We start from the raw sequence: 57,671 nt of genomic DNA on the forward strand, positions 1-57,671 counted from the left end.
TTTAGTTTGGCGATTTTAGTGGTAAAAAAAAGACTTTTATTCCACATAGACAATGGGTGAGACTACTTCTCCTCATTGTCTTGAAAAATACACCTCCTTTTTTCATCTAAAATTCCATCAGTTGCATTTGTGACTTGAATCTAAGATAGAATAAAACTCTAGGATATCAGGGGGCAAAACAGTAGGTATCGACTATTTTTTAATTTAAAGTGATTTTTTCCTTAATCCGATCTAATGATAATATCAAATTTGTATATTTTTTTAGGCCCAAAAAACTGATATTAATTGATTTAGATTCAAAAATTTCACTCTTGTCTATTTTCTGAAGCCTTATATATTTTCTTAATCCCCAAAGCCCTATTGAAACTTTATAGTTATTGTAAGACTGTCTATCTATAACATACTCTATCGTATTTTTTTTATAATTTAACATTGATACAAATCTTAATATGAAGAATCTTTTGGATGGATTATAGGTTTTAATATTAAGCCTGCCGTTTGATATTTTTGCTTCAAAATAAGCTGGTTTTATAAAATAGTCAAAAATAAAAATTAGCATAGATAGTGTACAAATAGCCAAACTGAATTCTATTGTGTTATGAAACAAAATTTTATTGTTTGTTTTAGTACTGTAAAGAATAATTCCCAATGAATTATACAGTAAAAAACAGAATCCAAAATACATCCATATGTATATGGAAAAAGCTATTCTATTGTCAATTTTATCATTCATATTTTAGGTGTTTATTATCAAATTTTCTTCTTTATTACATAAGCAGCTTTTTTAGGCCAGATTACATAAGAGTGGAGCTAAGCTAGCTAGCCCTAGACAAGATAAAATTAGCATAATTTTATGACAAAAGATTACAGCCAGAGGGGAAAACCAAAATATACTGTATTGTTCTGTTTTTGAGGAAATTCACTTGTAATGTAACAAAAATGCTTCTTATGGCTATTGTTTCCATTGGTTTAAGAAGTAAATAATATTTATGATGTTCGTATTTTTTTATAAAGATTGCTTGTTTTTTCATACTTTTTTTACTTTTGCCAGCACATTGCTTATCGGAAGTTTTATTGTCTATTTAAGAGACTTATTTTCGTTGAGCTTATTGAACTATTGTCCTGTGGTGTAACTGGCAACACGTCTGATTCTGGTTCAGAAGAGTCTAGGTTCGACCCCTAGCAGGACAACAATAAAGGAACTGCAATAATTGTAGTTCCTTTATTGTTGTGTTTGCAGATTTCAATATGCAATATATTATGAGTACACTACACAAACGCTTCATTCTTGGCAGCTGCCTTTTTATTTCACATTTGAGTGAGCGTTCTTTTTTTTAGTTTCCTTAGTAGCTATTAATATTATTGAAGCAATAAGGATTAGTGAAGAACAGATAAACAACCAAAATTTTGCTGATTCAATACTAATATTGGCAAAATCAAAAGTGAGGATGTTTATAAGCATTGCCATTATCACTAATATTGAGGATAAATTACTTTTAATCATAGTTTATAGTTTTTATTGAGTTAGGATAAAATTTAACTTTTGTTGGATTGCATCTTATCTTTTTATAGGACGATGAATCAAGTTCATCAAACTTTAAGTTGAGATCATTGGGTAGACCTGATTTATTCCATTTTAGAGCATTAATAAATACAATTTTATATTTCCATTTCATACAGTCTGTTTTTTATTTTGTTCATCTAAGATAATAGAATGATATACATAACACTTGGAAATGTTTAGTTCGATTATTCTCCTTCTTCAAGTTCGAAGATATCACCAACAGGTGTTTTGAAATAGCGTGCCATTTTAAGTGCCAGTAGAGTAGACGGAACAAATTTACCTTTCTCTATGGCATTTATGGTTTGGCGCGAGACACCTATCTTCTCAGCAAGCGTGGCTTGAGTGATATCCTTTTTTGCTCGTTCAACCTTTAGGTAGTTTTTCATAAGTTTTAATCTTCAGATTCTATTTTTGGATTGAATTTCCAATCCTTATTGTACTTATAAATGATGACATAAACGATGAGCTGCATCTGTAAAATATAAATACCTTCAAATTGATAATCTCTAAATAGGCTGATTAAGCCATATATCAGCCAAGTTGTTATTAAGGCTTGAAGGATCGATTTTAATCTTATCTGTTGAATATATTCGTCATTAATTTTTTCTTTAGAGAATAGATATGCGAGAAATCCTGTTATGGAAAAGAACAAACTAATGATGATATACATATCGTATACTTCTTTTGTCAAATTTGGGTTGATGTTAGGATTTGGGTGTGTAATTTCGGGTTTCCCTGCTAATCCTCGTGCAAAATTACTGCCTTCAGTAAAACTTTTAATGAAAGATTCGTTGTGTACATCTATTTCTCCAATAAATGAGAAGACAATGGCTATGAATACCAATAGAATTCCAATTGTTTTAAAGTAGTGAGGTAAGTATGTTTTCATAATTTATGTATTTTATGATTTTCAATAATTATCATGTTTTCGTGAATAATATATTGTCTAGTCTTCCAATGCTATTTCTTCATCTGAAAGTTCTTTGTTTTTATTATATCTGAATATAATAACATAAGCAATGAGTTGCATTTGTAAAATATAGATACCATCCATTGGAATAATGAATGAAAATAATTTTGCAATACCATATATAATCCATGAGATCAAAAAAGCTTGAAGAATGGATTTTAATCTTATTTGTTGAATATATTCATCATCGATTTTTTCTTTTGAAAAGAGATAAATTATAAATCCAGAAATTGAAAAGAGAAGACTAATCCAAGTAAATGTATTCTCTTCTGCATCAGTAAAATATGATTCTACAATAACTTCCGGATGAAGTTCAGGATTATTTTTAAGTTCATCATAGCTATATTCGACATCATTATAACTGTTAGAAAAGCCTTGTCTAAAATCATCTACTCCAGCCAAACATGATAAAATAGCGGCAATGATTACAAGTAGGATTCCAATTCGTTTAAAATAATGTGGTAAGTATGTTTTCATAATTTAAATGTTTTATGATTTTCAATAATTATCATGTTTTCGTGAATCATATATTGTCTAGTCTTCCAATGCTACTGCTTCTTATGAAAGTTCCTTGTCTTTATTATATTTGAATATGATAACATAAACGATGAGTTGCAGCTGAAGTATATAAATACCTTCAAATTGATAGTCCTTAAATATTAGTTTGATTAAGCCATATGTCAACCAAGTTGTTATTAAGGCTTGAAGGATCGATTTTAATCTTATCTGTTGAATATATTCATCATCAATTTTTTCTTTAGAGAACAGATATAAGATAAATCCTGTTATGGAAAAGAATAAACTGATCATGATATATATATCAGATTCTTTTTTTGTTAGATAAGGTTTTATGTCTACATCTTTTGGTGTTGTTAATTCTGTTTGTCCGTATAATTCTTGTGAAGATTTACTCCCTTCTGCAACGCCTTTCATGAAAGCTTGTCTGCTATTATCTATTCCTCCAATAAATGATAAGACAATGGCTATAAATACAAATAGAATTCCAATTGTTTTAAAGTAGTGTGGTAAGTATGTTTTCATAATTTATGTGTAAGTGTGATTATGTATTTGTTAATTACTATTCAAAAGTAAACTAAACTTTACAAATAGACAATAATAAGCGTCAAAAAGAATCGTTTATATGACTATTGTCTTACCAATCATAAAACAAATATTTTACTGAAAGTATGATGAATAGTTGTTAAGAAGTTCCTAAAAGGGTATGAATACTTTGAAAATTGTGATGCTTGTTTTATTTTAGATTAATTAAAAACAAGTGATATGGGACGACTAATATTAATACCTTTATTATTGATGGTATCGGTAATAACAAACGGACAGACGGTGATGAAAGAAGGCAACTATAATAAATTGAATGATCTTGAGAAGCAGGTGATCTTGAAAAAAGGGACTGAATATCCACATACGGGAGAATATGTTAATCACAATGAAGAAGGCGTATATGTTTGTAAGCAATGCAACTTGCCTTTATATAGATCGGGCGATAAGTTCGATTCGCATTGTGGCTGGCCAAGTTTCGATGATGAAATTGAAGGTGCTGTAACGCACTTACCTGATGCTGATGGGAGAAGAACTGAGATTGTTTGTTCCAATTGCAAAGGGCATTTAGGTCACGTTTTTAAAAATGAGGGTTATACTGAAAAGAATACAAGGCATTGTGTGAATTCTGTTTCGTTAAGTTTTATACCGGAAACAGAAAATAAAAAATAGGGTAATTTATTTTGCGATTATGAGATTCTGAAACATTCCGATGACTATCGGAATCAGGATGACGTCTCTATTTAATCAGCGTCTAAAACACTTATTTTGGCGCAGATTTTAAAGATCGAACATGATCTATGTGTAAGGCCTGAATATATATATTAAAATCATAAAACATCATATTTGATCAGCGTCTTAAGCAAAAAAATAAGGGCAGTTGAATTCATTAAATTGAAATCAATTGCCCTTTGTCTTTTATGAAATATAGCGTAAATGCTTAAATAGCTTGTGTTTTAGCTTTTAACCAAACTTGATGTTTTTCGTCAAGTAGGGGAGAAAGACTATCATATACTTTTTGGTGATAATTATTTAACCAGTTTTTCTCCATTTCATTTAATAAATCAATATCTAAAGCTTTTGTGTCGAACGGGAAAAGAGTGAGTGTTTCAAACTCTAAAAATTGACCAAACTCAGTACTAAATTTCTCCTTACAAAGAATTAAGTTTTCATGACGAATGCCGTATCGACCTTCTTTGTAAAATCCTGGTTCGTTAGAGGTAATCATGCCAGGTAAAATAGCTTGCTCGTTTAAATTTTGACGGATACTCTGTGGCCCTTCGTGTACATTAAGAAAACATCCAACGCCATGACCTGTGCCATGTCCATAATCCTTGCCATGCATCCAAAGTGCTTGTCGAGCTAAAATATCTATATTGCAACCACGAGTTCCCTTTGGAAAAACAGCCAAACTCATTTGAATCATTCCCTTCAAAACTAACGTGGAATCAATTTTTTCATCTTTCGTTAGTTCTCCAAGAGATGTTGTTCGTGTGATATCGGTTGTACCATTCATGTATTGTCCACCCGAATCGATAAGAAGTAAACCTTCAGCCTTTAATTCACAATCGGACTCTACGGTTGTAGAATAGTGAGGAGAGGCTCCATGATCTTTGTAAGCCACAATGCTGCCAAAACTCTCACTTACAAAATTCTTTTGTTGTGATCTATAATATCTTAGTTTATCATTTACTGTAAATTCAGTGATTTTTGTTTTACCAAGGTTTTCATCAAGCCAACAGAAAAATTTTGTGAGTGCTACGCCATCTTCAATCATAGCTTCTTTTGTGCCCTTGATTTCAGTTGCGTTTTTTAGACTTTTTAATAGTTGAGAAGGGTTTTCTCTTTTAATAATATTAGCCCTAATTGAATCGTATATTTTTAAATTGCTGCGATTAATGTCGAGGAGTACATTTTCAGAACCAGATAATTCTTCCAAATCGTCACATATGTTTTTATAATCGGTGGTAATAATATCATCTTGTTTAAGGTTCTGGATGAGTTGGTTGTCAAGTTTTGATTGATCTAAATATAAACAACATGTTTCTTTGTTGATTAAAGCATAAGCAATAGCAACTGGGTTGAAATCAATATCCTGACCTCTAAGGTTAAATACCCATGCTATATCATCTAGACTTCCTATAAAGTGATGGGTTGCATCAAGTTTGTGCATTATGTCACGAATACTAGCTAGTTTTTCTTTACGCGATTTACCTGCAAATTCCACAGCATGTTCAAATATTTTGTTTTTTGGAAGGGAAGGTCTGTCGGTCCAAATTACATTAATTAGATCTTCTTCATCACAGGTATGGATAGATAAATTAGCTAGTGCGTTTTTTAACTCTTTAGCTTGGGCAATTGAGAAGCAAGTTCCATTAAAGCCAATATTAGCTTCCAATTCTAATTCTGAAAGTAACCATTGATAGTGAGTTGGAACACCTGGTGTTCCCATTTTAAAAAGTTCGATACCACTACCTTCAAGTTGTTTTTCAGCTTGTAAAAAATAACGTGAATCGGTCCACAGTCCTGCTTTCTTATTTGTAATAACAACTGTTCCTGCAGATCCTGTAAAGCCAGATATCCACTGACGTGATTTCCAATGTTCAGGAACATATTCGCTCATATGAGGATCTGAACTTGTAATAATGTAAGCGTCAATTTCTTTTTCTTCCATCAGCGAACGTAAAGCATTCACTCTTTCAAAAATGGTCATAGTTAGGTTTTGTTATTGTTTATTTGCTAAAAATACGATTAAAGAGAAATTTGACACTAATAATTAGTAGAAAATTTTAATCAACACGTCATTTTTTATCGTTAAAGAGAAGATCTGTGAATATATAACAAAAAATCCCTCTTTCATATTTTGAAAGAGGGATGTGTATTGATTGTGTGAATCTATTTCAAACTGATATTTCCATATTCACTATTAACGTGAATTTTTGACTCAGGAGAACTTGAATTCCCAACTAGAACTTGAATTTTCGATTCGGAATTATTTTTTTCTTCTGTTATAACTTGTGAATTGTCAGGATAACTAATACCGCAATATTTAGTTCTAGCCTCTAGCATATATGATGCGCCATCGGCAATTGTTATACGACTAGGTACATATTGATTGTCAATATTAATAGTCTCAAAGTCTGAAGCTACATTTTCAACTTTACAATTGCCATAACGTAAGTTTAAATCAAGATTTCGACTTACATTATCAATTTTAATATCGGAATATTGTCCTTTGCTAATGAGTACTGATTCCGTATTTATAATATCGAAAGCATCATATTTAGAATTGGCAATAAGCGAAATATTATTGTCTAAATGAAGCTTAGAAAATCGGCTTACAACAATTAGAGTCTCACTAGTACCAATATTCATTTTTGAATATTTAAGAGTTAGTTTCGTACGATTACACTCATTAATGGTTGCTTTTGCATAAGAAAGGTTAATGCTGCTTAATGGTTTTTCGTTAGGATATAGAAATTTTTCAGCCAATAAATTACCATAACTTAAATTGATATTTGCTTTTGCTCTAACCGTATTAATGTATATATCACCAAACTTATTGTTTAAAGAAATCTGAATGTATTCAGGCATAAAAACCTCATAGTCTATGCTAAACTTATTTCCTGTCTTAAAGTTTTTTTCCATTTCGGTAAAAGCCATAATGGTTTCACCAATTTGATCAATATTAATTTTGATCCCCTTAAATAAGTTTTCGGCCCTAGCTTCGTTTGACGCATGTGTAGTTATTGTTGCTTTTATAAGGACCGAGTCAACTTCCCAATTTTTAATTTCAATATTACCATATTTATTTTCTATGGTCAGTTGAGATCCTTCTTTAACAGCATACTTTCCATCGAAAGATTTGATATAGTCATCCGAGGCAAATACCTGACTACTTATGCCTATACTTATAAGCAAAAGAAGTGCTGTAAGTTTAAATCTAGTTGTTTTCATTTTAATTGACTTTATAGTAATTGTTATTTTTTCTAAATATTAATCATTCTCACGAGAGTAAAACTTATTGTTTTATTAAATATAGTTGTTGTACTATTCGATTTAAAATATCATTTTTAACTTGAAAATATTCAATTATAGCCTGAATAATACGTTCATCATTTGGGTTTGTTTGTAATTCTTTCTCAAGTTGATTATACATCTCATCCATACTTTCAAGCTCTTTGTTTATGGAGCTTTTGTCGTGATTATCAGTTGTTTTTGTTAGTTGACTGATAATGCTGAGTTGCTTGTCTATATTTATTTTAAAATAGTTTTCTACCTCTTGATATTCGGGAGAGAGTTCACCAAAACTAAATTGTGGTGTTCTTATATCTCGAAACTGATAGCTTGCGAAGCTAGCAGTCATGACAATAGCTATAATAGCTGCAATTTTCATGAGTTCCTTCCATTGCCATCTCGATTTATCGTGATGGGTTTGCAATTTTTGTTGAAACCGGTTGATGTGATCTTCATTGGGTTCTTCACTGTCGAAGTTCTCTCGGTTTTGTTTAATTATATTTTCTATGTCTTTCATTTGATTCTTTTCTTTAACGGGTTTCCCGTATTATTTTCTAATATCTGAATCAATTTCTTTTTTGCTCTATTGTACTGCGATCGTGAAGTAGATGCCGATATGTTTAATATTTCTCCAATTTCTTCATGATCGTAGGCTTCAATTAAATACAGACTTAAAACAATGCGATAGCCTGATGGTAATTGTTTAATGGCTTTTTTTATGTCATCGACACTGTTTTCATTCTCACTATTTTCTTGTGTCTCTTCCTTTTCGCTTAACTGACTTATCGCATCATTGAGTGGGAGACTATCAATTTTATTTTTCTTCAGAAAATCTAAAGCTTTATTTACCACTATTCTTTTAAGCCAAGCTCCAAAACTAACTTCTCCTTTATAGGAGTTAATTTTATCAAATGCTGATAAAAAAGCTTCTTGCATAACATCTTCTGCTTCCTGAGTGTTGTTTATAATCCGAAAACAAGAGTTGTACATGGCTTTATAATACAATCTATAAATCTCAAATTGAGACTTAGCATTGCCATGCCTACAAGCATCGATTAAATCCTGATGTATGTTTTGGTAATTTGAGCCCATTAACAATTTTCTAATCTAATGACGAGTCTATAATTGAAGTGTTGCACGTTTCTACAAAAACCTTGCGATTTTTTTGATTAGATAAATATCGGAAAATATAATTAGATGTTCAGTTATTATACAAAAATCCTGATCCATTTATTAAATAGATCAGGATTAGTATTTTATACGAGTCGTATTACTTATTCAGCACCATCGAATATGATGTTGTAATTATTCCAAAAGTTTTTATTGTAATCCATATTTTCGTAGTATGCCCTATTTTCAATTACTTCTGGTCGAGTTGTAATGATTTTTGTAATTAACATCTCAGCATTCATGTTAAGCTTTTTCTTTTCGCCAGTGGTTTTATTTTCTAATTCATGATGACGTTTGTAGTCTACATAACTTAAGTAGTAGTAGCCAAAATGTTCTTTATAAGTTGAGCTAAAATCGTACTCAATTTTAATGGGTTTCCATTCCTGACGTTTTGGATTCACGTAAAAACTTCGTCCTTGAGGAGAGTAGTTGCTGGCTTCAACATGTGTTTCGTTCTTAATAACTGCAAAATCTTTTAGTTTGATATAGATTTTACCTGAGTAAGATGTTGCATAATAATCGCTCGTATTACTCAATATTGGTCTCTTGCTTTTGTAAGCGATAACCCAAATCGAATCATTCTCATATTCAGTAACTCTATCAAGTTTTAAATCGTAGAAGTTAAGGTGATTTTTATTCAGAATATTACCTCGACTTCGAACAATATCCATTTCAAGTAATTCATCTAAGTATGTTGATCCATCAGCTAAGGAGTTGTTTTCGAAGTTTTTTCTTACTTGTAAAAATCGATATGAGCGCTCCTTGAATACTTGATAGGCATTTTCACGAACATAGCCTTTGTTATCATAGATACGAATTGCAGCTTCTCGTTTACGTTTAAGTATATCATTTTCCGATTTTTCTGCACGGTAGTATATGTCGTAATTAAAGGGTGTTTGTAAGTAGTTATCTGGAATATGGTCGATAGCATTTTTTAGCATCTTAACTAAAACTAAAGATTGAGCATTAACTTCAACCTCCGCAATTTTATAGTTTACTGGTTTCAGCTGTATACGAAGTGTATCAACTGCCGCACATGCTTCTATACTTGAGTTATAAGTTGTGAAACCAACTGCAGAGATTTGAATGTTCTTGTCAGCATATTCTCCTGGTATTTTAAGCTCAAAATAGCCATCGAAATTTGATGCTGCTCCAATATAAGTATCTTTCACACCAATATTGGCAAAGGGAATAGCCTTTTGATTTATTTCATTGGTAAGTTGTCCAATAATTCGAATTGTTTTTTGTTCTTTCTCTTGTGCTCGAATGCTTCCAGTCACTGAGGTGAAAATGAATAATGCGAAAATGAGTTTTTTAATCATATTGTTTTAAATCGAAGGATGAGTCAATTTTATTAATTTCTGTTTAAATTCTTAATAGTAGATAACAATAATTCTGCCAAAAATAGATTAAAAGCTAAATTAGTTATTTTCTAAATGATGCAGGAATAATTTATAGAAAGAAATTGTAAGGCTGATCTTTATTAAGTTTATTTAACTTGTTATTGTATACATATAAATTGTAAATTGCACGAAATAAAGTGTTGTGAACCTTATTATCTGAAAACATCTTACATTATGAATAAAAAATTACTTTTATCAATTATGCCACTGATACTTGTATCTTGTGTGGTTTCGAAACGTAAATATGAAGAACTTGATTACGCTAAACGTAAGAGTGATGCTCAAGTTAGAAAGCTAGGGAAAGATAATAAAACTCTAGATTCTAAGTTGAATAAAACTTTAGCTGAATATAACGAGATGAAAAATAGTATGGCTGAAAGTAACGCTCAGAAAGATGTTGAGATTGATGAATTAAGTTCTGATATTTTTTCAATTGCTTCGGATACAACTAGTTTAAAACTAAAATTGCATGAAACACTTGGTAACTATAAGTTTGCACAAGATCGCAACGCTGAAAATGAAGCAACAATAGCTAAGTTAAATGATCAAATTAAAAATTTAAAATCAGAGTTGTCTCAGCTTAGAAATGACTTAGATGCTAGCCTCAAAGATAAAGAGTGGGAGACTAAAAGGGTAGCTGGTGAAAAATCAAAACTTCAAGAGAAAATTGCTCAGAAGGACAATCAACTAGCTAAGGTTAAAGAGGAGATGGAAGTTGTTAATGGTAAAATTCTATGGTTACGTAAAGTTAAGAAACAAAACGATGCGGAAATTGAGAAATTAACAAACCAAATGAACCTTTATAAAGCAGAATACGAAAAGGCTATTGAAAGAAAATAGTATTTAAGATATAGAACAAAAAAAGCTCCCAATTAGGGAGCTTTTTTTATGATCTAATTTTTTAAGTAATTTTTAAAATCTTGATAAGAATTATTCATTTTTATACTTGATTTTTCTTTCGTTAAACAAGATTTAAGATATTCAGGAATCTCTACTTTTGTATCAATTACCTCTTCTACTATATTGATGAATTTAGCAGGATGAGCTGTTTCTATAAAAACACCTTGTTCATTTTCTGCATCGAGTTCTTTTTTTAATCCAAGATAAGCCACTGCACCATGAGGATCTAGAATATAATTTGAATTTTTATAGACCTTTTTCATAACCTCTTTAGTTTGCTCATCGCTATACGACGCTCCTTTTAGGTCTGCACATATCTTGGGGTGATTTTCTTGATATAAGGTCATCATTCTATCAAAGTTACTTGGTGCGCCTACATCCATGGCATTTGATATACTCTGTATTGAGGCTTTACTTTCGTATTTTCCTGTTTCTAAATAGTCAGGAACAACCTTATTCACATTTGTAGAGGCCACAAATCTTTTAATTGGCAGTCCCATTTGTTTGGCTATTAAACCTGCAGTTAGGTTACCGTAATTACCACTCGGTACTGAAATAACAAGATCTTTGTTTTGTCTTTTCAATTGACCATAGACATAGAAATAGTAGAAACTCTGAGGAATCAAACGTGCAATGTTAATCGAATTTGCCGAGCTTAATTTCATATGTTTATTCAACTCATCATCCTGAAATGCTTTTTTTACAAGAGCTTGGCAATCATCAAAGCTACCATCTATTTCTAGAGCCGTAATATTGTTGCCTAGCGTGGTTAATTGTTGTTCTTGAATTTGACTTACTTTACCAGATGGGTATAAGATAACAACGTCAATATTTTTAATTCCAAGGAATCCGTGAGCCACAGCACTACCTGTGTCTCCTGATGTAGCGGCTAGAATGGTGATTTTTTTATCGCTATTTTCTGCAAAATAACTTAGGCAGCGAGACATAAAACGTGCTCCTACATCTTTAAAGGCGCAGCTAGGTCCATGGAAAAGCTCCAACGAATAAACGTTCGGTTCGATAGAAACTAGAGGAGTAGGGAAGTTTAGCGCATCGTCACATATTTCTTTTAATTTATCCAATGGAATATCATCACCTAGAAAGAGTTTAGAAACTTCAAAGCCAATTTCGGCCAATGATAAATTAGGAAGGTTATCTATAAATGATTTGTCGAGTTTTGGAAGGCTTTCTGGATAGAATAAACCACCATCGGGAGCAAGTCCTTTTACGACAGCATCCTTAAAACTCACAGATATATTTTTGTTGTTTGTACTATAGAATTTCATGTGTTTATAATTTGATTTTAATTTACCACATGGAAGTCGTCATCTTATTTATCTCCTCTGATTTAAAGGATTACAAAAGACTCGTTTCATATTGTAAAATGCTTATTTCAATTAATAGTTGGATTGTTATTCTAATATTCTAACGCCATTGTTGCTTACTTGAGAAACATAAATGAAATAAGGAATTGTGGTTTTAGAAAACACCTTATCCATTGCCGAACTTACTGCTTTAGCTTTATCTTCTCCTTCGCATAAGGCAAATACCGATGGTCCTGATCCTGAAATACTACATCCTAATGCTCCAGCTTTTAATACGGCTTGTTTTAAGTTGTTAAATTCTGGAATTAGAACTTTGCGTTGTTGTTCAACGATATGATCTTCTAGCGAACGCCCAATTAAATTATAATCAGATTGATGTAGGCCTGATATTAAACCTGCTACATTTCCCCACTGACGAATAGCCTTTTTTAGATCAACCTTAGGGGATAATAATTCTCTTGCTTCTTTGGTCTTAATTTCAATTTGAGGATGAATAACGACGCACCATAAATTTTTAGGTGATTCAATTTGAATAACGTCAAGAGGATCGTAGGCTCTAACAATGCAGAATCCACCTAATACGGTTGGTGCGGCATTATCAGCATGAGCATCACCCGAAGCTGCGACCTCACCCTGCATGGCAAAATAAACCAGCTCTTTTCTGCTGTATGGTTTGCCAAGCAATTCGTTTGCAGCTACAACAGCTCCTGCTGCACTTGCCGAACTTGAACCAATGCCACTACCAGGTTTAATGTGCTTTTTAATCTCTATATCAAATCCTTGATTGCTACCTAGATCATCTAATAAGGCTTGAATTGCGACTCCTGCTACATTTTTAGAGGGCTCTGTGGGTAAATTTTCGTAACCTTCTATTGGCTTAATGATCATTTTGTTTAAATCATTCTTGCTTAGAATCATCTCATCACCAATTCCATCAATGGCAAATCCTAGTATATCGAATCCACATCCTACATTGGAAACACTAGCTGGTGCAAATACTTTTACATTTTTATTCATAATTAATATATGTCGAGAGACTTATAAAAGCCTCATATTGGATTATTATTTAGAAGAAATACTTATGATATCGCCGAAAATTCCCGAGGCCGTTACCTCTGCTCCAGCACCAGCACCTTTTATAATCATCGGCTGATCCTTATACCACATAGTGCTCAATGAAACGACGCTGTCTTTCCCGTCGATATTGTATAAAGGATGATCTGCACCAACTGCTTTCATTCCGACACTTGCTTTTCCATTTTTGAAGCTAGCCACATATCTAAAACGAATATTTTGTTCTTTCATTTGTTTTCGCCAATCCTCAAAGAATTCTTTTTTCTCTATAATTCGTTCTATCAACTCTTCCTTAGTTTTAGATTCAAGGCAGTATTCTGGAACCATAGGGACAAGTTCAACATCTTCAGCTTCGAGCTTGTATCCTGACTCGCGAGCTAGAATTAATAGCTTACGAAGTACATCAACACCGTTTAAATCGAGCTTTGGATCAGGTTCGGTAAATCCTTCATCCATTGCAAATTTTAAAGCTTCTTCAAAGCTGTATCCTTCAATAAATTTATTGATAATGTAGTTTAAACTTCCTGAAACGACAGCTTCGATGCTAGTAATCTTATCACCAGTGCTTGTTAGGTAATTTATTGTACTAATAACGGGTAAGCCTGCACCAACATTACTTTCATATCTAAAATCGACATTGTTATTTTTGGCTGTAGCTTTAAGCTGCTTATAGCTTTCATAAGCTGATGAGGCTGCAATTTTATTACAAGCTACAATAGATGTTGTTGTCTTCAAAATTTGCTCGTAGACATCACTTACATCTTGGCTAGCTGTAATATCAACAAAAATCGAATTTCGTAGATTTGAGTTTTCTATATTTTTAATAAACTCTTTTATATCCGCAACTTGACCTTCATTATCGAGTTTGCTTTTCCAATCATTTATTAATTTTTCATCTTTAGCAAAAATCATTTTTCGACTGTTGCTTACAGCTCTAATAATTAGGTTAATTCCATTTTCTTTAGCCAAATGTTCATGTTGGTTTTTAATATGTTCCAAAAGTTTACCTCCAACATTTCCAACACCAGCTATATACAAGTTAATTTTTTTGTAAGTCGATAGGAAAAACTTTTCATGTATAACATTTAATGCTTTTCTAACATCGGTAGTGCGTACCATAAAGGTGATGTTCAGTTCATTACCACCTTGTGCTGTTGCACGAATATTCAATCCATTTTTCCCGAGTATACCAAAGAGCTTTCCTGAAATGCCCGGTGTGTAACCCATGTCTTCACCAACTACGGCAATAATTGATAAATTAGGTTCAACCTTAGGTTTATTTACGTGATTAATAATCATTTCAGCTGTAAATTCATCCTCAATTATACGACAAGCTTTAGAACAATCATTTTCGTGTACAGCTACACTCATGCTATGCTCTGATGATGATTGTGTGATAAGGCTCACATTAATTTTTTGGTTTGCTAGACAAGAAAATAAACGAGCAGCAAAACCACTTATACCAACCATGCCACTACCTGATAGGGTAATAAGGTTGATATTATTTATCGAAGAAAGACCTCTTACGGTTGTTCTTTCTGCTTTGGGTTCTGAGCTTATTAAAGTGCCTTTGGCTTCGGGTTCAAAAGTGTTTTTAATAAGAATATCAATCTTTTTTTGAAGAACAGGTGTTAGTGAAGGTGGATACATAACTTTGGCTCCAAAGTGCGATAGTTCCATGGCTTCTTGAAATGACATTTGCTCAATTGGAATAGCTTGTGAAACCAATCGTGGGTCGGCAGTATACATACCACTTACATCTGTCCATATTTCTAATTGTTTAGCATCAAGTGCGGCCGCTAGTATCGAAGCTGTGTAGTCAGATCCTCCACGTCCCAATAAAGTAGGTTCTCCTTTTTCATTTGAAGCTATAAAACCAGGAAAAACAGCTAGTTTAATTTCATCTTTAATGGCATTTATCCTTTTGTAACTTTCTTCTCGATTTAAGATAATACCTTTGTTTTCATGAGTTTTGATGTACTTTCTAGAATCGTAATATTTTGCATTTAATCCTGATTGTTGAAAATACGACGTTATTAATCGAGATGAGAGTTCTTCACCTAAACCCAGAACTCGGCATTTTATTTTTTCAGGAACATCCTGAAGGATAAAAACACCTTCTAATAGATTTGATAAACTTTCAAATTTATTTTTTAACCAGTTTTGAATTTCTTCATTTAACCCAAGTTCCTGCGATAATGTAGAATGCCTGTTGAGTAAACTTTCAACAGTAAGTTTATACGATTGATCTTGAGATGAAGCTTGTACTAAGCTATTCGCTAATTGATCTGTGACACCACCAAGAGCTGAAACCACTATAATTGCTGGTTTGTTTTTGTCTATTTGGCTAACGATTTGTTTTACTTTATTGAGGCTTTCTGCTTGGGCTACGGAACTACCTCCAAATTTTAGAATTCTCATTTGTATATGTATTGAGTGGATTTATATGGTAAAAAAAAAACCTACAGAATAACTGTAGGCTTTTTATAAAATATTTTGATATTTATTAAGCTTTACGTTATTTCACACGAGAACCTAGGCATCGTAAAAATCGTGCCTGTGGTCATATTCATCGTTGTGCGATATGTAAAGTTCATTTTTTGCATTTTGTTGTTAACAAATATCACGATAAAAATGGAAAAAGCAAGAGTGTGAGCATGTTTTTTTGAATTAGTATGTTTTTGAAGTTAAGAAAAAGGTTCTGAATGATTCGTTATTGTTGAAGATGTTAGGTGTTATTTTGTAACTAAAAGATTTTATGATATGAATGAAATAACTGATCTAAATATCTTGATTTATTAATATGTAATATTTAGTTTTGCATCATGAAAGTATTAATATTAGTTATATTGGCTGGTGCCGCTTTAACACTGCTTCTAACTTATCTTGGTAGATTATTTTTTCCAAAGAAAAATGAAGTGGAGGAGCCTATTCGTGAACCATTGGAAGAATGTTGCGGAGCTCATGAAGTTTGCGAAACGGATTTGCTCATTAAGATGTCTGAAGAAATCATTTATTATGAAGATGAGGATTTGGATGCTTATAAAAATTTTGAAGAAAATGATTATAACGATGATCAAATTGATGAATTTCGAGAAGTCCTTTATAGCTTAAAGGAAAAAGAGATTGAACCATGGATAAGAAGTCTTGAATTAAGATCTATTATTTTACCATCAACCATTAAATCAGAAGTGGTTTTTATGCTCGTGAAATAAATTTTCTGAAGAAAAATAATATCTATAATTCTACTTCAAACGTTTGTTTTCTTTTATAAATAAGCTTAAAGAGTAATTAGTATTTAGATATTGTATTAAAAAAGAGTACTTTAGTACCCGTCGCAGACCTTTAATACAGTAAAAATCAAAAAAATGTTGATTTAAGTTATTAATGGTTACCTTTGCGGCTTCATAAATTATTTGGTAGACGTTCTTTTGTCAGGGGTTTTATTCGTTTAGAATTGAAAATTTTAGTGTGACAGGGGGATTCATGCCATGTCACAATTAAATCATTCGAATGAGTTCATTTGATAACTTAGGTCTATCAAGACCAATTTTGGAAGCCATAACAGAATTAGGCTTCACAACTCCAACAGCTATTCAAGAAAAAGCAATTCCAGTTCTTCTAGAAGGAAGAAGTGATTTTGTCGGTTTAGCACAGACAGGAACGGGAAAAACGGCAGCTTTTGGTTTGCCATTGTTACAATTAATTGAGCCAGATGAAAAAATTCCGCAGGCTCTTATCCTTTCTCCAACACGTGAATTAGGTATTCAAATTGCTGAAGACCTAAAGAAATATTCAAAAAACATTTTGAACTTAAATGTTGTAAATGTTTACGGTGGAGCAAGTATTGACGATCAAATTAGAAAGATTAGAAGAGGAGCACATGTTGTTGTTGCAACTCCTGGTCGTTTATTAGATTTGATTCGACGTAAAGCTGTCAACTTATCAAAAGTAGAATATGTTATTCTTGATGAGGCTGATGAGATGTTGAATATGGGATTTAAGGAGGATATCGATGCCATCCTTTCTACAACATCTGAAAAGAAACTAACTTGGTTGTTCTCTGCAACTATGTCTAGTGAGGTACGTCGTATCTCAAAAAATTACATGACTGATCCTGTTGAGGTAACAGTTGGTTCTGCCAATACAACCAATACAAATATTGAACATCAGTATTATTTGATGAACAATAGAGATCGTTACAATGTATTAAAACGTATTGTTGATTTCTATCCTGATATCTATGGTATTGTTTTCTGTCGTACTCGTAAGGAAACTCAAGAGGTAGCAGAATTGTTAATGAAAGATGGTTACAATGCCGATGCTATTCATGGAGATTTATCTCAAGTTCAGCGTGACAGAGTAATGCGTAATTTCAAAAGTAAATCATTACAAATGCTTGTTGCAACTGATGTTGCTGCTCGTGGTATTGATGTTGATGATTTAACACACGTATTGCACTACAATCTTCCTGATGAGTTAGAATATTATACTCACCGTTCGGGTCGTACAGCTCGGGCTGGGAAAAAAGGTATTTCAATCGCTTTAGTTACACCTCGCGACGAGAGAAAAATAAAAGATTTGTCTCGTAGATTAAAATTAGAATTCCAACAAGTTAAAATTCCTGGTGGAGCAGAGGTTTGTGAACGTCAGCTTTTAAACTTCATGAAACGCGTTATTGACGTAAATATTGAAGAAGAAGCAATTGCTCAATTCTTGCCAGCTATTCATGAAGAGTTGAAAGACCTTGATCGTGATGAGCTTGTTAAGCATATGGTTTCTTTAGAATTTAATAGATTCTGGGAGTACTACAAGAATGCTCAAGACTTAAATATGAGATCTTCTACTCAGAAACGTGTTCGTCAAAATGACGGTGCGGTTAGTACTGAAGATCGTTTATTCATCAATATTGGTCGTAAAGATGGTATTGATGTACCAAGTTTGCTTACATTGATTCATAAGCAGTGTGGTGTTCGTGGTAAAAATGTAGGACGAGTTGATCTTAAAGGTGTCTTTTCATTCTTTGATGTATCTAAAGAATTCACTGAAGAAATTATTAAAGGTTTCGCTGGTGCTGAAGTTGGTGGTAGAGCTGTTCGAATTGAAGTTTCAGGTGATCGTCCAGATTCAGAAGAAAGACCTCGTAGCAATAATCGATCTCGAGGATACTCTAGTGGTGGTGGATCATCTCGTGGTTATTCAGGAGGTGGAAGGTCACGTAGCGCTTCTGGAGACAGATCTCGTAGTGGTTCTGGTGATAGATCTCGTTCAAGAGGTGGTGATGATTCTAGAGATAGAAGAAGAAAACCAGAAGGTGGCGGAAGATCTTTCGACCGTAGAAGAAGAGATTAATTTGTTATTATATTATAAAAAAAAGGGAGCTATTAGCTCCCTTTTTTTATGTCTGTTTTTTGTGAAAGCCAAAAGTAAATTATAAAGTTTGAGAGTGTGAATACTTGAAACAAACTTTCTAAAATATTAGTTAAATTAAGAGACTGATACGAAAATGATTACCAAGTAAAGTTACAAGTATAAGTGCCTATATTTCCAACAGCATCCTTAACTGTTAATTCTAATTGATGCTTCATATTTCTTTTTATTCTAGCTTTATCAAAAGTGTAGAATAGACGATTTTTCTTTTTGTCGAATTCAAACAAAACCCATTTATTATCAATTTTACCTTGATAAGTTTTAATACCCGACAAATTATCTTTAATAGTGAAATCTATAAATTTTAAAGACTTAAGATTTTTGTTCTTATAATTTGTTTTAGTTGTAATAGTTGGTGCTATTGTATCTTGAGAAACGGCATAGTTACCTAGAATTTTTGTTTTAGTCTTCATGTAACCATTAACATAAATTCCTCCTACAGACGAGACCCTTTTATCTTTATTAATTCGGACTACAACTAATTTATCCGATAAGTCTTCATCAATTTTGTTCATCTTTATCGATATACTATAATATTTGTTTAGTCCAACATTCGGTTTGTGTATATGATGTATAGGCGATAGGTAAGTACTGTCTTGGCTTTTCGAATAACAAAATTCAAGATTTGAAAAGAAACAGTCCTTAGGAAATTTTAAATCGATATCTGATCGAGAGAAAAGGTTTTCTTCGTCATATTTAAATAAATTATCATATTTTTTTTCTGGGAATACGATCGAACTTGTATCTCCTGTTACAGTGAATTGAAGTTTAGCTTTATTGTTATAAGAGTCATATACCGATAATTCAATTTTATAATTTTCATCTGTATTAAAATTGTATGATCCATCAGATTTCATGTTTTTATAGAAACTCAATTTGTTATTAGGTTCGATAAAAGCTTTATGAATTTTTCTGTTCGTTTTATAATTGAGTTCATAATCGATATATGAATTGATATAGCTAGTCTCACTATATGAAAATTTATTGAGAGAGAAGTTTGTGACTAATGATTCATTAATTTTTAACTGGAGTTTATTAATACCACATTTTCCCCATGTGTTATTCAGATGATCTTGAGTGTGAATAGCAAAACCTATTCTTCCATGTAGTTTCATTTTGTTTATACCCAAACTGTAAGCGTTTTTGTTTGATGCTTTAGCTTTAAAAACTTGGCGTGTGTTTTTACCATTTACACTGCTGTTTTTATCCAAAGGATAAACGTATAGATTATAAATTTTAGGCGAAATTGTGTCTTCTATTTTTAAACCTAAAAGCATAGGGTTAATAGGTTTTTCACTTTTAGTCTCTCTGACTTCAAAATGAAGATGAGGTCCCATTGAAGATCCTGTATTTCCCGAGTGCGCAATAATATCTCCTTTTTTTATTTTGAATAATTCTTTGTTGTGCGATTCTATTCTACTAAGATCGATATCAATTGCAAATTTCTTTCTTTTATACTGTTGCGATTTGATGTAAGCTTCTATTTTAGGAGAAAATTTACTTAAGTGTGCATATACTGAAGTATAACCATTCGGATGATTAATATATAATGCTTTACCGAATCCAGTTGAAGATACTTTAATGCGACTAATAATGCCGTCGGCAACAGCATAAACCTTTTTGCCGGTTGTAAATGTTCGAATATCTATGCCCGAATGAAAATGGTTGTTTCTTAGTTCAGCAAATGTCCCCGAAAGGGTGATTTTAAAATCAACAGGTGATCTAAAATAGTTTTCAGGTATATTTTGTGCCTGAGATGGTAAAGTGTGAAAAAATATAATTGATAAAAAAAGAAGGATACTTATGTTTATATGCTTTGTTTTCATGCTATTCCAAATTAAGGTGTCAGTTTATGGTGTGTAAATCTACAAAAAAAGTGTTTTTTTTAAACCTCTTAATCGAAAATAGAAAGCAATATTTTTGATTATCTTGGCAGCAATGTTAATTTTGTAGAAGAAAGTTTAAATAATGGAGGTAAAGCCAATTGAAATAGTATCTGAATTACGAAGGCAAATCTCTTGTCTCATTTCCTTGTATCAAGATTTAAAGCTCGAAAAAGAAGACTTAGTTCGTGAAAAAATGAACTTAATTGAGCAAATTGAATCTTTAAGCAAAGAGAACGAGGAATTTAAACATAAGTATGATACTTTAAAATTATCTAAGACTTTTGCTGTGAATGTAGGTGATTCGCAGCAGGCTAAAAATAAAATTAGCCGAATTGTGCGGGAGATTGACAAGTGTATTGCCCTTTTAAACAAATAAAAATTGTTTATGTCTGACGAATTTTTAATTAAAATTAGTGTAGCTGGTCGTCTTTATCCTTTAAATGTTGAAAGGGATAGGGAAGAGATTGTTCGAAAAGCTGCAAAGACTATAAATGAAAAGGTATTGCAATATCAACAGAAATATAAAGATAAAGACATTCAGGATTTTTTAGCTATGGCTTCATTACAGTTTGTAGTGAAAATATTAGAAAATGAAGCTAAAACAGATGTATCTCCAGTTTTAAAAGATCTGGAAGCAATGGAACAAGAGCTGAGTGAGTTTATTAAAGAAGTACAGTAAGACACTTTAAAAGAACAATAACCCGCGTTATTTCTTAGGAGTTTATTATTTCGAATCTTAACAAACCCGTGTTGGGTATGATTAGATTTGTAAATAGGCGTAATTCCAAAGTTGTAGTGCGGGTTATTTATTACATAAAGAAAATTGAGTATTGACTAAACATATAAAATAATGACAGAAATAATAATAGGAGTTATTGCTTTAGTTGGAGGCGGGTTTATATCCTACTTCATATTGCAGCGCGCATTAAAAAGTAGACGCGAAGGCATTATAAGAGATGCTAAAGCTGAAGCAGAGGTTCTCAGAAAAGATAAGATACTACAAGCTAAGGAAAAGTTTTTACAATTAAGAACTGAGCACGAAAAGCAGATTAACACTAAAAATGCTAAACTTTTAGTTGTAGAAAACAGAGTTAAGCAAAAAGAAACTGCTGTTAATCAAAGAGTAGAGGATTTTCAACGTAAGAAAAAAGAAGTTGATTCTATTCGTGAGAACTTAAATGTTCAAATGGAGTTGGTAGAGAGAAAAGAGTTGGAGTTAGAGAAATCAAAACGTCAACAAATTGAGCAGTTGGAGAGAATTTCAGGTTTGTCTGCCGAAGAGGCAAAAAATCAGATTGTGGAATCTTTGAAAGACCAAGCTAAAACGGAGGCTATGTCTTATGTGAACGATATCATGGAAGATGCCAAGATGTCGGCTAATATGGAAGCTAAGAAGATTGTAATTAAAACAATCCAACGTGTTGCTACTGAAACAGCTATTGAGAATTCAGTAACAATTTTCCATATTGAATCTGATGAAATTAAAGGACGTATTATTGGACGTGAAGGTCGAAATATTCGTGCTCTTGAAGCAGCTACTGGTATTGAAATTATTGTAGATGATACACCAGAAGCAATTGTACTTTCAGGTTTTGATCCTGTACGTCGTGAGATTGCTCGTTTAGCTCTTCATCAATTAGTTACTGATGGTCGTATTCATCCTGCTCGTATTGAGGAAGTTGTGAGTAAAACTCGTAAGCAGATTGAAGAAGAAATGGCTGAAATAGGTAAACGCACAGCTATTGATTTAGGTATACATGGTTTGCATCCTGAGTTGATTAGAATGATTGGTAAGATGAAATATCGTTCGTCTTATGGTCAGAACTTATTGCAGCATGCTCGCGAAACAGCTAACCTTTGTGCTATTATGGCAACTGAGCTTGGTTTAAATGCTAAGAAAGCGAAACGTGCAGGTCTTTTACATGATATAGGTAAGGTGCCCGATGATGAGCCAGAATTGCCACACGCAATTTTAGGTATGAAATTGGCTGAGAAATATAAAGAGAAGGCAGATATTTGTAATGCAATTGGAGCTCACCACGACGAAATTGAGATGACAACTTTGCTTGCTCCAATTATTCAAGCTTGTGATGCTATTTCAGGAGCTCGTCCAGGTGCAAGACGTGAAATTGTAGAATCTTATATTAAGCGTTTAAAAGATCTTGAAAATCTTGCTCTTTCGCATCCAGGTGTATTAAAAACATATGCAATTCAAGCTGGTAGAGAGTTAAGAGTTATTGTGGGTAGTGATAAGATTTCTGATAAAGAAGCTGAAACATTATCATTGGATATTGCACAAAAGATTCAAGACGAAATGACATATCCTGGTCAAGTGAAGATTACAGTAATTCGTGAGACTAGAGCTATAAATTACGCAAAATAGAATTTATTTAGATATATAAAATCTCCAACTCTTTAGAGTTGGAGATTTTTTTTTGATTTATTTATTCTTCTTTTGAAGAAGAACATTTAAAAGTTTTTTCAATATTTCGACGTTTCTGTGATTATTTTGCCGTCCGTAGGATAATATTTGATTTTGAATAAGAAGTACAATCATATTCATATTATTCGATGGCTTATAATATTGAGGTAAGTTTTTTAGTTTTTTAAATTTAATGACATGCTCAAGCTGAGTAGCTGATAAAACAGAACCATTGTCAATTGGATTTATATAAAAATAACTTTTTTTCTTTTCTACGAACGAGTCATTCAAGTGTATTTCGCATGATAATATGATGCTATTAGGGAGCCGAATGCCTGTTACAGGAAGTTTTAAGCTTTGAGCAATTCCAGCATAAAGAACACTAGTGATAATGTAGTTTCCCTTTTTTTGTGCGAGAACACTGCTAATATTTCCACCCCAATCTGTTGTCTCTTTAGGAGATAATATCAAGTAATTATGAATGAAGTAAAGAAAGTGATTGAGAATCTTTATTTTATCCAGATAGGTTTCTTGTTCCTTTATTTCAGGTTTTATTTCATCAACTAGCCTTTGAATAGTTGTCTTTATACTGTCTTTTGATAAATGGTAGTTAATACTTTGGTTAATAATAATTGCTCCATCTATTAAGTCTTGCTTAGGCGAATTTTTCCAGCTGATTAATTCCTTTAAAATTGATTTGTAGTGTATTTCATCAATAATTTTGTCTAAGCGTTCCTGAAGAATAACGTTATCAGACTCTAACCAAATGTTTTCCAAATAAGGAATATTTGAGGCTGATAGTTTAGATAATTCTGTAGCTATGTTTATGTAAACATTAGGATCGGCATCGTCTAAAAGTGATATTAAGGCTTGTAGTTTATCTTCGTTCATATTCATTTTTGAGACCTGTTCATACGTAAATATAATAAAACCCACTAAGAAGAACAATTCTTGTGGGTTTTAGAGTTTTCTGATCTCAAAATCTCAAATAAAAGACTAATTTGAAATTAATTAGAGTTTATTTACTTAATCTATCAAGTATTGTTTTGATAAGATTTTTAATGACAGGTTTATAATCTTTGCTTGCATCCTTGTTGACACGATTTGCAATTATGGCACAAACAGTGGCAGCTTTATGTCCTAAAAGAGCCGATAATCCAGCAATTGCAGAACTCTCCATTTCATAATTAGTGATTTTTTGACCTTTATATTCAAAGGCTTCAAGTTTGTCGTTTAAATCCATATCAAGGGTTTTTAAACGAAGAACTCTTCCTTGGGGACCATAAAAACCATTGGCAGATATGGTGATTCCTTGAATCATATTATCACCATCTATTCTATTGATTAATTCTTCCGATGATGATACAAAGTAAGGAGATGCAAGTTTTGGATTCCAATTAACGGCTTCTTTAAATGCTTTTTCGAATTCAAGGTCTGAAACTTCGTCTCTCCCAGCATAAAAGTTTAGCATACCATCAAAGCCAATTGATTTTTTCGATAATAGAAAAGAATCAACAGGAATGTCGCCCTGTAATGAACCAGAAGTACCAATTCGTACAATTGTTAACGATTTATGTTCTTTTTTAGGTATACGAGTCTTTAAGTCGATATTTACAACGGCATCTAATTCATTAATAACAATGTCTATATTATCCGTTCCAATTCCTGTTGATACAACAGAGAAGCGTTTGCCATTATACGTACCTGTTTTTGTTACAAATTCTCTATTAGAGATCGTAAGTTCTACGTTGTCGAAAAAACTGGCTACTAATTCTACACGTCCAGGATCTCCTACAAGAATAATTGTGTCTGCAAGGTGTTCTGGTCTTAAATGTAAGTGAAAAACACTTCCGTCAGGATTAATAATTAGTTCTGATGATTTAATTGGTTCCATATGTTTTAAAAATTTTGAATTGTAAAAAGTCATGTCACACAGATCTACTACTTTATAAATTTATGCACTCGTAAATATAAGTAGAAAAATGGGCAAACTGCTTTTTGCAGATTAACAATACTTATTATATGGTTGTTTGGAGTAATTTATAGAACTCAATTGTTGAAATAGATATAAGATTCAATTGTTCTACTTTATCAATGAGATTCCAAATATACAAATAAAATAATTATTGAAAAATGAGATAGCAATATGTTTTTGATATAATTCATTGTTTTATTCATCTAATTAATGTTTCCTCAATGGATATATTGTGTTATATTTACTTTCTAGTTAGTGACAATTATTATGACTATTAAGTTCATAGTTGATTGCTAAAATATAATTGCTTTATAGTTAGAAAGATATCTAATTTTAAGGTGTTAAACTTTAATAAAATGAAACAAAAACCGTATTTCTTAATCGTCGTAGCAGCTTTTGCGCTGATTCTTGTATTGTCAGGATCAAGCATGTTTAAAACGCTTCAACCAGGTGAACGTGGTGTTATTTTTCGCAAGTTCTCGACAGGATTAGATAAAGAAAATATTTTTATGCCTGGATTTCATGTGATTGCACCATGGAATGATTTACATATATACGATGTAAAGGAACAAAAAAGTGAAGAAATGATGGATGTATTGGACAAAAGTGGTTTGTCTCTAAATATTGATGTATCCGTTCGTTTTAATCCAATTTATAATAAAATTGGTTATTTACATGAAATTTTTGGTAAAAACTATATCAATCAATTAGTCGTACCAGAAGTTCGATCTTCAGTTCGTCAAGTAGCTGGACGTTATACTGCAGAGGAAATTTATTCTACTCAGAGAAAAGAAGTTGAAGATGCAATTATTACTGAAACATCTTTAATTCTTAAGAAGAATAATATTCAAATGAAAGCTTTATTGATTCGTTCGATTAATTTGCCAGCAAAAATTAAGCAGGCTATTGAAAGTAAGCTACAACAAGAGCAGGAAGCATTAGCTTATCAGTTTAAGCTTGATCGTGAGCAAAGTGAGGCTGAGAGAAAGCGTATTGCAGCTGAAGGTGAAGCAAAAGCAAATAAGATTATTAATAGTAGTTTAACTGATGCGCTATTGAAAATGAGAGGTATTGAGGCAACGATTGAATTGTCAAAATCACCAAACTCTAAAGTAGTTGTTATTGGTAGTGGAAAAGATGGGATGCCTCTTATTTTAGGTAACAACTAATTTTCTAATATAAAATATATTTTAAAGGCTGTTTCTTAAGAAACAGCCTTTTTTAGTATATAGTTCTGACAGTTAAATGTTTTGTTCGGTTTCGAACATAAGGTGTTCTAGTATCGTTCACTTTATTTGTATGAGCAAAATAGTTGTCTTCTGAAAATCAGTAATCTGGCTTTTTTGGTATGATAAATGATATATTTTATGTAACCTTAGTAAACCTTTAGAAAATTTAAACCGACCATGATTAAACTAACTTTGTTAGTAATAGCGTTGTTTTGTTGTTTTTGTCAACCAGTACAGGCTTTCTCAAAGAAAAAAATTAAAGCCAAGCGTGTCACTCATCATCCCCAAATTGATGGAATTTTAAATGAAGATATTTGGAAATATATTCCAGTCGCAGGCAATTTTGTACAGATGGATCCTAATAATGGAATGCCTTCAAATTATAGAACAGAGGCTAAGTTCATTTATACCGATAATTCACTCATTGTGGGTGTTATGATGTATGATGATGAGCCAGAAAAGATACTCAAACAACTGAGTAAACGAGATGATTTGAATAATAGTGACTATGCACTACTATTAATTGATCCTTTTAATAATGGACTTGATGCATTCGAATTTATTGTTACACCAATGGGAGTTCAAATTGATGCTAAAGTGATTAAAGGTAGTGAAGATACCAATTGGGATGGCGTATGGAAAAGTGGTGCTTATATTGGATTAGAAGGCTGGAGTGTTGAATTTGAAATTCCATATTCTGCTCTTCGTTTTCCGCAGAAAGATGTGCAAGAATGGGGACTAAATATCATTCGTAATATTCAAAGAAAAAAGGAAAAAGTAAGTTGGAATTTTATCGACAAAGAAGAATCTGGCTGGGTTAGTCAGTCTGGAATTTTGAAAGGAATCAATAATATAAAACCGCCTACACGTCTATCTTTTTCGCCTTATTTCTCAGTGTATGTCGATAAATCTTCGGATAACTCATCATTTGAAACTAATTATCGTGGTGGACTTGACTTAAAATATGGACTGAATGAAAGTTTTACTCTAGATATGATGTTGATTCCTGATTTTGGACAGGTTCAATCAGACGATCAGGTTTTAAATCTCTCACCGTACGAAACTAAATTTTCAGAGAAAAGACAGTATTTCACTGAGGCAACAGAGCTATTTAACAGAGGTGGCGTGTTCTATTCAAAAAGAATTGGTGCAACGCCTAAATACAGATATGATGTAGAGGATAATCTTGAAGAAAATGAAATGATACAAGAAAATCCTGCGGAGTCCAAAATTATAAATTCAACTAAAATTTCAGGAAGAACAAGTAGTGGATTAGGTATTGGTTTTTTGAATTCCATGATACGTAATACTTATGCAAAAATTAAAGATACAATATCGGGATCGAAACGGAAATTTAAGACTCAAGCTTTTGCTAATTATAATATGTTTGTATTAGATCAAAGCTTGAAGAACGAATCCTATATTTCTCTTATCAATACTAATGTTACCGTACCTAAAGATGATTTTATTGCCAATGTAAGTGGAACGGAGTTTTTGCTAAAAGGTAAAACTCGAAAGTATCAGTTAAGCGGTAAGGCTTTATTATCTCAACGTTACGAAAAAGGTGAGCATGATGAAATTGGACACCATCATCGATTTTCTTTTGAGAAAATAAGTGGAAAATTCAATTGGAATTTTTCCAATGAAATGATATCTGATGAATATGATCCCAATGATTTTGGATATTTGAGTAGTAATAATATTATCAAAAATAAATTAAAGCTAGGTTATCATATCTATAAGCCTCAAGGCATCTTTTTAGCTCAGCATAATAGTCTAACTATTACTCATGAAACTCAGTATTCTCCAGCTCGATTTTCACGTTTCACTATTTATTATAACTCGAGTATTAAGCTGAAGTCATATAATTCTTTAGGTATCTATGGTAATGTTCGACCTACGCATAACTACGATTTTTATGAGCCAAGAGTCGAAGGTATGAAATTGAGAAAAGAATCGTCAGCATATATGAGCTTATGGTTTTCAACTGACTATAGAAAAGAGTTTGCTTTAGATCTTGAAGCAAAATATGGAGCTCGTTTTTCAACTGATGATTTGAGAGAATTTGCCTTAATTGTTAAACCGCGTTATCGTTTTAACGATAAGTTTACGATGGAATATAGAATGAAATGGAATAGACAGCTTAATGATATTGGTTATGTGAGTGATGAAGTCATTGATGATATCACGAATGTTTATATTGGGTATAGAAATACAACTTATGTAGAAAGTAGGCTTTCTAGTAGTTATATTTTTAATAATAAAATGTCATTAAGTTTTAGGGCACGTCATTACTGGGCAAAAGCGGAGTATAAGAATTTTGGTGTTTTGATGGATAATGGGAGATTAGCTTCTACTGATTATTCAGATAACCACGACATAAACTTTAATACTTTTAATATTGATGTGGTTTATTCATGGAGATTTGCTCCCGGTAGTGAACTTGCTATGGTTTGGAAAAATTCTATTTCGGATTATAATGATGTCGTAGCCCATAGTTTCGTAAAGAATTTTAAGGATACCTTTGATGCAACTCAATTTAATTCACTGTCTGTTAAATTGTTGTATTATATAGACTATATGTCTCTTAAGAAAAGAGGCTAATTATAGTAAAAGGATATCGTTTTTAGTTTGTAATTTGATGACTAAGTGTAATAGTTGAAAGTTTGCTGCTCTTATTTTTAAGTTTAAATTTGTGCTTGGAAAAGCTTTTTATAATGAAGCGTTAACTCCTAAAAGTATTAATTTCAATTTCAGAAAAACTATGATTCAAAGAATTCAAACTTTATTTTTATTAGGTGCATTAATCCTAATGACACTGTTGTTCTTTTTCCCTTTGGCAGAATTAATCGATACAGCAAATAATTCGTATTCATTTATATATAGAGGAATTCCTTCTTTAAAAGAAGGTGAAGCTATGATTTTTAAAGCTTATCCAATCGCCATACTGATATTAGTTATTGTTTTAAATCTTATCGTGACCATCTTTTCTTATAAAAAACGCATGCGTCAAATTCGACTAACGGTTTTTAATATCTTTTGTATGTTAGGTGTTGTTGGTCTTATTTATTATAATGTGAATTCTCAACTAGAACCGATGCAAGCTATTGCTAACTACAGTATTATTAATGCTTTCCCACTAATAAGTGTGGTTTTATCGTACTTAGCTATACGTAGTATAGGTAAAGATGAAGCTATGATTCGTTCAATGGATAGAATTAGATAAATTAAGAAAAAACAGTGATATTTGCTTATCATTCTGATTGATATATAAAAAAGCTTACAAATATTGTAGGCTTTTTTTGTATATTAAAAACTCATTATCTGGGTTAAAGATATGATTATTGAGAATTATGATTTTATGTAAATAGTTTTAGTTATTCGAAAAATCTCATACTATGCGTTATTTATTTTTAAGTTTTTTATTTGTTCTAGCTTCTTTGACTTCGGCATTTGCCATTCATCCAAGCATTAAAAGTAAAAAACATATTTTGGTCATTCATTCTTATCATCAGAGCTTTGCTTGGACAGATAGTATCTCTAATGGTATTGAATCTGTATTAACGCCTCTTGAAAATGAAGTTGAGACTTATTATGAATATTTAGACTCAAAGCGATTCGTAGATCCAACATTTATTGAATCTTTTGATCAAAAATATAAACTTCTGTGTTCTAAGCTAACTTTTGATGTAATCATCGTTTCCGACAATAATGCGCTGAATTTTGTTATTAAAAGTAGAAAACGATGTTTTAAAAATATTCCGATCATTTTTTGTGGCATAAATAATTATAAGCCTGAATTATTGATGGGTGAAAAACGGGTTACTGGTATTGCAGAATATACTGCAATTGATTCCACTTTAATGCTTATGCATAAGTTACAACCCAAAAGAAAAATACTTATTATAAATGATAAGACTGTGACTGGGTTGGCTAATAAGTCAATTATTATGGACGCTTTGCCAGAATTAGAAAAAGATATATTTATTGAATATTCCGATAATGGCAATATGAAGGATATTCAAGAAAAAGTTAGAAATTTATCTGATGATTGGATGATTTATTTAGCCCCATTTTCAATGGATTCTGATGGGAATTATTATTCATTTAGTGATGCCGTTCGTTTGGTTAGTGAAGCAAGTGCTGTTCCAATTTATAGTTCTTGGGATTTTTATTTAGGTAAAGGAATTGTTGGTGGATATATAACTAGCGGTGTTTTACAGGGTAAACTTGCAGGAGAAATGGCTTTGTCAATTGTAAAAGGAGTGAATCCAGATACAATTCCAGTGCTCAAGGAGTCTGCAGTTAGTGTTAAAATAGACCATTCCGTTTTATCAAAATTTAAAATATCTGAGTCTAATTTGACTAAGGGGACGATTATAATAAACAGGGAGAAAACATTGTTTGAGAAACATATTGTTTTGTTTAAAAACATCATGATAATAGGATTCGTTCTGGTTTTTCTTTTAATTATTTATTCTGTCTTTAAGCATAGGCAGAAAAAAGTTTTAGAAAGACAGAATCTAGAGTTGGATAGAAAAGTTGAAGATCGATCACGAGAACTTCTTGAAGCCAATGAGAATCTTAGTAGAAAAAATCTTGAGATTACTAAGCAAGAAGAACTCTCTAAACTTGCTTATCTTAGATTGAAGGCTATTTTAAATAACTCTTTAGTTGGTATTGTGGTGACTGATGGAGAAGGAAAAATCATTGATCAAAATAACAGAATTTCAGAGATTCTAGACTATCAAAAAGGAGAGTTGTTAGGTAAAGATATTATGTCTACTTTTTTAAATAAGAGTAACTATAATATTTTAATGAGTGAATATGAACAGCTAGAAGGAAGCAAAGCTTTTATTCGGAATGAAATACCATTGAAGAGGGTTGATAACTCTGTTATTTGGGCTAAAATTTATATTAGTGAGATGTTGTATTCTTATAGTGATGACGCTAATATATGGGTAGTTGATGATGTAAGCGAGATTGTTGAAAATAGAGCTAATCTAGAGAAACGAACAAGTGAACTAAAAAAAATAAATGAAACAAAGGATCAGTTTTTCTCAATTATATCTCAAGATTTAAAAGGACCTTTAACTTCCGCAGTAGGTTTATTAGAGGTTTTTACTAAAAGTTCGGATTCATTTTCAGACCTTGAAATAAAAAAGTATGTGAAAAATTGTTATGAGTCTGTTCATAATATAAGCGATCTCTTAGACAATTTATTGAGATGGGGAAGTATTCAAATTGGGGGTGTTCCTTGGAATCCTAATACGATTGATATGAGAAATATTGTTGATACAGTTCTGAATACATTTGAGACAATTGCAAAAGTAAAGAGTATTGAATTGAAAAATAATATTTCTTTAAATTTAAATGCTTTTGGTGATGAGAATATGATTAAAACAGTAGTCTCCAATTTAGTTAACAATGCCATAAAATTTACACGTAAAAATGGACTTGTAGATGTTTCAGCTGAAATTGAAAATAATAGGATTGAAATCCTTGTGCGGGATAATGGTATCGGTATTGAGAGAGAGGATGTTCAACATCTATTTGATATTAATAAAAAAACGCAACATGAAGGGACTAGTAAGGAATCTGGTTCTGGTTTAGGATTAGTTATAGCTAAAGATTTAGTTGAGAAGAATAAAGGTTCAATCCGTGTTGAAAGTGATATAAATGTAGGAACGAGAGTTTATTTTGACTTACCAATAGAAGCTCCGACTTCCTAAACTGATATGCTTTTGAAAAGCTGTGCCACAAATCTCATCTGAATTTGTGGCACAATTAATATCTACTTATTGTTTCTTTTCTGTGCCAATTTCTTTTTCGTTTTCTTCTTCATTACAGAATAGCCAAAACGACCAATAAGTTTGCCTAATTCGTAGTAATGACCGTGAGCGTAGGCAATAGGCTGCGCTTTATCTAATCTGAATTGTCCACTCTCAGGATCGATATACTTCTCGTCAGCTTGTACGTTTACTACTTCTGCAATAAACATATCGTGAGAGCCTAATTCTACAATTTGTTTTAGCTTGCATTCTATGGATAGAGGTGATTCCTCTATAATTGGCGCACTGATTTCTTTCGATTTGCCTGGTGTTAAGTTCATTTCTTTGAACTTATCGAAATCTTTTCCTGATTTTACGCCACACCAATCAGTAGCAAAGGCGAGTTCCTTTGTCGTAAGATTAATAACAAATTCGCCGTGTTTCTTTATGATGTCATACGAATGACGATTTCGTCTGATAGAGATGTAACACATTGCAGGATCAGTGCAAATAGTACCTGTCCAAGCTATTGTTATAATATTATAATCTTCTTTACTTGCTCCACAACTAACCATTACGGCTGGCAATGGATAGACCATGGTTCCAGGTTTCCAGTTTTGTTTTCCCATTTATTCGAAATTATTATTGGTTAGTTATTAGTCTGTTTTCCAAAAAACATCGACAATATTCTTTTCTCCCTAATAAAATAAATTTAGAAGGATATATATATGTTTTTCTTATAAATTTTCTGTCCAATTATTTATTACGTGTAGCGTTTTCTTTTACACTTTTAATATCTTTTTTGATTTAGTAAACCTGATACATGATATTCAGAAACTTAAAGTTTTAATCTTTAAATCTTAATAATGTAAACGCCAAACACGAAGAGTAGAATTACTTGTTGTGTTTCTACTTTTGCTTTTACAAAAATACAAGCTTGCTTTTTTACTACAAGCATATTTAATAGATTTAATCAGAAATAAGTGGTTTTTACAAACAAAAAGCCCTAAAGAGCATGAAGTCTTTAGGGCTTTTCAAATTTATTTAATCACGAATTAGTTCTATAAGTCGTTTTTATGAACATGAACATCCATTTGAGGGAAAGGAATATTAAGTCCTTCTTGTGCAAATGTCTTATAAACCTTCTCATTAAAATCGAAGAATACACCCCAATAATCAGGAGCATTAATCCAAGCTCTAACTGCAAGGTTAACGGAACTGTCTGCTAATTCAGAAACTGCAATAAAAATTTCAGGGTCTTTAAGAATTCTTGAATCTTCATCGGCTAAACGTTTGATAACAGCTCTTGCTTTATCAACATCATCACCATAAGCGATTCCAACTGTCCAATCAACTCTTCTTTTTTCTTCCTTAGAATAGTTAGTTAAAGATGAAGTTGATAAGCCACCATTAGGTATAATAATTGTTTTATTATCAGGAGTTGTTAGAATTGTGTTAAATATTTGAATTTCTTTTACAACACCTAAGTAACTTTGAGCGTCAATAAGATCTCCAACTTTAAATGGTTTAAAAACTAGAATCATAACACCACCAGCGAAGTTTTGTAATGTGCCTGATAAGGCTAAACCAACAGCTAAACCTGCGGCACCTAAAATAGCAATAAATGAAGTCATTTCAACACCAAGCATGCCTAATGCAGTAATATACAGCATTACTTTAAGCAGCATTCCTATTATACTTTTTAGAAATGGTTTTAAGGAGGCGTCCAAATTGCTTTTGTCCATCATTTTACCAATAGCACGAACTAGAACTTTGATAATCCATCCACCTATGATTAATACGGCTATAGCACCAATTAGTTTTGGTCCATACTCAACTCCAATTTGGATGATTTGTTCTAAAATTTTGTCTGTATTCATAATTAATATTCTTTTTTAGTGATTAATATCCAACCTATTTTAGGTGAACTTTAGCATATCTACCTGAAATTACATCTTTAAAATTTCATAATCAAATATTTTATGAAAGATTTGAACAATGTTCAATTTATCTATGTGAATATAATTATGAACGATATGGACGAGTTATTTTGATGATAATTCAAGCATTCTAAGAAGTGGAGTTTTTGCTTTAGTCATAATATCATCAGGTAAAATAATTTCAGGTTGTTCATTTTTCAGGGCCATATATATTTTTTGCATTGTGTTCAATTTCATATAAGCACAATCGTTGCACGAGCAAGTTTCATCAGCTGGTACAATAAGAAACTCTTTTTCTGGAGAATCTTTTTGCATTTGATGAAGAATCCCTGTTTCTGTAGCGACTATAAATTTCTTGGCATCAGAATTTTTAGTGTAATTAAGCATGGCTGTAGTTGATCCTACAAAATCAGCAAGAATAAGAACTGGGTGGGTGCATTCAGGATGAGCAATAAGTATTGCATCTGGATTTTCCACTTTCATTTGCATAACCTTTTCAGCCGATAGTATGTCGTGTACTTCGCATGAGCCATCCCACAGAATCATTTCTCTTCCTGTGATTTCATTGATGTATCGGCCTAAATTTTTATCTGGTGCAAATATGATTTTCTGATTCTTAGGATAAGATTCTACAATTTGGACAGCATTTCCCGAAGTGCATATGACGTCTGAAAGCGTTTTTATTTCAGCAGAACAATTGATATAAGAAATGACAATATGATTGGGATATTGTGCTTTAAATTTGGCAAATTCTTCGCCAGGACAAGACTCTGCAAGAGAACAGCCAGCCTCTAAATCAGGAATTAAAACTTTACGTTTAGGGTTTAATATCTTCGCAGTTTCTCCCATAAAATGAACGCCAGCAAATAGAATAATATCAGCTTTAGTCTCTGCTGCATGTTGTGCAAGTGCTAAACTATCTCCTTTAAAATCGGCTATTTCTTGTATATCGGAGGTTTGGTAGTAATGTGCTAAAATAACTGCATTTTTCTCCTTGGCTAATTTTAGAACTTTATCTCTTAGTGAATCCATTATTTTCAAACTTAGGTGTAGATATTAAGATGCAAATATCTTTAAATTGTTGGGTTTATCAAAATCGATTCTAAAAAAAGAGAAGTCTTTATTTTAGTACCTTTGCCCAAGAATATTTATATTATATAGAAGACGATAATTCCAAATCTAAATAAACGAATGAAAGTAATAATAAGTCGATTCATACTTAAGTTATCTGGATGGAAATTTGTAGGAGAAATTCCATCAGAAAAGAAAGCGGTAGTTATTGCTGCACCACATACATCAAATTGGGATTTTATATGGGGAAAATTGGCTTTTGTCGCACATAGAATCAACACGACAGTTCTAATGAAAAAAGAATTTTTCTTTTTTCCACTTGGAGCAATTTTTCGATCAATGGGTGTTATGCCTATTGATAGGAGTAAGAAAAATAACCTCACAGATCAATTGGCAGCAGAATTTAAGAATAGAGACGAACTTTATTTGTCACTCTCTCCAGAGGCAAGTAGAAGTAGACGTCCTGTGTGGAAAAGAGGTTTTTATTTTATTGCTTTAAAAGCAAATGTGCCAATTTTATTGGGTGACTTGAATTATGAAACTAAAACTTTGAGTTTTATTGAAACTTTTCACCCAACAGGAGATGTTGAAGCTGATATGGCTTATATAAAATCGAGATATAAAAACTCTAAGCCTAAGTTTCCAGACATGTTTTCCATTGGAGATTAATGCAAATCTTAAAAATTGTATATGACAGATATTTTAAGACTTAGTTTGGTTCAATCAGAATTGATATGGGGAGATGTGAAATTGAACCTAGAACAATTCACTCAGCAACTTTCTGAATTGAAAGGCAAGAGTGACCTAATTGTTTTACCCGAAATGTTTACTTCTGGTTTTACGATGTCTGATAAAGATGAAATTTCCAGATATGCTGATATGACAGTTTCTTGGATGCAAGAACAAGCTAAATATTTAGGAGCATCTATAATGGGTAGTTTCATTGTTAAAGATGTTGATTCCTTTTATAATCGTATGCACACCGTTTCTCCCAATGGTGATATATCGACTTACGATAAACGCCATTTATTCAGAATGGGAGATGAACACAAACATTTTGCAGGAGGTAAAGATAAGGGAATTGTAATCATTGGAGAATGGCGAATTCGACCTATCGTTTGTTACGATTTAAGGTTTCCTGTGTGGTTACGTAACCAGCAAGATTATGACCTGTTGGTTTGTGTCGCGAATTGGCCCGAAGCTCGACGGGATGTTTGGAATACTATTTTAAAAGCTAGAGCTATAGATAATCAGACTTATGTTGCGGGTGTTAATCGTGTAGGAAAGGATGGTATGAATTTGACCTATGCTGGTGATTCATCCTTGTTTGATGCTAAGGGAAGAGTTCTTGCAAAATGCGAAGATTACAAAAGCAATATATCGACAATGTCTATTTCACTTTCTGAATTAAGGAAATTTAGAGACAAGTTCCCTGTTTATTTAGATGCTGATGATTTTGATATAAAGTTGTAAGTAAGGTCTAAAAAGTTTATCAACTCGTGCTACTTCTGGACTTTACCTTAATTTCCACAGATTACGCAAATCATCGCAAATTTTTATTTATTAGAAGGTTCTATTTTCCCCGCTGCCACACGATTTTATCGTGTGGTAAAACAAAACAATAATGAGTTTCTAGAGTTAAAAGTTTACTATTTCAACCTCTAGGGGCTTAAACTGCGCATTTTAAAGTTCCCTATAGGAACTGGAGCGAAGCGGAACTCGACATAGTCCATTTAGGTGTAGGGAACTGAAGGAGTTTGACAAAATCCATTTATGGGTGAAAAGTTGTCGGATATTTTCAGATGATACACGTTTTAATATCCCCAGCATCAGCAAACTCAGTTAATAAATCCTCAGCAAAATTCATGTTTTTTTCTAATTCAGTTTCACCTTGGTAAGAGATAATAATCATTAGGAAGTTCTGACATGATAAGTCGATTTGTGTTCGTAATGAGTCAGAAGTCGCACTTCCGAAAGCACCAGTATTATCACGAAAAAGGGGTAGGTTCTCAATGTTTAATTTTCCACGCCCAATACCTTGGTATTCTTCATCAGTTTTTCCGATACCCATTTTTATAGGACCTACAATTTTGTCAGCATTATATCCACCTATTGAAAAACCTGATTTAATAGAAACAAGGTTTAAAAGGTCAACCACATTATTAATTTTATAAAGACCTTTCCCGTTTACGATTCGTCTCAATAATGATTCTGCAGAAAGACGATATCTATTGGGATCTTTGCCTACTTTACGATATCCATCTTTAGATGTTGCTATTGTTGGTTTGTTTCGAATGTCTTCAACGGTCATGTTCTGTTGAATTTCATCGATATGTTGATTAATTACATTCCAAAGCTTATCATTATCTTCTGTAATTGTTACTTGACACTCTATTACGCCTAATTTTAGTGAAGGGCATAAGTTTAATAGGTTTTGCTCAATATTTATGGTCTGTTTCATATAGAATTTCGTTTGGAATCAAAAATAAGCATTTCATTGAATTAATTCTTGTATTAAATCGTTCAAATATATAATTGATGTACTTTTGTAAACAGAATTTTTAGAATAAACTTATGGAAAACAGAACCGCGTTAATTACTGGGGCAGCTAAGCGAATAGGAAAAGAGATAGTTCTTCACTTGGCAAAGAATTCATGGAATTTGGCAATTCACTACAATAGCTCAAAGGAAGATGCTATGGCTTTGAGGGATTATTTGAAGGCTATTTATCCTAAACAAGTATTTAAAGTGTTTTGCTGTGATTTATCCTGTAATCCTGAGTCTTTAATTTCAGAAGTTGAAAAGGAGTTTGGTCATATTGATCTCTTAATTAATAATGCCTCGGTTTATAGTTTAAGTTCAATAAAGAAAACCAGCTTAGATTTGCTTAGTGAGCAGATGAATATCAATTTTAGAGCTCCTTTTATATTAATGCGCGATTATGCTAATCTCTGTAAAGAAGGACTAATTGTAAATTTCTTAGACACTCGAATTACGAAGTTCGTTTCTGATTATGCGGCATACAGTTTATCTAAAGTTGCATTGGCTCATTTAACGCAAATGGGAGCCTTGGAATTCGGTCCAAACATACGCGTAAATGGAATCGCTCCGGGTTCAATTATTGCTCCATTGGGAGAAGATAGTTCGTATCTAGAAATAAAAGCTGCTAATACACCTATGAAAGTCACAGGTGGTATGCAAGCTATTTTAAAATCAATGGATTATATTATAGATAATAATAATTTAACTGGGCAGATTTTATACTGCGACGGAGGAGAGCAGCTTATATAGTCTGGTGTTCGCCGCTTAAGTTGGAATGATCAATTAGTTTATGAACAATTGGTAGATCTGCTTCAGCCCAATCGAGCTCGAGCATTGCGTTACAAGAAAGCCATTTTATATTCTTATGAACTAGAAGTTGAAAATCGCCATGGATGTAATTAATGAAGTAAGCTTTAAGGTTTATTATTTTATCTCCATAGTCGTGTGTGTTCTCACATAGGAAATCACCACAGCTAGCTTTTATATTGAATTCTTCGTGGAGTTCTCGTTCTAAACTGAACTCTGGTGTTTCTCCAATCTCAGTTTTTCCACCGGGAAATTCCCATTTACCACCCTGATCGCCAAAGTCGTTTCTTTGTGCACACAAAAAGCGATTATCCTTTCGAATAATCGCCGCTGTTACTTGTATAATTTTTTTATTAGTCATTTACTGTTGCGTATTTTTAACTTAGAAAGACTGCAATAGATACACCAATAAATGTTCCTATAATATAGCCTAATATTCCCACTAAAATTCCTGGAGTCACCAATTTCTTTTGTCCCATAGATGCTGCCATAGGTGCGGCAACGGATGGTCCCATTATATTAGCAGCAGATGAAATAACGACTTCATATACATCGAGTTTGAATAGTTTTGCTAGTGCCAACATAAAAACGAAGTGAAAAATCATGATAACTAAGTAGAAACCAAGAACTGCAGGTCCAATTGTAAATATTTGATGAACATTGGTAGCTGCTCCAATCACGGCAAGGAAGATATACATCATCCATAAACCGATTGAAAAGGCTGTATTTTCTAGTGGTTTTAAATGTTTTGGGAAAAAGTTAGCAGCCAATACAGCTAATACAGTTATTAGGAGAATGCTTAGGTTTAATTCTGTATGAATTAAGTTTTGCAAATATGGAGCCAAGAAGTTTCCTGTTCCTGCAATTAGAACTGCAACAAACACAGTTACAGCAATGCGTTCTATTGTGATAGGATAATCTTCTTTTTTATCTTGATGTGGATCTTCAATTTGATTTTCCTTTTTAGGTTTCACGAAAAATCGAGCCAAAAACATTAAGGATGGAGTTAAGAACAAGAAGAGCGTGTAAAGGTTCGAAACCAAATTGTCTACGGCAATGGTAGCTGTAAATAGAGGGTTTGTACTGAAATTTAAAATCTCTGCTGAAGCAATAAAATTGACACTACCACCAATTAAAGTTGCGGCAATTACACCAGCCGTATTTCCTGAATTATCACCTAAATCGATTAATGAATAAGCGAGAAAACAGCCTAAAACAATTCCGATGGCTCCAATAATGTAAGCTAGGAGTAGTTTACCGCTTTCTTTTACAATCTTTAGTATGTTAGAACTAAATAAAAGCATAGGAATTGAAATTGGAATAAAATAGGTGAAAACCATATCATAAACCTCAACTTTTATGTTTGGGTTTGAAGCTACAGGAAGAACTCCCAGCATAGCTAATATGGACATGGATATCATGGTAACAAGAATACCTGATAATTTTCCAAACCATTTTTTGTGTTCAGAATAGATACCAAAAGCTGCAGCTCCTGCTACAATAAAAAAGAGAATAAAGTGACTGTCAGGGGAAATAAATGATTCCATAGAATGTGTTTAAAAATTGAGCCGCAATTTAGTTATTTTGTATCTTAAAAGGGAATGAAATACTATTTTTGTAAAATAGATTGGCGCATTTGGTAATGTACCAATAGTTTGTTGTTATTAAATAGAGAGTTTGATTGCTACTTTTTTCCAAACAAATGATGGAATAAGCCTTTCATTAAATCAGAAAAAGGTAGTGGTTTAATTCCCAAAGCGATATTCGCTCTACTAATTTGATACACCAAATTCATGTGTTTAATCACTTCTTTATATGCCTTAAACAGGGAATAGTCTGGATCGTAAATATGAGCAGGCTCGGAGTTTGTTCCATTAATTTCTAATATTTTGATATGCTTACCTTCATATAAATCTGGAATACGACTAACTTTGATATCAAAACGACCATAATAGAAACCTTCTAATGGCTCAGATATTTTTCTAAAAACCTCAACCAGCTTTTCGTTAATGAGATGTGTCCCATCTAAAAATTTAGTGCCTCTATTGTGATTACCTATAGGCTCAACTTTAAGTGTTATGCCATCTGGAATAATAATACTCCATCTATTAGGATAGCGTTGTTTAAAATATTTTAAACGTGATTTGGCTCTGAAATTTTTAGATAATAGCTCACTAAAACTATCTCGACCATTACCCGTAACACTAAGAAATTCCTTTATGACAAGGGAGCTAATACCATCTTTTTTACTATTAGGGAATCGGTAATAGAAAACACCTAATTCTATTGGATGAGCAATGAATTCTTGAATGATAAGATCTTCGACTATAATTTTTAGATAATTATCTAAATCAATTTTATTGTCGATTTTTTCAACGCCACGACCTCGTTCGCCGACATTCGGCTTTGCTATAATAGGAAATGTAATATCATTCTCAGTCATGAGCTTTATTATGTTCTCACTAGATGTTTCTTTTGCAACAAAAAAACCTTTGGTCTGATATTTCGAGTCAAGTAATTTGAGAAATTTAGTTTTATCAGTACCATAGGCACCTCCAAATTCCATTTCAGGATTTGTAGCTGTAAAATAGGCAAATGATTTGCTCTTTATGGACAGCACGACGCCGTATAAAAACATAGGGGCATAAAAGAACCAGGTTGGCCAAAATTCAAAATTGGTTAATTTGATTATAAATTGGGGATAGTTTCTTCTCTTTCTAGGCATAAACTTGGTTTAGTTACTTAAATATAGAATAAATATTAATCCAACAGTTAAGGGATAATAGAAAAGATAAGAAAATCATAAATTAAGATAATTGTGGCTATTCATGATTTGAGAATTATTAAATACCATTAGTTTTTAATATCTTGTTTTGTAAACGAAACCAAGTCTATGCAAATTATTAATGCTTCAAAAGAAATATGCAATCAGCTATTTCAACTATGTAATAAATTAGAAGATAAGGAATATGCCCATTGTTCTTCTCTTTTGTTGGGTGGTTCTATTGGTAAACATATACGTCATATTATAGAGTTTTATAGTATATTAAGAGAAGGTTCTGAAATTGGAGAAATCAATTATGATACGCGTGCAAGGTGTAATCAAATTGAAAATGAAACTGAGTTCGCAAAATTAAAAATAAGTTCAATTCTAATATGGTTAGAAGAATTGAAAGAGAATAAAAAATTGAGTTTGTATTTGTGTTTTGATCAGGAAAAAGGTAAAGTAAATCAAGTCGAATCAAATTTATTGCGCGAGTTGGCATACAATATGGAACATGCAATTCATCATATGGCATTGATTCGTATAGCTATCGATCAGCAATTTCCTCATGTAAATATGGATTCTAATTTTGGTTTAGCTTATTCTACAATCCGTTATAATAAAGCCTAATGTGCACTTTAAGTTTCATACCCGTTTCAGATAATGATTTCATTTTTACGATGAATAGAGATGAGGATCCCAATAGAATAGCTTTAGAGCCTCAAAAATATGTTCATAATGGTCTCGAATTATATTATCCCAGAGATTCTAAAGCGAATGGAAGTTGGATTATTAGTAATGGCATAAATACAAGCCTATGTTTGCTTAATGGTGCTTTTAAAAAGCATAAACGACGATCTGATTATAGACAGAGTAGGGGACTCATGTTGCTAGAATTTTTTGAATACTCAAATCCTACTGATTTTATAGATAATTATCAGTTTGAAGGGATGGAGGCTTTTACACTTGTTATTGTACAGGGTGGTTCTAAGATATGTTTATGGCAGCTCGTTTGGGATGAGCAGAATTTACACGTAAAAAAATTACCTGCAAGTAAATCTTACATTTGGTCATCAGCAACTTTGTATTCCGATTCAATGAAATATGAGAGAGAACAATGGTTTCGGGATTGGTTAAGAAATGAAAAAGAAATAAATCAAGCTTCAAGTCTAAATTTTCATAAAACAGGAGGAAAAGGTAATCTTGAGTATGGTTTATTAATGAATAGAAAAAACAGAGTAAGAACGCTTAGCATAACTCAAATAAGTGGCAATGGGAATGTTCATAAGATGACATACCATAATTTGTTAGATGAAGATAAGCAAATTCGTTAAATCGCATAAATGACTCATTACTTGTTAAAAAAAGGCTACCGAAATATATCGATAGCCTTTATAGGTTTAAAAAATAATGAAATGAATTAATGTGTTTTATTTACCAGGACATTGTGCAATAACCTTAGCACTAATATTCTGTTTGCCATAAGCTTTGTCAAAATTCTCTGTGAATTTTTCAGCTAATTTTTCAGCAGTTACTTTATACGCTTTTTTATCTTCCCATGTGTTAATAGGAATCAACATCTCAGTAGGAACGTTGGGACAAGTTACAGGAATATTCACGTGGAATAATTTATCTTCAACAAATTCTACTTTGTCAAGTTCACCATCGAGAGCAGCATCAACCATGGCTCTAGTGTATTTTAATTTAATACGCGATCCTGTTCCATAAGAGCCTCCGCTCCAGCCTGTATTAATTAGGAATACATTAGTGTTGTGTTTATCCATTTTATCACCTAGCATGTGAGCATAGATATTTGGATTACAAGGCATAAATGGCTGACCAAAGAAACGAGAGAATGTTGCTTGTGGTTCAGTGACTCCGGTTTCTGTACCAGCTAATTTGGATGTGTATCCCATCAAGAACCAAAGCATAGCTTGTTCCTTACTTAATTTAGACACTGGAGGCAATACTCCATAAGCATCGGCAGTAAGGAAAAGAATTGTTTTTGGATGATTAGCTGTTGATTCTGGTTTGATATTAGACAAGAATCTAAGAGGGTATGATGCACGTGAGTTTGGTGTATATCTCGTATCGAAGAAATCGATTTTCCCATTAGGATAAATCATTGCATTCTCAAGAATAGCACCATGTTTCTTGTAGTCAGCATTGTGCATGACAGCATCCCAAATTTCTGGTTCGTTTTCGCGCTCCATGTCAACCATTTTAGCATAACAACCATTTTCAAAGTTGAAAATACCTTTATTGCTCCATCCATGTTCATCGTCACCTAAAAGTGCACGATGAGGATCTGCTGAAAGGGTTGTTTTACCAGTACCCGAAAGACCTAATAATAAAGCAGAGTCTTTTCTTTTTCCTTCATTGGCAGAACTGTGTAATGGTAATACACCGTGAAAAGGAAGCAAATAATTCATTGCAGTAAACATCATTTTTTTTATGCTACCTTGATACTGTGAACCGAATATAATACCAATTTTTTTATCCATATCAGTAACAACGCAAAGTCCTGATGTCTCTCCGTTTGGCAGTTTTCGTAATAAACCTTTATAACGATCTGTATCGAGGTCGTCATTGGGAAATGCAATGAGTTGGAATTCTTGGTCAGCAAAAACAGAGTTTTTAATATCTTTAGGAATTGGTCTAAACATATTATCAACGAAAACTTGGCTTAATGCATCGTCAGAAATTGTTCTAACAGGCAATGCATAATGTGAGTCAGCACCAATTACACGAGTTGTTGTGAATATAGTTTTTTTGCTTTTGATTGTTTTTAAAGCATCTTCGAAAATAAGTTCAAAAGTTTTCGGATCGAGTCCAATATTGTTAGGTGATGTCCAATCAATATTGGATTCACTTTCAGGATTTTTAACAATATATGTGTCTTTAGGACTACGTCCTGTTGAATTACAGGGTGTCCATGTTGCAAGGGCTCCATTGGGGGTTACAATTGCTTCATTTTTTTCAACGGCTTTTGTAATTAATTCTTCTCTAGAAAGATTTTCTTTAACATCTTGATGTGTTTCTAAAACACTTTTAAGTTTTTCAATAGTGCAAATTTCAGTTGTACTCATTATACTATTTTTAAAGTTCGTTACTTCAAATCTATAGTGAGATCTTTAATTATCCTAATAAGTAAATCTATTTTTTTTCAATTTATTTATTATTAACAGTATTTAGATAATTTACGGAGGAGGAAAAGTCGTAAATTATTTCTGCTGATACGGATATGCTTTGTTTGTGTTTTGAACATTGAATATTATTTCGAGATAATTTTTCCAAGAATAGGTTGAAAAATAATTTGAATACAAGTGAGTTTAAATTTGAGATTGGCTTTCAACTATTCTGCTAAAAGATTTATCAAATAACGCCCTATTAAACCAATTTTGATCTGAGCTTTCGTTTACAATTTTTTCTATTCGAATCTTATATTCTTTAAAAAGGCAATTGTCAGAAATGTAGTTAATGGCTTCGTCAAATGATTTTAACATGCTTCTACAGAAAGAATCGAGTAGGTTTACCTTTTCTGCAGAATAGCTTTGTGCTATTTCAACATTAAAAAGCATAATATCTGCTATTAAGGCAGGTTCAACACCTAAACGTTTAAAATGACGAATATAGTTCTGTGCAACAGACCGTCTACATTTTGCTTTTCTTCTGGTCTGTGGAAAGTATTCTTTTGAAATTTTGAATTTACATTCTTCAATCAGTTTATTTTCTTTAGGATTAAAAGCAAAATCATAATATTCTTTTACCTCCTTAAATCGTGTGTACAGATCTACAATCTGCTCTTGGAGTTGTTCTTTATTAAGGTCGTGTAGGTATAGTTTTAAATCACGTTTACTCATCGAAATGTTGTTTTAGCCAATTGGCATATAGATTTTATCTCTAAACAATTGTTTATTGATCGCTTAAAAATAAGTATTATTGTATTAAGTAATATTAAGATGTATAATTAATGAAGCAAGAAAGTATCTCGCGTTTAGAGATTTTAGAGAACATATTGGAATTTTATAAAGTGCAGCCAGGAATATATAAGGATGGACGAATTGAGAAAGTTGAATCATATCTTTTGTTGATGCATGCTATATATAGTGACTATTTTGAAGATCTAGAGCTATTAAATATTAACGATATTGATTTCCTTGAGAACCTTTTTGACTGTTTTAATGGTTATTTAAATGCTGTGTCTGAGGAGATGGAGAAGATCTTTGAGGATAAATCTATTGATTTGACTTTTATTCCTATATATGGTTTTTCTATTATTCTACCCATACATTGTATTGAGATGATGAGGAATTGGAATAAAACAGAACAAGATAGTTGGCAAATTAATGATGATCTAGATAAACTTGATGAGTTAGTTGAGTCAGATCTATTTTTTGAGAATTTCTTGAGTTTAATTAAAAAGTTGATGCTAAAGATTAATACAAGAATTGTAATCGAAGTAGAGGAGCTTATTTAAGTTTGATTAGATTATAAGGTTAAGATATTAACAGCTTTTAGATAAACTGTGTTATATTCGCGCAATTTTCGGATTTAGTTTAATTTGTAACTTTAAGTGATTGCCATTTTTGTAAAATCTAAATTAAATGTTTTATCCTGATTTTCACACCACCTAAAATTATATAGTATGCATTTAAGTTTTATTGAAATTGTTTCTGCTTTTATGGTCTTGTTTGCTGTAATCGATATTATTGGATCTATTCCTATTCTTGTCGATTTAAAGAAAAAAGGTGGTGAAATAAAGGCGTTAAAAGCCAGCTTGGTGGCTCTTGTGGTTTTAATTGGTTTTACTTTTTTAGGAGAGAAGCTTTTAGGCCTTTTTGGAGTTGATATTTCAAGTTTTGCCATAGCAGGTTCTTTTATTCTGTTTATAATGGGAGTGGAAATGGCTCTTGGTATTGAGATTATAAAGTACGATGGTCCAGCTGGAGTTTCAATTGTTCCAATAGCATTTCCATTGGTTGCAGGAGCAGGTTCATTTACTTCTGTTTTAGCACTTCGTGCTGAATACGCGCTTGAAAATATAATTGTGGCTTTAGTTCTGAATTTATTTATTGTTTATGTGGTATTGAGATCGACTTCAATTGTAGAACGATTTTTAGGCGAAGGTGGAATTCATATTTTGCGTAAAGTATTTGGAATCATATTATTGGCTATTTCTATAAAGCTATTTATGACCAATGTTGCTATATCAATAAAGACCTTAATTCCAGTGATAAAAGATGTATTATAGAAAATAAGCTTGAAATAATTTAATTTTAAGACTTAAGAGTAGAGATTTATGCTAACTTTGCACTTTCAAATAATTTGAAGAAAAGCTGTGTGCTACTTTATTATTAGACTTTCTTGATGCTACATGTCAGTCAGAAAATAAAATTTGCGAATTCACTGTAAAAAACTTACAAATAGATTTGAATAATTCGAAAATTATTGCGTATTTTGCGCACTGTTTGAAAAGCAATTTAAGGAAAAAAAATAATCTGGACTATGTCAAGAGTTTGTCAAATTACTGGAAAGAGCGTAATGGTGGGAAATAACGTTTCTCACTCAAAAAGAAGAACTAAAAGAAGATTTTATCCAAATCTATTCGATAAAAAGTTCTATCTTCCTGAGGAAGATCGCTGGATTGAATTAAGAATTTCTGCTGCCGGTGTACGTCTAATTAATAAATTAGGTGTTCAAGGTGCTTTGCAAAAAGCTCAAGAAAAAGGATTTATTAAAAAATATTAAAAGGCATATAAAATGGCTAAAAAAGGTAATAGAGTACAAGTTATTCTTGAGTGTACTGAGCATAAAGATAGTGGTATGCCTGGTACTTCAAGATACATTACTACTAAGAACAAAAAAAATACTCCTGATCGTATGGAGTTGAAGAAGTATAATAGAATTTTGAAGAAAGTTACTCTTCACAGAGAAATTAAATAATATTAAGTTATGGCTAAGAAAGTAGTAGCATCCCTACAAAAAGGTGAAGGTCGTGGTTACGCAAAAGTAATCAAGATGGTTAAGTCACCTAAGACAGGAGCATATTCTTTTAAAGAAGAGATCGTTCCTAACGCTAATGTTAAAGATTTCTTTGCTAAATAGTAAAGAGTTTCTATATTGATTTAAAAGCTTCTCGTTATGAGAAGCTTTTTTTATGTGCAAATTTCTGCTATTGTCTAGTGATTAAGGAATTGTTGATAGTAGGGGTTCTATTTTCAAAGGCATATATCCAATATTGTAGAATAAAATAAAATGCTCATAAATCGGCAGAAGTGTCTTTTATTTTGTGTAATTTAGTCACTTTAAACTGTATTATATATACTATGGGATTATTTGGTATTTTTTCGAAGTCTAAAAAAGAAAATCTAGATAAAGGGCTTGCAAAGACTAAAGATAGCGTCATTAAAAAACTATCTAGAGCCGTAGTTGGCAAATCGAAAGTTGATGAGGATGTTTTAGATGAATTAGAAGAAATTCTAATTTCCTCTGATGTGGGGGTTGATACAACTGTTCGTATAATTGAAAGAATTGAAAAACGTGTACAAGAAGATAAGTTTCTTGGAACGTCTGAGTTGAATCGAATTCTAAAGGAAGAGATTTCAGGCTTATTGCAAGAAAATAATAAGGGTGAATTCAATGCTTGGGAGTTGCCAAAATCAGATAATCCTTATGTTATTATGGTTGTTGGTGTAAATGGAGTTGGTAAAACGACGACTATTGGTAAGTTAGCTTATCAATTTAAACAATCAGGGCGTAAAGTGATGTTAGGTGCTGCCGATACATTTAGAGCAGCAGCTGTTGAACAATTGCATATTTGGGCTGACAGAGTTCAAGTGCCTATTGTAGATCAAGGTATGGGGGCAGATCCAGCTTCTGTTGCTTTCGAAACGCTTACTCAAGCTAAAAAGGATGGTATTGATGTAGTTATTATTGATACTGCAGGGCGTTTGCACAATAAGATTAACTTGATGAATGAGTTGAGTAAAATTAAAAGAGTGATGGATCGCGTTATTCCTGATGCACCACATGAAATTCTTTTGGTTTTAGATGGTTCAACAGGACAAAATGCTTTTGAACAAGCTAAACAATTTACTTTAGCTACTGAAGTTAATGCATTAGCTATTACCAAGCTTGATGGTACCGCAAAAGGTGGTGTCGTGATTGGAGTTTCTGATCAATTTAAAATTCCAGTAAAATATATTGGTATAGGTGAGTCAATGACCGATCTTCAGGTTTTTAATCGAGTTGAATTTGTAGATTCGCTTTTTAACTAGTTGTTAATTAAAATATATAGAAAAGACTCTTGCTTTGGTAAGAGTCTTTTTGTTTTGAAGTGTTTTTTTAGTTCTTGACTTATTATAGATCACACCTATTTGTCTTAGGTTATAAAGCATTCCTCAAATAAGAGAGTTCTAAATACAATTAAAGAATGGTAAAGCCCTTTTTTTATCTTATTTTTGTGCGCTAAAAGAGAGTTGGTGTGTTATATATACATTGATTTCTTTATTCAAATCAGATATAAAATAATTATGAGTCAAAATAAAATCAATATTATTAGTTTAGGTTGTTCTAAAAACCTTGTGGATTCCGAACTTTTGATGAAACAGTTAGATGCAAACAAATTTAAAGTGTGCTGTGACGAAGATAATAGTGATGCACGAATAATTATTATTAATACCTGTGGTTTTATTGGTGATGCGAAGGAAGAATCTGTAAACATGATTTTGCAATATGCTGATGCAAAGAAAAAAGGAATGATTGATATTCTTTTTGTTATGGGCTGTTTGTCGGAGCGATATCATGATGAGTTGGCTGTTGAAATTCCTGAAGTTGATAAATTCTTTGGTAAGTTTGAATGGAAGTCTATTCTAAAAGAGCTACATAAAGAATATAAGCCTGATTTCTCTAATATGAGAATGATTACGACTCCTAAGCATTTTGCTTATTTAAAAATTTCAGAAGGTTGTAATCGTGCGTGTTCTTATTGTGCAATTCCAATTATTACTGGTAAACATATTTCTCGACCTGTTGAAGAAATTTTAGAAGAAGCTAAGGGGTTAGCAGAATCTGGTGTTAAAGAACTTTTGGTAATTGCTCAAGATTTATCTTACTACGGACAAGATTTGTATGGTAAATTGATGTTGGCTGAATTGGTTGAAAAGTTGTCTAAAATAGAAGGTATTGAGTGGATTAAATTGCACTATGCATATCCAACACAATTCCCGTATGATATTTTAAAAGTCATGCGTGAAAACCCTAAGGTTTGTCGTTATTTAGATATAGCACTTCAACACTCAAGCGATAATGTTCTTGGTTTGATGCGTCGTGGTATTAATCGTGAAAAAACCGTTGAGTTAATTAATAGAATCAGAAAAGAAGTTCCTGGTATTACTTTACGAACAACTATGCTAGTTGGTCATCCTGGTGAGACAGAAGCTGATATGGAAGACTTAAAAGCCTTTGTTAAGGAGATGAAATTTGAGCGTTTAGGTGTTTTTCCATATTCTAATGAAGAGGATACTTACGCAGCTATTAATTATACCGATGATATTCCTCAAGAAGTAAAAGAGGCACGTAAGGATGAGATAATGGAGATTCAAATGGAAATTTCTCGTCAAGCTAATCAGAAAAGAATAGGTGCGAAAATGAAAGTAATCATCGATCGTAAGGACGAAGATTTCTATTATGGTCGTACAGAATTTGATTCATACGAAGTTGATCCTGAGGTTCTAATTTCTAGCCAAAATTTCAATCTAAAAATTGGACAGTTTTGTAATGTTGAAGTGACTGATGCAGAAGACTATGATTTGTTTGCAGTTGTTATTTAGTATTTAATCAATATACTTAGGATATATCTCGATATACCTTACGGGAATAAATATAAAAAGCTCCAATTTATCTTTTAATAAAGAATAGATTGGAGCTTTGGGGTAATTTTATATTTGTGTGTTGTTCTTATAATTTAGAATGAAACGCCAAATACTAAAAATAAGTTTTCATTCATTGGGTTAGTAATGATTGAAGCGGAAACTGGTATAGAAAAATTGTCGGTAAGTTTGATTTCTTTTGAGGCTGTAAGTCCTAAGTTGACAAAACCTGCTGTGTCGCCATAAAAACCAGATTCTCCTTTGCTTTCGTCTGCATCAATTGGTGTGAAACCTGTGAATAAGCTTAGGTCTATGTCTTTAACTTTAAAGTCATATCCAAGTTCAACATAAAGTGAATATTGTTGGTCGCCACTAGCATCTTGATCGGCACCCCAAAAGTTCATGGCTGTCATAATGTTAATTGGAAATTTCTCAGTAGCATTATAGGCTAGTGTTGCTTCATAAATATGCCCTGTAGATGCTTTTTTATAGTCAAAATAGCTGTTTTCAAGAGCGATACCTTCAGTAGGGAAAAAATAATCTGTTACAGTTGCAGTGAACATATCATTAGCAAATGTATACGATAAGTATAAGTCTATTTCAGATCCATTACTCTCATCTTGTGAGTATGAACCCCAAGCTCCAGCTGTAAAATTCCCATTCGTGTAGGCTATATTGGGTTGAATTACTGGACCTGTGGAAAATTGTGTTCCTCTCCATACATACCTACTCATTAGGTCTACGTTTAAACTTATTTCTCCTTTTGTTGATTCAACTTGTGCTGATAAACTCCCTGAGAGTATTAATGTGAAGATAATAAAAGTGAAAATCTTTTTTGTCTTTTGCATAATGTTAGAATTTAGGGTTAATAGTTTTTACTAATTGTTAGTCTTTGTTGAATTTAAGTGGGTGTGGTTATATTTAATAAATATGTAAACATTACCCCTTGTAAAAGGGGGGGGGCGTGTTTAAATAAATGATTTTATTTAATAGTCAACCCTGTTTTAGTAGGGGTTGGTGTTGTAAAAGTATAAATATTATTTATTAATCCTATTTTATTGGGGGGTAAGTGTGGATAAAAGTTGTTTTTTTTAATATTAATGGTTGAAATAGGGGGTAGAGCTTGTTTTTTATATGAATTTATAGGTTTACGATGTTGTTAAGCTATATGCATTCATAAAATTTTGTGCTTGTATATTTATTATTGTGTGTTAGAATAATCTATACTATTAATATTTCTCAGAAAGTAAATGAGTCGTTAAGGATGAAATAAAGAAGCTCCAAATTGAAATTTTTCCTCAAGTTATTTGGAAAAGAATAGGTAAGTAAAACGACTGAGTTATTTATAGTAAGGATGAATATTTCTATTAAGTAAGTACAAAACTTGAATCTTATGAAGTTGATTCATAAGTATTTATTTTCAGCCAAAATTTAAATATTGGACAGTTTTGTGGTGTTTAGTGATTGATCTCTAGGGGATAATTCGTTTATGGTATTTGTTTAACTTTCAAGGGTTATATTTGAGATATATCTTATTGAAATAAATATAAAAAGCTCCAATTAATCTCATAGAGAATATATTGGAGCTTTTTCTGTTGTCTATTTTGATAATTATAAGCTATAATCAATAGCTTTTCTGTCAATAACTTTTTCTTTTATAATAAGAACTGCTTTAACGTGTTCTGGGTGATTTGCATAATCAGGTAAACTTGCCATATTTTCAATAACAACATTAACCACAAAGTCATATGACGATTTATCTTCAAGTTCGTCAAATCCTATTTCTAGAGATTTTATTGCTGGTACACGGTTTTCAAGACCTTTAAATGCTTCTTTAATTCTGTTATAGTAATCTTCTTTTTCTTGTGGCGTATCGAATTTTTCGAATTTAAATAGGGCTATATGCTTAATCATGATTTTTTTTTTGTTTTAATTAGACATTACGCTAAAATAGGATGTTTTGACAAATAAAACCATTTATGAGTTAAATAAATTTAATAGATTTTATTCTAACTGAATTTCAACCTTTCTCAAATCAGATATTTCTTATATTTGTTAGTTCTAAAAAGAAAATCTTTCTTTTTTCAAGAATTATTTAAAAAGTAAATCAGAATTATGACTAAGAATATAAACCCATTATTGTGCAAGTTTAGCACAATCCATAATACAGCACCATTTAGTACAATAAAAATGGAGCATTATATGCCAGCTTTTCTAGAGGGAATTAAAAAAGCTAAAGAAGAAGTTGAGCAGATTGCTAATAATACTGAAGGTGCAAGTTTTGAGAATACAATCGAAGCTATGGAATTTATTGGTGAAGAATTGGATCAGGTATCATCTGTGTTTTTTAATTTAAATCATGCTAATACAAATGATCAAATGCAAGCCTTAGCTCGTGAGGTATCGCCTTTGTTGAGTGAGTTTTCGAATGATATTGTGATGAATGAATTTCTTTGGAAAAGGATTAAAACGGTGTACGATAGTAAGGATACTCTAGAATTGAATACAGAGCAAAGCATGATTTTAGATAAGCGTTACAAATCGTTTGTTCGTTCTGGTGCTAATTTAGAGGGAGAGAAGAAGGAGAGAATTCGTGAAATATCGAAAGAACTTTCACAACTAACTCTTCAATTTGGTGAGAATGTATTGGCCGCAACGAATAGTTTCGAGTTACATATTACTGATGAAATTGAATTATCAGGTTTACCTGATGGTGTTTTGGAAGCTGCAGTTGCTACCGCTAAGGCAAAAGATAAAAAAGGTTGGGTATTTACACTTCAATTTCCTAGCTATGTTCCTTTTATGCAATATGCCGATAATCGAAAATTGCGTGAAATGATGTTTAAAGTCTACTCTTCACGTTGTTTTAACGAGGAGTTTGACAATAAGGATATTATTAAGAAGATTGTTGAATTGCGTTTAGAAAAAGTTCAATTGTTTGATTACCCAAATTATGCTCAGTTTGTTTTAGAAGAGCGTATGGCTGAAACACCATTAAAGGTTGTTGATTTCTTGAATGAATTGTTAGAAGCTTCTATGCCGAAAGCCAAAGAAGAATTTGAAGAGTTACAGGTTTATGCAGAAAGTATTGGTGCCGATTTTAAACTTCAACGATGGGATTGGGCTTATTATGCTGAAAAGTTAAAGACAGAGAAATATCAAGTTAACGACGAGCTAACACGCCCTTATTTTGAGCTAGAAAAAGTAAAACAAGGTATTTTTGATTTGGCGACGACGCTGTACGGAATAACTTTTAAACTGAATAATGAGATAGATAAATATCATAGTGAAGTTGATGTGTACGAAGTGTTTGACCGTAAGGGAGATTTCCTTTCTGTATTCTATGCTGATTTTCATCCTCGAGATAGTAAACAAGGTGGAGCATGGATGACTTCCTATGCAGAGCAATTTGTACAAAAGGGTAAGGATCATCGTCCACACATATCTATTGTATGTAATTTTACTCGTCCAACAGAAACTAAGCCATCTTTACTGAGTTTTGGTGAGGTAACAACCTTCCTGCACGAGTTTGGTCATGCCTTGCATGGTATGCTTTCTAGGTGTACTTACCCTAGTTTATCTGGAACTAATGTTTATAGAGATTTTGTGGAGTTACCATCTCAGTTTATGGAGAATTACGCCTTTGAAAAAGAATGGCTCGATAAGGTAGCTGAGCATTATAAAACTGGGGAGAAAATTCCTGCCGATTTAGTTAAGAAGATAATTGATAGTGGTAATTTTCATTCAGGATATGCCTTTGTTCGTCAAATTAGTTTTGGTTTGATTGATATGGCTTGGCATTCTATTGAAAAGCCACTTGTTGAGTCTGTTTCAGAATTTGAAAGTAAGGCTATGCAAGCAACTGAGCTTTTTCCAAGATTGGAAACTTCTTGTATGAGTCCCGCCTTTTCTCATATTTTTGCAGGAGGATATGCTGCAGGTTACTATGGTTACAAATGGGCCGAGGTGTTAGATGCTGATGCTTTTGATGCTTTTAAACAAAAAGGAATTTACAATAAGGAAATTGCTGATTCTTTTAGAGAAAATCTACTTGAAAAAGGCGGCAGTGAACATCCTATGATTTTGTATAAACGCTTTAGAGGACAAGAACCATCTATCGCTCCTCTTTTAAAAAGAAGTGGCTTAAATTAAGCATATATAAACTAATGATTTTGGACCTCAGTTTTTAAGCTGAGGTCTTTTTTTTGTTCAGTTTTAAACGCTCTGTTAAATAAATGTAAGGTATGTGCGGCGGATCTTATAAGTGTTTGACTGTTAAGGGGTAATTTGTGTTTGTTATGGCGAAATAAATATTTTTTATGCACAATAGATTGGGCTTTATGGGAGGTTGATTCTTACCATGATATTTTTTTCGAATGAAAGCTTGTTTTTTAACTAAAGGAGACTATTTTTGTCGCCGATTTCAAACATCACTAAGCATCTCAGATAATGGTATGTTTGGTAACTTAAACAACACTAAGAATGGCTTTTATTACTAAAGAAAAATTTTTGTCAAACGAATGGCTTTCTACCTATGCCTACCTTGTTTTAGGTAGTATTATTTTCGCTGTTTCGGACATTTTATTTGTAGTTCCTTACAAATTAGCGCCAGGAGGCGTTTATGGTATTGCAACAGTTTTAAACACATTGTTTAGCTGGAAAATTAGTTATTGTACTTTTGCAATGGAGATTCCATTGGTCATTATAGGTACAATCATTTTAGGACCTCGATTTGGGGTTAAAACAATTGTTAGTATTGCAATAATTCTAATGACTGTATGGATTATGGAAACGTTCGTTTCTGTTGGTTATCCCAAAGTTATTCTTGATCCAATGTTGAATACAATTGTTGCTGGTGTATTTTATGGTATTGCTATTGGGCTTGTATTTAAGTCACGCGCAACTTCTGGTGGTTCTGATATTGTTGCTATGATTTTAGCAAAGTATACCAAGCTATCATTGGGTAAATTGGTTATGATTGTTGATGGTATTATCGTACTTTTTACTCTTATTCAGCCTACAGAAACAGGTGCAATTGGATGGGAGTTTGCAATTTATTCATTGATCATTATTTATATCGAAGGTAAAATTATCGATATGGTTGTAAGTGGAGCAAGCTACCATAAAACGGTGATGATTGTTTCTGATCATTATGAGACTATTGCTCGTAAAATTAATAATGACTTGATGCGTGGTGCTACTATTCTTACTGGAACAGGAGCTTACTCAGGACAAGACAGAAAAATGGTTTATTCTGTGATGAGTCGTAGAGAACTTGAAATTCTTAAGTTGTTTATAAAGGAAGTTGATCCTGAGGCTTTTGTTAATGTTACAGAAGCCAATGAGATTATTGGTAAAGGATTTCAGTCTTTAAACGAGACGGAGTAATTTATTACAATATAATATAGAAGAAATGGCGACCCTTATGGTCGCCATTTTTAGTGTCTTCTTAAGTAGACTATTTTTTGTCTTCAGGAAAACCATAATTTTCCAATATATAATCAAGGTCTTTATCACCTCTACCACTTAGGTTAACAAGTATTGATTGTTTCGGATTCGCTTTAGCTAGTTTAACAGCATAAGCAACTGCGTGAGCCGATTCAAGTGCAGGAATAATACCTTCCAATCGACTTAGTTCAAAAAAGGAATCGATACATTCTTGATCATCAATATAATGATATTCAGCCTTTGCCATATCTTTAAGCATTGAGTGTTCTGGACCAACACCAGGATAATCTAATCCACTAGCTATAGAATAAACAGGAGCCGGTTCTCCTTTTTCATCTTGTAAAAGATAACATTTAAAGCCATGAATAATTCCAGGTTTGCCTAATGATAAGGTCGCAGCATGTTCTCCTACTTTGTCTATACCACGACCAGCAGGTTCAACGCCATGCAGCTTAGTGTCTGGATCATCTAAAAAGGCTGAGAATATACCCATGGCATTACTACCACCACCTACACAAGCAACAACATTGTCTGGTAATTCACCGGTCATTTCTTGAAACTGGTCGCGAGCTTCAATTCCCACAACACGTTGAAAATCTCGAACCATCATTGGAAATGGGTGAGGACCAACAACAGAACCGATACAATAAATTGTATTGACAGGGTCTTTTAAGTAGGCTTGGAAAGCCGAATCGACAGCTTCCTTAAGTGTTTTTAATCCGTGAGTTACGGGTACAATAGTTGCCCCAAGTATTTTCATACGCAACACATTGGGTTGTTGTTTAGCGATATCAACTTCACCCATGTGAATCTCACATTCTAAACCAAAGTAAGCAGCTGCTGTAGCTAGTGCAACACCGTGCTGACCAGCTCCAGTCTCAGCAATAAGCTTCTTTTTACCCATATATTTAGCCAATAAAGCTTCTCCCATGCAGTGGTTTAATTTATGGGCTCCAGAATGGTTAAGATCTTCACGTTTTAGGTAAATACGTCCGCCATATTTTTCTGATAAACGGTTACAGTAATATACAGGAGTTGGACGTCCCTGGAAGTGTTTACGAATGCTTCGTAGTTCCGAAATGAATTTATGAGATTTACTGATAGAATAATAAGCCTCATTAATTCGGTTCATTTCTTCTTCTAGCACAGGAGGGATAAAGCTTCCGCCGAATTCTCCGAAATAACCTTTTTCGTTTGGGTAATTTTTAAAATAATCTTTTAATGCCATTGTATTTTGGTTTTATAATTAGTTTTCTACGATTTTTAACAAAAAAAAAGACCTGCGAGAAGCAGATCTTTTAGTATATGAATTATGTGCATATGACTAGTCCTTCTCGATATGATTTATTGAGAAGTTCCACCAATATTTATTTTGTGACATATTTGTTTTCATGCTGTAATGTTATACTTAATTTTTATTTAAACCAAATTTCGGATTAAAAAACTTGAATTACTGATTGACTTTTTGGGAACACACTAGCATTTCGGATGCTAGGGATATTCAAAATTGTAAATAGTTTTAAATAGTTGTATGTGAGCTTGTAATGGGATGTTGTATAGTCTTAATTATGTTGCTGAAAATGGGTGTGAAAAATGATCATTAAAAATAGCATCTAGGTCAATTGTGTGATTCGTTAATTTAGACTTCGAAATTGACTGTTATTTAGAGGTGCAAGAGAGTCATATGGTTTGTTTTATAAGGCCAATTTAATAATGCAGTGTATAATTTTCGTTCTGAAAAGGTAGTTTAAAAATCTTGATGATGTTATATAATTTCTCACAACTTTTTGTTCATATTAATTCTCCCTAATAAACCATGCAAATTTCATTGTAGTTTAACTTCTTTTTTTGTTAAATGATTCTCATTGACAAGAGAAGAGTGTTTTTGTCATCAGAATATTGTACATATAATTTCATCTGTCTATTATTTAGAAAGCTTTTGTTTGCATAATTAGTAATCATTGCAGACCTTTGGTTGTTCTTTTATTAGGAGCTGTTTAGAAATTAAATTAAGAACAATTCTATTAATATA

At 32.4% G+C, this 57,671-nt stretch carries 54 protein-coding genes and 1 tRNA gene; 26 read left to right on the forward strand and 29 right to left on the reverse strand.

Annotated elements, in window-relative coordinates; genetic code table 11:
- Window positions 1-199 precede the first annotated feature (199 nt).
- On the reverse strand, window positions 200-733 hold the full coding sequence (locus EMN46_RS14120; protein WP_154201466.1) for a hypothetical protein: 534 nt from the start codon (window positions 731-733) through the stop codon (window positions 200-202).
- Between the two features lie 385 nt (window positions 734-1,118).
- Between EMN46_RS14120 and EMN46_RS14125 the strand changes: the two genes are divergently transcribed.
- Window positions 1,119-1,191 (forward strand) — tRNA-Gln (locus tag EMN46_RS14125).
- A 305-nt stretch (window positions 1,192-1,496) separates the two neighbouring features.
- Here EMN46_RS14125 and EMN46_RS14130 read toward each other — a convergent pair.
- The 5 genes from EMN46_RS14130 to EMN46_RS14150 form a co-directional block, all read right to left on the reverse strand.
- The gene (locus EMN46_RS14130) at window positions 1,497-1,676 is read right to left on the reverse strand and encodes a hypothetical protein (protein WP_154201467.1); all 180 of its coding nucleotides are present in this window, start codon (window positions 1,674-1,676) and stop codon (window positions 1,497-1,499) included.
- A gap of 73 nt (window positions 1,677-1,749) precedes the next feature.
- On the reverse strand, window positions 1,750-1,950 hold the full coding sequence (locus EMN46_RS14135; protein WP_154201468.1) for a helix-turn-helix transcriptional regulator: 201 nt from the start codon (window positions 1,948-1,950) through the stop codon (window positions 1,750-1,752).
- A gap of 5 nt (window positions 1,951-1,955) precedes the next feature.
- On the reverse strand, window positions 1,956-2,453 hold the full coding sequence (locus EMN46_RS14140; RefSeq protein ID WP_154201469.1) for a hypothetical protein: 498 nt from the start codon (window positions 2,451-2,453) through the stop codon (window positions 1,956-1,958).
- Between the two features lie 57 nt (window positions 2,454-2,510).
- Complete coding sequence (locus EMN46_RS14145) at window positions 2,511-3,011, reverse strand: hypothetical protein (protein WP_154201470.1); 501 nt, start codon at window positions 3,009-3,011, stop codon at window positions 2,511-2,513.
- Between the two features lie 81 nt (window positions 3,012-3,092).
- Window positions 3,093-3,575 (reverse strand): hypothetical protein, encoded by a 483-nt coding sequence (locus EMN46_RS14150; protein WP_154201471.1) that lies wholly within the window; start codon window positions 3,573-3,575, stop codon window positions 3,093-3,095.
- Window positions 3,576-3,815: 240 nt separating this feature from the next.
- On the opposite strand from EMN46_RS14150, the gene EMN46_RS14155 reads away from it, so the two are divergent.
- Window positions 3,816-4,265, forward strand: coding sequence for a methionine-R-sulfoxide reductase (locus tag EMN46_RS14155; RefSeq protein WP_154201472.1), 450 nt, complete (start codon window positions 3,816-3,818; stop codon window positions 4,263-4,265).
- A 268-nt stretch (window positions 4,266-4,533) separates the two neighbouring features.
- Here EMN46_RS14155 and EMN46_RS14160 read toward each other — a convergent pair whose 3' ends face one another.
- The 5 genes from EMN46_RS14160 to EMN46_RS14180 form a co-directional block, all read right to left on the reverse strand.
- Window positions 4,534-6,306, reverse strand: a complete 1,773-nt coding sequence (locus EMN46_RS14160; protein WP_154201473.1) for an aminopeptidase P family protein — start codon at window positions 6,304-6,306, stop codon at window positions 4,534-4,536.
- A 182-nt stretch (window positions 6,307-6,488) separates the two neighbouring features.
- On the reverse strand, window positions 6,489-7,550 hold the full coding sequence (locus EMN46_RS14165) for a hypothetical protein (RefSeq protein ID WP_154201474.1): 1,062 nt from the start codon (window positions 7,548-7,550) through the stop codon (window positions 6,489-6,491).
- 64 nt (window positions 7,551-7,614) lie between these two features.
- Window positions 7,615-8,127, reverse strand: coding sequence for a hypothetical protein (locus tag EMN46_RS14170; protein ID WP_154201475.1), 513 nt, complete (start codon window positions 8,125-8,127; stop codon window positions 7,615-7,617).
- Entirely contained in the window at window positions 8,124-8,702 is a 579-nt protein-coding gene (locus EMN46_RS14175; protein WP_154201476.1) for an RNA polymerase sigma factor, read from the reverse strand. Before EMN46_RS14175 ends, EMN46_RS14170 begins: the two co-directional genes overlap by 4 nt.
- Window positions 8,703-8,884: 182 nt before the next feature.
- Window positions 8,885-10,102 carry a carboxypeptidase-like regulatory domain-containing protein gene (locus EMN46_RS14180; protein ID WP_154201477.1) on the reverse strand — a complete coding sequence of 406 codons (1,218 nt, stop codon included), beginning with the start codon at window positions 10,100-10,102 and terminating at the stop codon, window positions 8,885-8,887.
- Between the two features lie 255 nt (window positions 10,103-10,357).
- Between EMN46_RS14180 and EMN46_RS14185 the strand changes: the two genes are divergently transcribed.
- Window positions 10,358-11,023 carry a hypothetical protein gene (locus EMN46_RS14185; protein ID WP_154201478.1) on the forward strand — a complete coding sequence of 222 codons (666 nt, stop codon included), beginning with the start codon at window positions 10,358-10,360 and terminating at the stop codon, window positions 11,021-11,023.
- Between the two features lie 53 nt (window positions 11,024-11,076).
- Here EMN46_RS14185 and thrC read toward each other — a convergent pair whose 3' ends face one another.
- The 3 genes from thrC to thrA all read right to left on the reverse strand — a co-directional run bounded on the left by thrC (window position 11,077) and on the right by thrA (window position 15,903).
- Window positions 11,077-12,369 carry a threonine synthase gene (thrC, locus tag EMN46_RS14190; protein WP_154201479.1) on the reverse strand — a complete coding sequence of 431 codons (1,293 nt, stop codon included), beginning with the start codon at window positions 12,367-12,369 and terminating at the stop codon, window positions 11,077-11,079.
- Between the two features lie 126 nt (window positions 12,370-12,495).
- Window positions 12,496-13,425 (reverse strand): homoserine kinase, encoded by a 930-nt coding sequence (locus tag EMN46_RS14195; RefSeq protein ID WP_154201480.1) that lies wholly within the window; start codon window positions 13,423-13,425, stop codon window positions 12,496-12,498.
- 45 nt (window positions 13,426-13,470) lie between these two features.
- Window positions 13,471-15,903 (reverse strand): bifunctional aspartate kinase/homoserine dehydrogenase I, encoded by a 2,433-nt coding sequence (gene thrA / locus EMN46_RS14200; protein ID WP_154201481.1) that lies wholly within the window; start codon window positions 15,901-15,903, stop codon window positions 13,471-13,473.
- A 404-nt stretch (window positions 15,904-16,307) separates the two neighbouring features.
- Between thrA and EMN46_RS14205 the strand changes: the two genes are divergently transcribed.
- Both EMN46_RS14205 and EMN46_RS14210 read left to right on the forward strand, forming a co-directional pair.
- Window positions 16,308-16,697 carry a hypothetical protein gene (locus EMN46_RS14205; RefSeq protein ID WP_154201482.1) on the forward strand — a complete coding sequence of 130 codons (390 nt, stop codon included), beginning with the start codon at window positions 16,308-16,310 and terminating at the stop codon, window positions 16,695-16,697.
- Between the two features lie 298 nt (window positions 16,698-16,995).
- The gene (locus EMN46_RS14210) at window positions 16,996-18,834 is read left to right on the forward strand and encodes a DEAD/DEAH box helicase (RefSeq protein WP_154201483.1); all 1,839 of its coding nucleotides are present in this window, start codon (window positions 16,996-16,998) and stop codon (window positions 18,832-18,834) included.
- 158 nt (window positions 18,835-18,992) lie between these two features.
- Here EMN46_RS14210 and EMN46_RS20300 read toward each other — a convergent pair whose 3' ends face one another.
- Complete coding sequence (locus EMN46_RS20300; RefSeq protein ID WP_154201484.1) at window positions 18,993-20,738, reverse strand: M23 family metallopeptidase; 1,746 nt, start codon at window positions 20,736-20,738, stop codon at window positions 18,993-18,995.
- A gap of 142 nt (window positions 20,739-20,880) precedes the next feature.
- Here EMN46_RS20300 and EMN46_RS14220 point away from each other — a divergent pair, with 142 nt between their 5' ends.
- From EMN46_RS14220 to rny, 3 genes are all read left to right on the forward strand, one after another.
- Complete coding sequence (locus EMN46_RS14220; RefSeq protein WP_154201485.1) at window positions 20,881-21,174, forward strand: hypothetical protein; 294 nt, start codon at window positions 20,881-20,883, stop codon at window positions 21,172-21,174.
- 9 nt (window positions 21,175-21,183) lie between these two features.
- Window positions 21,184-21,477, forward strand: coding sequence for a cell division protein ZapA (locus EMN46_RS14225; protein WP_154201486.1), 294 nt, complete (start codon window positions 21,184-21,186; stop codon window positions 21,475-21,477).
- A 171-nt stretch (window positions 21,478-21,648) separates the two neighbouring features.
- Complete coding sequence (gene rny, locus EMN46_RS14230) at window positions 21,649-23,181, forward strand: ribonuclease Y (RefSeq protein WP_154201487.1); 1,533 nt, start codon at window positions 21,649-21,651, stop codon at window positions 23,179-23,181.
- 57 nt (window positions 23,182-23,238) lie between these two features.
- On the opposite strand, the gene EMN46_RS14235 is transcribed toward rny, so the two are convergent.
- Window positions 23,239-24,111, reverse strand: coding sequence for a transglutaminase family protein (locus tag EMN46_RS14235; protein WP_195715280.1), 873 nt, complete (start codon window positions 24,109-24,111; stop codon window positions 23,239-23,241).
- A 127-nt stretch (window positions 24,112-24,238) separates the two neighbouring features.
- Window positions 24,239-25,114: a nucleoside phosphorylase gene (locus EMN46_RS14240; RefSeq protein ID WP_154201489.1), complete on the reverse strand. Its 876-nt coding sequence runs from the start codon at window positions 25,112-25,114 to the stop codon at window positions 24,239-24,241.
- Window positions 25,115-25,551: 437 nt separating this feature from the next.
- On the opposite strand from EMN46_RS14240, the gene EMN46_RS14245 reads away from it, so the two are divergent.
- The 4 genes from EMN46_RS14245 to EMN46_RS14260 all read left to right on the forward strand — a co-directional run bounded on the left by EMN46_RS14245 (window position 25,552) and on the right by EMN46_RS14260 (window position 32,156).
- Window positions 25,552-26,364, forward strand: coding sequence for a prohibitin family protein (locus tag EMN46_RS14245; RefSeq protein ID WP_154201490.1), 813 nt, complete (start codon window positions 25,552-25,554; stop codon window positions 26,362-26,364).
- A 237-nt stretch (window positions 26,365-26,601) separates the two neighbouring features.
- Entirely contained in the window at window positions 26,602-29,028 is a 2,427-nt protein-coding gene (locus tag EMN46_RS14250) for a DUF5916 domain-containing protein (RefSeq protein WP_154201491.1), read from the forward strand.
- 160 nt (window positions 29,029-29,188) lie between these two features.
- The gene (locus EMN46_RS14255) at window positions 29,189-29,650 is read left to right on the forward strand and encodes a DUF4293 domain-containing protein (protein ID WP_154201492.1); all 462 of its coding nucleotides are present in this window, start codon (window positions 29,189-29,191) and stop codon (window positions 29,648-29,650) included.
- 172 nt (window positions 29,651-29,822) lie between these two features.
- The gene (locus EMN46_RS14260) at window positions 29,823-32,156 is read left to right on the forward strand and encodes an ABC transporter substrate binding protein (RefSeq protein ID WP_154201493.1); all 2,334 of its coding nucleotides are present in this window, start codon (window positions 29,823-29,825) and stop codon (window positions 32,154-32,156) included.
- A 62-nt stretch (window positions 32,157-32,218) separates the two neighbouring features.
- On the opposite strand, the gene EMN46_RS14265 is transcribed toward EMN46_RS14260, so the two are convergent.
- The 3 genes from EMN46_RS14265 to nadA form a co-directional block, all read right to left on the reverse strand.
- Complete coding sequence (locus tag EMN46_RS14265) at window positions 32,219-32,824, reverse strand: flavin reductase family protein (protein ID WP_154201494.1); 606 nt, start codon at window positions 32,822-32,824, stop codon at window positions 32,219-32,221.
- Between the two features lie 432 nt (window positions 32,825-33,256).
- Window positions 33,257-34,075: a mechanosensitive ion channel family protein gene (locus EMN46_RS14270; protein ID WP_154201495.1), complete on the reverse strand. Its 819-nt coding sequence runs from the start codon at window positions 34,073-34,075 to the stop codon at window positions 33,257-33,259.
- A gap of 165 nt (window positions 34,076-34,240) precedes the next feature.
- Complete coding sequence (nadA, locus tag EMN46_RS14275) at window positions 34,241-35,167, reverse strand: quinolinate synthase NadA (protein ID WP_154201496.1); 927 nt, start codon at window positions 35,165-35,167, stop codon at window positions 34,241-34,243.
- Window positions 35,168-35,326: 159 nt separating this feature from the next.
- Between nadA and EMN46_RS14280 the strand changes: the two genes are divergently transcribed.
- Both EMN46_RS14280 and EMN46_RS14285 read left to right on the forward strand, forming a co-directional pair.
- Window positions 35,327-35,875, forward strand: a complete 549-nt coding sequence (locus EMN46_RS14280; protein WP_154201497.1) for a 1-acyl-sn-glycerol-3-phosphate acyltransferase — start codon at window positions 35,327-35,329, stop codon at window positions 35,873-35,875.
- Between the two features lie 21 nt (window positions 35,876-35,896).
- Window positions 35,897-36,679: an amidohydrolase gene (locus EMN46_RS14285; protein WP_154201498.1), complete on the forward strand. Its 783-nt coding sequence runs from the start codon at window positions 35,897-35,899 to the stop codon at window positions 36,677-36,679.
- A 325-nt stretch (window positions 36,680-37,004) separates the two neighbouring features.
- Here the strand turns inward: EMN46_RS14285 and EMN46_RS14290 are convergent, their stop codons facing one another.
- Window positions 37,005-37,667 (reverse strand): B3/4 domain-containing protein, encoded by a 663-nt coding sequence (locus EMN46_RS14290; protein WP_154201499.1) that lies wholly within the window; start codon window positions 37,665-37,667, stop codon window positions 37,005-37,007.
- A gap of 113 nt (window positions 37,668-37,780) precedes the next feature.
- On the opposite strand from EMN46_RS14290, the gene EMN46_RS14295 reads away from it, so the two are divergent.
- On the forward strand, window positions 37,781-38,497 hold the full coding sequence (locus EMN46_RS14295) for an SDR family NAD(P)-dependent oxidoreductase (RefSeq protein ID WP_154201500.1): 717 nt from the start codon (window positions 37,781-37,783) through the stop codon (window positions 38,495-38,497).
- Here the strand turns inward: EMN46_RS14295 and EMN46_RS14300 are convergent.
- The 3 genes from EMN46_RS14300 to EMN46_RS14310 all read right to left on the reverse strand — a co-directional run bounded on the left by EMN46_RS14300 (window position 38,490) and on the right by EMN46_RS14310 (window position 41,279).
- A complete protein-coding gene (locus EMN46_RS14300) occupies window positions 38,490-38,915 on the reverse strand; it encodes a (deoxy)nucleoside triphosphate pyrophosphohydrolase (protein WP_154201501.1) in 426 nt (141 codons plus the stop codon). The two genes, EMN46_RS14295 and EMN46_RS14300, sit on opposite strands and share 8 nt — an antisense overlap.
- A 16-nt stretch (window positions 38,916-38,931) precedes the next feature.
- Window positions 38,932-40,101: a DUF819 domain-containing protein gene (locus tag EMN46_RS14305; RefSeq protein ID WP_154201502.1), complete on the reverse strand. Its 1,170-nt coding sequence runs from the start codon at window positions 40,099-40,101 to the stop codon at window positions 38,932-38,934.
- A gap of 137 nt (window positions 40,102-40,238) precedes the next feature.
- Entirely contained in the window at window positions 40,239-41,279 is a 1,041-nt protein-coding gene (locus EMN46_RS14310) for a hypothetical protein (protein ID WP_154201503.1), read from the reverse strand.
- 168 nt (window positions 41,280-41,447) lie between these two features.
- On the opposite strand from EMN46_RS14310, the gene EMN46_RS14315 reads away from it, so the two are divergent.
- On the forward strand, window positions 41,448-41,948 hold the full coding sequence (locus EMN46_RS14315; RefSeq protein WP_154201504.1) for a DinB family protein: 501 nt from the start codon (window positions 41,448-41,450) through the stop codon (window positions 41,946-41,948).
- Window positions 41,948-42,652, forward strand: a complete 705-nt coding sequence (locus EMN46_RS14320; protein WP_154201505.1) for an NRDE family protein — start codon at window positions 41,948-41,950, stop codon at window positions 42,650-42,652. Before EMN46_RS14315 ends, EMN46_RS14320 begins: the two co-directional genes overlap by 1 nt.
- 96 nt (window positions 42,653-42,748) lie before the next feature.
- Here EMN46_RS14320 and EMN46_RS14325 read toward each other — a convergent pair whose 3' ends face one another.
- Together EMN46_RS14325 and EMN46_RS14330 are read right to left on the reverse strand one after the other, a co-directional pair.
- The gene (locus EMN46_RS14325; protein ID WP_154201506.1) at window positions 42,749-44,407 is read right to left on the reverse strand and encodes a phosphoenolpyruvate carboxykinase (ATP); all 1,659 of its coding nucleotides are present in this window, start codon (window positions 44,405-44,407) and stop codon (window positions 42,749-42,751) included.
- Between the two features lie 243 nt (window positions 44,408-44,650).
- Window positions 44,651-45,181, reverse strand: a complete 531-nt coding sequence (locus tag EMN46_RS14330; protein ID WP_154201507.1) for a DUF6155 family protein — start codon at window positions 45,179-45,181, stop codon at window positions 44,651-44,653.
- A 110-nt stretch (window positions 45,182-45,291) separates the two neighbouring features.
- Between EMN46_RS14330 and EMN46_RS14335 the strand changes: the two genes are divergently transcribed.
- The 7 genes from EMN46_RS14335 to rimO all read left to right on the forward strand — a co-directional run bounded on the left by EMN46_RS14335 (window position 45,292) and on the right by rimO (window position 50,152).
- A complete protein-coding gene (locus EMN46_RS14335) occupies window positions 45,292-45,798 on the forward strand; it encodes a hypothetical protein (RefSeq protein WP_154201508.1) in 507 nt (168 codons plus the stop codon).
- Window positions 45,799-45,966: 168 nt separating this feature from the next.
- Window positions 45,967-46,572 (forward strand): MarC family protein, encoded by a 606-nt coding sequence (locus EMN46_RS14340; protein WP_154201509.1) that lies wholly within the window; start codon window positions 45,967-45,969, stop codon window positions 46,570-46,572.
- A gap of 254 nt (window positions 46,573-46,826) precedes the next feature.
- On the forward strand, window positions 46,827-47,069 hold the full coding sequence (gene rpmB / locus EMN46_RS14345; protein ID WP_154201510.1) for a 50S ribosomal protein L28: 243 nt from the start codon (window positions 46,827-46,829) through the stop codon (window positions 47,067-47,069).
- Window positions 47,070-47,081: 12 nt separating this feature from the next.
- Window positions 47,082-47,264, forward strand: a complete 183-nt coding sequence (rpmG, locus tag EMN46_RS14350) for a 50S ribosomal protein L33 (protein ID WP_125032072.1) — start codon at window positions 47,082-47,084, stop codon at window positions 47,262-47,264.
- 9 nt (window positions 47,265-47,273) lie between these two features.
- Window positions 47,274-47,426 carry a DUF4295 domain-containing protein gene (locus tag EMN46_RS14355; protein ID WP_125032073.1) on the forward strand — a complete coding sequence of 51 codons (153 nt, stop codon included), beginning with the start codon at window positions 47,274-47,276 and terminating at the stop codon, window positions 47,424-47,426.
- A gap of 221 nt (window positions 47,427-47,647) precedes the next feature.
- Window positions 47,648-48,598, forward strand: a complete 951-nt coding sequence (gene ftsY, locus EMN46_RS14360; protein ID WP_154201511.1) for a signal recognition particle-docking protein FtsY — start codon at window positions 47,648-47,650, stop codon at window positions 48,596-48,598.
- 255 nt (window positions 48,599-48,853) lie between these two features.
- Window positions 48,854-50,152, forward strand: coding sequence for a 30S ribosomal protein S12 methylthiotransferase RimO (rimO, locus tag EMN46_RS14365; protein WP_154201512.1), 1,299 nt, complete (start codon window positions 48,854-48,856; stop codon window positions 50,150-50,152).
- 134 nt (window positions 50,153-50,286) lie between these two features.
- Here rimO and EMN46_RS14370 read toward each other — a convergent pair whose 3' ends face one another.
- The gene (locus tag EMN46_RS14370) at window positions 50,287-51,039 is read right to left on the reverse strand and encodes a TorF family putative porin (protein WP_154201513.1); all 753 of its coding nucleotides are present in this window, start codon (window positions 51,037-51,039) and stop codon (window positions 50,287-50,289) included.
- A 763-nt stretch (window positions 51,040-51,802) separates the two neighbouring features.
- Window positions 51,803-52,105 (reverse strand): Dabb family protein, encoded by a 303-nt coding sequence (locus EMN46_RS14375; RefSeq protein WP_154201514.1) that lies wholly within the window; start codon window positions 52,103-52,105, stop codon window positions 51,803-51,805.
- A 201-nt stretch (window positions 52,106-52,306) separates the two neighbouring features.
- Between EMN46_RS14375 and EMN46_RS14380 the strand changes: the two genes are divergently transcribed.
- Both EMN46_RS14380 and EMN46_RS14385 read left to right on the forward strand, forming a co-directional pair.
- Window positions 52,307-54,343: a M3 family metallopeptidase gene (locus EMN46_RS14380; RefSeq protein ID WP_154201515.1), complete on the forward strand. Its 2,037-nt coding sequence runs from the start codon at window positions 52,307-52,309 to the stop codon at window positions 54,341-54,343.
- Window positions 54,344-54,673: 330 nt separating this feature from the next.
- A complete protein-coding gene (locus tag EMN46_RS14385) occupies window positions 54,674-55,579 on the forward strand; it encodes a YitT family protein (RefSeq protein WP_154201516.1) in 906 nt (301 codons plus the stop codon).
- A gap of 70 nt (window positions 55,580-55,649) precedes the next feature.
- On the opposite strand, the gene trpB is transcribed toward EMN46_RS14385, so the two are convergent.
- A complete protein-coding gene (trpB, locus tag EMN46_RS14390) occupies window positions 55,650-56,867 on the reverse strand; it encodes a tryptophan synthase subunit beta (RefSeq protein ID WP_154201517.1) in 1,218 nt (405 codons plus the stop codon).
- Window positions 56,868-57,671 lie beyond the last annotated feature (804 nt).

Origin of the sequence: Ancylomarina sp. 16SWW S1-10-2 (assembly GCF_009669305.1) — a bacterium.
Lineage (GTDB): Bacteria > Bacteroidota > Bacteroidia > Bacteroidales > Marinifilaceae > Ancylomarina.

Coding starts and splice junctions, on each gene's coding strand:
- EMN46_RS14120 (WP_154201466.1), bottom strand. CDS start 733: ATGAATGATAAAATTGACAATAGAATAGCTTTTTCCATATACATATGG.
- EMN46_RS14130 (WP_154201467.1), bottom strand. CDS start 1,676: ATGAAATGGAAATATAAAATTGTATTTATTAATGCTCTAAAATGGAAT.
- EMN46_RS14135 (WP_154201468.1), bottom strand. CDS start 1,950: ATGAAAAACTACCTAAAGGTTGAACGAGCAAAAAAGGATATCACTCAA.
- EMN46_RS14140 (WP_154201469.1), bottom strand. CDS start 2,453: ATGAAAACATACTTACCTCACTACTTTAAAACAATTGGAATTCTATTG.
- EMN46_RS14145 (WP_154201470.1), bottom strand. CDS start 3,011: ATGAAAACATACTTACCACATTATTTTAAACGAATTGGAATCCTACTT.
- EMN46_RS14150 (WP_154201471.1), bottom strand. CDS start 3,575: ATGAAAACATACTTACCACACTACTTTAAAACAATTGGAATTCTATTT.
- EMN46_RS14155 (WP_154201472.1), top strand. CDS start 3,816: ATGGGACGACTAATATTAATACCTTTATTATTGATGGTATCGGTAATA.
- EMN46_RS14160 (WP_154201473.1), bottom strand. CDS start 6,306: ATGACCATTTTTGAAAGAGTGAATGCTTTACGTTCGCTGATGGAAGAA.
- EMN46_RS14165 (WP_154201474.1), bottom strand. CDS start 7,550: ATGAAAACAACTAGATTTAAACTTACAGCACTTCTTTTGCTTATAAGT.
- EMN46_RS14170 (WP_154201475.1), bottom strand. CDS start 8,127: ATGAAAGACATAGAAAATATAATTAAACAAAACCGAGAGAACTTCGAC.
- EMN46_RS14175 (WP_154201476.1), bottom strand. CDS start 8,702: ATGGGCTCAAATTACCAAAACATACATCAGGATTTAATCGATGCTTGT.
- EMN46_RS14180 (WP_154201477.1), bottom strand. CDS start 10,102: ATGATTAAAAAACTCATTTTCGCATTATTCATTTTCACCTCAGTGACT.
- EMN46_RS14185 (WP_154201478.1), top strand. CDS start 10,358: ATGAATAAAAAATTACTTTTATCAATTATGCCACTGATACTTGTATCT.
- thrC (WP_154201479.1), bottom strand. CDS start 12,369: ATGAAATTCTATAGTACAAACAACAAAAATATATCTGTGAGTTTTAAG.
- EMN46_RS14195 (WP_154201480.1), bottom strand. CDS start 13,425: ATGAATAAAAATGTAAAAGTATTTGCACCAGCTAGTGTTTCCAATGTA.
- thrA (WP_154201481.1), bottom strand. CDS start 15,903: ATGAGAATTCTAAAATTTGGAGGTAGTTCCGTAGCCCAAGCAGAAAGC.
- EMN46_RS14205 (WP_154201482.1), top strand. CDS start 16,308: ATGAAAGTATTAATATTAGTTATATTGGCTGGTGCCGCTTTAACACTG.
- EMN46_RS14210 (WP_154201483.1), top strand. CDS start 16,996: ATGAGTTCATTTGATAACTTAGGTCTATCAAGACCAATTTTGGAAGCC.
- EMN46_RS20300 (WP_154201484.1), bottom strand. CDS start 20,738: ATGAAAACAAAGCATATAAACATAAGTATCCTTCTTTTTTTATCAATT.
- EMN46_RS14220 (WP_154201485.1), top strand. CDS start 20,881: ATGGAGGTAAAGCCAATTGAAATAGTATCTGAATTACGAAGGCAAATC.
- EMN46_RS14225 (WP_154201486.1), top strand. CDS start 21,184: ATGTCTGACGAATTTTTAATTAAAATTAGTGTAGCTGGTCGTCTTTAT.
- rny (WP_154201487.1), top strand. CDS start 21,649: ATGACAGAAATAATAATAGGAGTTATTGCTTTAGTTGGAGGCGGGTTT.
- EMN46_RS14235 (WP_195715280.1), bottom strand. CDS start 24,111: ATGAACGAAGATAAACTACAAGCCTTAATATCACTTTTAGACGATGCC.
- EMN46_RS14240 (WP_154201489.1), bottom strand. CDS start 25,114: ATGGAACCAATTAAATCATCAGAACTAATTATTAATCCTGACGGAAGT.
- EMN46_RS14245 (WP_154201490.1), top strand. CDS start 25,552: ATGAAACAAAAACCGTATTTCTTAATCGTCGTAGCAGCTTTTGCGCTG.
- EMN46_RS14250 (WP_154201491.1), top strand. CDS start 26,602: ATGATTAAACTAACTTTGTTAGTAATAGCGTTGTTTTGTTGTTTTTGT.
- EMN46_RS14255 (WP_154201492.1), top strand. CDS start 29,189: ATGATTCAAAGAATTCAAACTTTATTTTTATTAGGTGCATTAATCCTA.
- EMN46_RS14260 (WP_154201493.1), top strand. CDS start 29,823: ATGCGTTATTTATTTTTAAGTTTTTTATTTGTTCTAGCTTCTTTGACT.
- EMN46_RS14265 (WP_154201494.1), bottom strand. CDS start 32,824: ATGGGAAAACAAAACTGGAAACCTGGAACCATGGTCTATCCATTGCCA.
- EMN46_RS14270 (WP_154201495.1), bottom strand. CDS start 34,075: ATGAATACAGACAAAATTTTAGAACAAATCATCCAAATTGGAGTTGAG.
- nadA (WP_154201496.1), bottom strand. CDS start 35,167: ATGGATTCACTAAGAGATAAAGTTCTAAAATTAGCCAAGGAGAAAAAT.
- EMN46_RS14280 (WP_154201497.1), top strand. CDS start 35,327: ATGAAAGTAATAATAAGTCGATTCATACTTAAGTTATCTGGATGGAAA.
- EMN46_RS14285 (WP_154201498.1), top strand. CDS start 35,897: ATGACAGATATTTTAAGACTTAGTTTGGTTCAATCAGAATTGATATGG.
- EMN46_RS14290 (WP_154201499.1), bottom strand. CDS start 37,667: ATGAAACAGACCATAAATATTGAGCAAAACCTATTAAACTTATGCCCT.
- EMN46_RS14295 (WP_154201500.1), top strand. CDS start 37,781: ATGGAAAACAGAACCGCGTTAATTACTGGGGCAGCTAAGCGAATAGGA.
- EMN46_RS14300 (WP_154201501.1), bottom strand. CDS start 38,915: ATGACTAATAAAAAAATTATACAAGTAACAGCGGCGATTATTCGAAAG.
- EMN46_RS14305 (WP_154201502.1), bottom strand. CDS start 40,101: ATGGAATCATTTATTTCCCCTGACAGTCACTTTATTCTCTTTTTTATT.
- EMN46_RS14310 (WP_154201503.1), bottom strand. CDS start 41,279: ATGCCTAGAAAGAGAAGAAACTATCCCCAATTTATAATCAAATTAACC.
- EMN46_RS14315 (WP_154201504.1), top strand. CDS start 41,448: ATGCAAATTATTAATGCTTCAAAAGAAATATGCAATCAGCTATTTCAA.
- EMN46_RS14320 (WP_154201505.1), top strand. CDS start 41,948: ATGTGCACTTTAAGTTTCATACCCGTTTCAGATAATGATTTCATTTTT.
- EMN46_RS14325 (WP_154201506.1), bottom strand. CDS start 44,407: ATGAGTACAACTGAAATTTGCACTATTGAAAAACTTAAAAGTGTTTTA.
- EMN46_RS14330 (WP_154201507.1), bottom strand. CDS start 45,181: ATGAGTAAACGTGATTTAAAACTATACCTACACGACCTTAATAAAGAA.
- EMN46_RS14335 (WP_154201508.1), top strand. CDS start 45,292: ATGAAGCAAGAAAGTATCTCGCGTTTAGAGATTTTAGAGAACATATTG.
- EMN46_RS14340 (WP_154201509.1), top strand. CDS start 45,967: ATGCATTTAAGTTTTATTGAAATTGTTTCTGCTTTTATGGTCTTGTTT.
- rpmB (WP_154201510.1), top strand. CDS start 46,827: ATGTCAAGAGTTTGTCAAATTACTGGAAAGAGCGTAATGGTGGGAAAT.
- rpmG (WP_125032072.1), top strand. CDS start 47,082: ATGGCTAAAAAAGGTAATAGAGTACAAGTTATTCTTGAGTGTACTGAG.
- EMN46_RS14355 (WP_125032073.1), top strand. CDS start 47,274: ATGGCTAAGAAAGTAGTAGCATCCCTACAAAAAGGTGAAGGTCGTGGT.
- ftsY (WP_154201511.1), top strand. CDS start 47,648: ATGGGATTATTTGGTATTTTTTCGAAGTCTAAAAAAGAAAATCTAGAT.
- rimO (WP_154201512.1), top strand. CDS start 48,854: ATGAGTCAAAATAAAATCAATATTATTAGTTTAGGTTGTTCTAAAAAC.
- EMN46_RS14370 (WP_154201513.1), bottom strand. CDS start 51,039: ATGCAAAAGACAAAAAAGATTTTCACTTTTATTATCTTCACATTAATA.
- EMN46_RS14375 (WP_154201514.1), bottom strand. CDS start 52,105: ATGATTAAGCATATAGCCCTATTTAAATTCGAAAAATTCGATACGCCA.
- EMN46_RS14380 (WP_154201515.1), top strand. CDS start 52,307: ATGACTAAGAATATAAACCCATTATTGTGCAAGTTTAGCACAATCCAT.
- EMN46_RS14385 (WP_154201516.1), top strand. CDS start 54,674: ATGGCTTTTATTACTAAAGAAAAATTTTTGTCAAACGAATGGCTTTCT.
- trpB (WP_154201517.1), bottom strand. CDS start 56,867: ATGGCATTAAAAGATTATTTTAAAAATTACCCAAACGAAAAAGGTTAT.